44 protein-coding genes, 2 pseudogenes and 1 riboswitch are annotated in these 51,305 nt (G+C 74.3%); of the genes and pseudogenes, 18 read left to right on the top strand and 28 right to left on the bottom strand.

Annotated features, from left to right (window positions below; genetic code table 11):
- Positions 1 to 662 precede the first annotated feature (662 nt).
- Positions 663 to 2,957, bottom strand: coding sequence for a right-handed parallel beta-helix repeat-containing protein (locus LG632_RS11470; protein ID WP_226726861.1), 2,295 nt, complete (start codon positions 2,955 to 2,957; stop codon positions 663 to 665).
- Positions 2,958 to 3,231: 274 nt separating this feature from the next.
- On the opposite strand from LG632_RS11470, the gene hmgA reads away from it, so the two are divergent.
- Together hmgA and LG632_RS11460 are read left to right on the top strand one after the other, a co-directional pair.
- Positions 3,232 to 4,545 (top strand): homogentisate 1,2-dioxygenase, encoded by a 1,314-nt coding sequence (gene hmgA / locus LG632_RS11465; RefSeq protein ID WP_226726860.1) that lies wholly within the window; start codon positions 3,232 to 3,234, stop codon positions 4,543 to 4,545.
- 64 nt (positions 4,546 to 4,609) lie between these two features.
- A complete protein-coding gene (locus LG632_RS11460) occupies positions 4,610 to 5,359 on the top strand; it encodes a GntR family transcriptional regulator (RefSeq protein ID WP_226726859.1) in 750 nt (249 codons plus the stop codon).
- Between the two features lie 98 nt (positions 5,360 to 5,457).
- On the opposite strand, the gene LG632_RS11455 is transcribed toward LG632_RS11460, so the two are convergent.
- On the bottom strand, positions 5,458 to 5,619 hold the full coding sequence (locus LG632_RS11455; protein WP_226726858.1) for a hypothetical protein: 162 nt from the start codon (positions 5,617 to 5,619) through the stop codon (positions 5,458 to 5,460).
- Between the two features lie 81 nt (positions 5,620 to 5,700).
- On the opposite strand from LG632_RS11455, the gene LG632_RS11450 reads away from it, so the two are divergent.
- Positions 5,701 to 6,885, top strand: coding sequence for a type ISP restriction/modification enzyme (locus LG632_RS11450; protein WP_226726857.1), 1,185 nt, complete (start codon positions 5,701 to 5,703; stop codon positions 6,883 to 6,885).
- Between the two features lie 60 nt (positions 6,886 to 6,945).
- Here LG632_RS11450 and LG632_RS11445 read toward each other — a convergent pair whose 3' ends face one another.
- On the bottom strand, positions 6,946 to 7,674 hold the full coding sequence (locus LG632_RS11445) for a TetR/AcrR family transcriptional regulator (protein ID WP_374203458.1): 729 nt from the start codon (positions 7,672 to 7,674) through the stop codon (positions 6,946 to 6,948).
- Positions 7,675 to 7,910: 236 nt separating this feature from the next.
- Between LG632_RS11445 and LG632_RS11440 the strand changes: the two genes are divergently transcribed.
- On the top strand, positions 7,911 to 9,104 hold the full coding sequence (locus LG632_RS11440) for a CaiB/BaiF CoA transferase family protein (RefSeq protein ID WP_226726865.1): 1,194 nt from the start codon (positions 7,911 to 7,913) through the stop codon (positions 9,102 to 9,104).
- Positions 9,105 to 9,164: 60 nt separating this feature from the next.
- Here LG632_RS11440 and LG632_RS11435 read toward each other — a convergent pair whose 3' ends face one another.
- On the bottom strand, positions 9,165 to 9,434 hold the full coding sequence (locus LG632_RS11435) for a hypothetical protein (RefSeq protein ID WP_226726855.1): 270 nt from the start codon (positions 9,432 to 9,434) through the stop codon (positions 9,165 to 9,167).
- A 260-nt stretch (positions 9,435 to 9,694) separates the two neighbouring features.
- Here LG632_RS11435 and LG632_RS11430 point away from each other — a divergent pair, with 260 nt between their 5' ends.
- Positions 9,695 to 10,816, top strand: coding sequence for a serine/threonine-protein kinase (locus LG632_RS11430; RefSeq protein ID WP_226726854.1), 1,122 nt, complete (start codon positions 9,695 to 9,697; stop codon positions 10,814 to 10,816).
- Between the two features lie 59 nt (positions 10,817 to 10,875).
- Here LG632_RS11430 and LG632_RS11425 read toward each other — a convergent pair whose 3' ends face one another.
- The gene (locus LG632_RS11425) at positions 10,876 to 11,676 is read right to left on the bottom strand and encodes an SGNH/GDSL hydrolase family protein (protein WP_226726853.1); all 801 of its coding nucleotides are present in this window, start codon (positions 11,674 to 11,676) and stop codon (positions 10,876 to 10,878) included.
- 237 nt (positions 11,677 to 11,913) lie between these two features.
- On the opposite strand from LG632_RS11425, the gene LG632_RS11420 reads away from it, so the two are divergent.
- Positions 11,914 to 13,020 (top strand): DUF5925 domain-containing protein, encoded by a 1,107-nt coding sequence (locus LG632_RS11420; RefSeq protein WP_226726852.1) that lies wholly within the window; start codon positions 11,914 to 11,916, stop codon positions 13,018 to 13,020.
- Between the two features lie 21 nt (positions 13,021 to 13,041).
- Here LG632_RS11420 and LG632_RS11415 read toward each other — a convergent pair whose 3' ends face one another.
- Entirely contained in the window at positions 13,042 to 13,431 is a 390-nt protein-coding gene (locus tag LG632_RS11415) for a GntR family transcriptional regulator (RefSeq protein WP_226726851.1), read from the bottom strand.
- A 91-nt stretch (positions 13,432 to 13,522) separates the two neighbouring features.
- Between LG632_RS11415 and LG632_RS11410 the strand changes: the two genes are divergently transcribed.
- The 3 genes from LG632_RS11410 (at position 13,523) to LG632_RS11400 (ending at position 16,233) form a co-directional block, all read left to right on the top strand.
- Complete coding sequence (locus LG632_RS11410) at positions 13,523 to 14,458, top strand: GNAT family N-acetyltransferase (protein ID WP_226726850.1); 936 nt, start codon at positions 13,523 to 13,525, stop codon at positions 14,456 to 14,458.
- 50 nt (positions 14,459 to 14,508) lie between these two features.
- Positions 14,509 to 15,030, top strand: coding sequence for a ribonuclease FAU-1 family protein (locus tag LG632_RS11405; protein WP_226726864.1), 522 nt, complete (start codon positions 14,509 to 14,511; stop codon positions 15,028 to 15,030).
- Positions 15,031 to 15,177: 147 nt separating this feature from the next.
- Positions 15,178 to 16,233, top strand: a complete 1,056-nt coding sequence (locus tag LG632_RS11400) for a lytic polysaccharide monooxygenase (protein ID WP_226726849.1) — start codon at positions 15,178 to 15,180, stop codon at positions 16,231 to 16,233.
- Between the two features lie 74 nt (positions 16,234 to 16,307).
- Here the strand turns inward: LG632_RS11400 and LG632_RS11395 are convergent, their stop codons facing one another.
- The 3 genes from LG632_RS11395 to LG632_RS11385 all read right to left on the bottom strand — a co-directional run bounded on the left by LG632_RS11395 (position 16,308) and on the right by LG632_RS11385 (position 22,108).
- Complete coding sequence (locus LG632_RS11395; RefSeq protein ID WP_226726848.1) at positions 16,308 to 17,186, bottom strand: esterase/lipase family protein; 879 nt, start codon at positions 17,184 to 17,186, stop codon at positions 16,308 to 16,310.
- Between the two features lie 174 nt (positions 17,187 to 17,360).
- On the bottom strand, positions 17,361 to 18,398 hold the full coding sequence (locus LG632_RS11390) for a DNA polymerase Y family protein (RefSeq protein WP_226726863.1): 1,038 nt from the start codon (positions 18,396 to 18,398) through the stop codon (positions 17,361 to 17,363).
- Positions 18,399 to 18,499: 101 nt separating this feature from the next.
- Positions 18,500 to 22,108 carry a DNA polymerase III subunit alpha gene (locus tag LG632_RS11385; RefSeq protein WP_226726847.1) on the bottom strand — a complete coding sequence of 1,203 codons (3,609 nt, stop codon included), beginning with the start codon at positions 22,106 to 22,108 and terminating at the stop codon, positions 18,500 to 18,502.
- 187 nt (positions 22,109 to 22,295) lie between these two features.
- Here LG632_RS11385 and LG632_RS11380 point away from each other — a divergent pair, with 187 nt between their 5' ends.
- Together LG632_RS11380 and LG632_RS11375 are read left to right on the top strand one after the other, a co-directional pair.
- Positions 22,296 to 23,348, top strand: a complete 1,053-nt coding sequence (locus tag LG632_RS11380; protein WP_226726846.1) for an ABC transporter permease — start codon at positions 22,296 to 22,298, stop codon at positions 23,346 to 23,348.
- Between the two features lie 40 nt (positions 23,349 to 23,388).
- A complete protein-coding gene (locus LG632_RS11375) occupies positions 23,389 to 24,384 on the top strand; it encodes an alpha/beta fold hydrolase (RefSeq protein WP_226726845.1) in 996 nt (331 codons plus the stop codon).
- On the opposite strand, the gene LG632_RS11370 is transcribed toward LG632_RS11375, so the two are convergent.
- The 4 genes from LG632_RS11370 to LG632_RS11355 form a co-directional block, all read right to left on the bottom strand.
- Positions 24,363 to 25,082, bottom strand: coding sequence for a hypothetical protein (locus tag LG632_RS11370; protein WP_226726844.1), 720 nt, complete (start codon positions 25,080 to 25,082; stop codon positions 24,363 to 24,365). The genes LG632_RS11375 and LG632_RS11370 overlap by 22 nt on opposite strands.
- A 101-nt stretch (positions 25,083 to 25,183) precedes the next feature.
- The gene (locus tag LG632_RS11365) at positions 25,184 to 26,068 is read right to left on the bottom strand and encodes a S1 family peptidase (RefSeq protein WP_226726843.1); all 885 of its coding nucleotides are present in this window, start codon (positions 26,066 to 26,068) and stop codon (positions 25,184 to 25,186) included.
- Positions 26,069 to 26,179: 111 nt separating this feature from the next.
- Entirely contained in the window at positions 26,180 to 26,986 is an 807-nt protein-coding gene (locus LG632_RS11360; protein WP_226726842.1) for a DUF1684 domain-containing protein, read from the bottom strand.
- Between the two features lie 136 nt (positions 26,987 to 27,122).
- Positions 27,123 to 28,424: a DUF5685 family protein gene (locus LG632_RS11355; protein ID WP_226726841.1), complete on the bottom strand. Its 1,302-nt coding sequence runs from the start codon at positions 28,422 to 28,424 to the stop codon at positions 27,123 to 27,125.
- Positions 28,425 to 28,711: 287 nt separating this feature from the next.
- Between LG632_RS11355 and LG632_RS11350 the strand changes: the two genes are divergently transcribed.
- The gene (locus LG632_RS11350) at positions 28,712 to 29,155 is read left to right on the top strand and encodes a cell division protein SepF (protein WP_226726840.1); all 444 of its coding nucleotides are present in this window, start codon (positions 28,712 to 28,714) and stop codon (positions 29,153 to 29,155) included.
- Positions 29,156 to 29,173: 18 nt separating this feature from the next.
- Here the strand turns inward: LG632_RS11350 and LG632_RS11345 are convergent, their stop codons facing one another.
- Together LG632_RS11345 and LG632_RS11340 are read right to left on the bottom strand one after the other, a co-directional pair.
- Positions 29,174 to 30,340: an acyl-CoA dehydrogenase family protein gene (locus LG632_RS11345; protein ID WP_226726839.1), complete on the bottom strand. Its 1,167-nt coding sequence runs from the start codon at positions 30,338 to 30,340 to the stop codon at positions 29,174 to 29,176.
- Between the two features lie 203 nt (positions 30,341 to 30,543).
- Positions 30,544 to 32,328 (bottom strand): MFS transporter, encoded by a 1,785-nt coding sequence (locus LG632_RS11340; RefSeq protein WP_226726838.1) that lies wholly within the window; start codon positions 32,326 to 32,328, stop codon positions 30,544 to 30,546.
- A gap of 285 nt (positions 32,329 to 32,613) precedes the next feature.
- On the opposite strand from LG632_RS11340, the gene LG632_RS11335 reads away from it, so the two are divergent.
- The 3 genes and pseudogenes from LG632_RS11335 to LG632_RS30720 form a co-directional block, all read left to right on the top strand.
- A complete protein-coding gene (locus LG632_RS11335; RefSeq protein WP_374203456.1) occupies positions 32,614 to 33,804 on the top strand; it encodes a putative hexosyltransferase in 1,191 nt (396 codons plus the stop codon).
- 348 nt (positions 33,805 to 34,152) lie between these two features.
- Positions 34,153 to 34,485 (top strand): annotated as a pseudogene (locus LG632_RS11330) (phosphatase PAP2 family protein); the annotation flags it as partial.
- A gap of 1 nt (position 34,486) precedes the next feature.
- A pseudogene (locus tag LG632_RS30720) lies at positions 34,487 to 34,591 on the top strand (DNA ligase LigA-related protein); the annotation flags it as partial.
- Positions 34,592 to 34,812: 221 nt separating this feature from the next.
- Here LG632_RS30720 and LG632_RS11315 read toward each other — a convergent pair.
- Positions 34,813 to 35,079 carry an SCO4848 family membrane protein gene (locus LG632_RS11315; protein ID WP_226726836.1) on the bottom strand — a complete coding sequence of 89 codons (267 nt, stop codon included), beginning with the start codon at positions 35,077 to 35,079 and terminating at the stop codon, positions 34,813 to 34,815.
- A 121-nt stretch (positions 35,080 to 35,200) separates the two neighbouring features.
- Between LG632_RS11315 and LG632_RS11310 the strand changes: the two genes are divergently transcribed.
- Positions 35,201 to 36,433, top strand: coding sequence for a D-alanyl-D-alanine carboxypeptidase family protein (locus LG632_RS11310; protein ID WP_226726835.1), 1,233 nt, complete (start codon positions 35,201 to 35,203; stop codon positions 36,431 to 36,433).
- On the opposite strand, the gene LG632_RS11305 is transcribed toward LG632_RS11310, so the two are convergent.
- The 4 genes from LG632_RS11305 to glyA all read right to left on the bottom strand — a co-directional run bounded on the left by LG632_RS11305 (position 36,375) and on the right by glyA (position 40,624).
- On the bottom strand, positions 36,375 to 37,295 hold the full coding sequence (locus LG632_RS11305) for a YihY/virulence factor BrkB family protein (protein WP_226726834.1): 921 nt from the start codon (positions 37,293 to 37,295) through the stop codon (positions 36,375 to 36,377). The two genes, LG632_RS11310 and LG632_RS11305, sit on opposite strands and share 59 nt — an antisense overlap.
- Before the next feature lie 137 nt (positions 37,296 to 37,432).
- Entirely contained in the window at positions 37,433 to 38,020 is a 588-nt protein-coding gene (locus tag LG632_RS11300) for a 2'-5' RNA ligase family protein (RefSeq protein ID WP_226726833.1), read from the bottom strand.
- Positions 38,021 to 38,115: 95 nt separating this feature from the next.
- The gene (gene trpS, locus LG632_RS11295) at positions 38,116 to 39,183 is read right to left on the bottom strand and encodes a tryptophan--tRNA ligase (protein ID WP_226726832.1); all 1,068 of its coding nucleotides are present in this window, start codon (positions 39,181 to 39,183) and stop codon (positions 38,116 to 38,118) included.
- A gap of 172 nt (positions 39,184 to 39,355) precedes the next feature.
- On the bottom strand, positions 39,356 to 40,624 hold the full coding sequence (glyA, locus tag LG632_RS11290) for a serine hydroxymethyltransferase (RefSeq protein ID WP_226726831.1): 1,269 nt from the start codon (positions 40,622 to 40,624) through the stop codon (positions 39,356 to 39,358).
- A gap of 39 nt (positions 40,625 to 40,663) precedes the next feature.
- Positions 40,664 to 40,756: riboswitch (ZMP/ZTP riboswitch) on the bottom strand.
- An 84-nt stretch (positions 40,757 to 40,840) separates the two neighbouring features.
- On the opposite strand from glyA, the gene rocD reads away from it, so the two are divergent.
- Entirely contained in the window at positions 40,841 to 42,085 is a 1,245-nt protein-coding gene (rocD, locus tag LG632_RS11285; RefSeq protein WP_264201671.1) for an ornithine--oxo-acid transaminase, read from the top strand.
- A gap of 70 nt (positions 42,086 to 42,155) precedes the next feature.
- On the opposite strand, the gene LG632_RS11280 is transcribed toward rocD, so the two are convergent.
- The 3 genes from LG632_RS11280 to pdxR all read right to left on the bottom strand — a co-directional run bounded on the left by LG632_RS11280 (position 42,156) and on the right by pdxR (position 45,583).
- Positions 42,156 to 43,346 (bottom strand): glutathionylspermidine synthase family protein, encoded by a 1,191-nt coding sequence (locus tag LG632_RS11280; protein WP_226726829.1) that lies wholly within the window; start codon positions 43,344 to 43,346, stop codon positions 42,156 to 42,158.
- 9 nt (positions 43,347 to 43,355) lie between these two features.
- Positions 43,356 to 43,655 carry a hypothetical protein gene (locus tag LG632_RS11275; protein WP_226726828.1) on the bottom strand — a complete coding sequence of 100 codons (300 nt, stop codon included), beginning with the start codon at positions 43,653 to 43,655 and terminating at the stop codon, positions 43,356 to 43,358.
- A 518-nt stretch (positions 43,656 to 44,173) separates the two neighbouring features.
- Positions 44,174 to 45,583 carry a MocR-like pyridoxine biosynthesis transcription factor PdxR gene (gene pdxR / locus LG632_RS11270; RefSeq protein WP_226726827.1) on the bottom strand — a complete coding sequence of 470 codons (1,410 nt, stop codon included), beginning with the start codon at positions 45,581 to 45,583 and terminating at the stop codon, positions 44,174 to 44,176.
- Positions 45,584 to 45,629: 46 nt separating this feature from the next.
- On the opposite strand from pdxR, the gene LG632_RS11265 reads away from it, so the two are divergent.
- A complete protein-coding gene (locus LG632_RS11265; protein ID WP_374203454.1) occupies positions 45,630 to 46,172 on the top strand; it encodes a carboxymuconolactone decarboxylase family protein in 543 nt (180 codons plus the stop codon).
- A 126-nt stretch (positions 46,173 to 46,298) separates the two neighbouring features.
- On the opposite strand, the gene LG632_RS11260 is transcribed toward LG632_RS11265, so the two are convergent.
- From LG632_RS11260 to LG632_RS11240, 5 genes are all read right to left on the bottom strand, one after another.
- Positions 46,299 to 46,985 (bottom strand): serine/threonine kinase C-terminal domain-containing protein, encoded by a 687-nt coding sequence (locus LG632_RS11260; protein ID WP_226726826.1) that lies wholly within the window; start codon positions 46,983 to 46,985, stop codon positions 46,299 to 46,301.
- A 374-nt stretch (positions 46,986 to 47,359) separates the two neighbouring features.
- The gene (locus tag LG632_RS11255) at positions 47,360 to 47,710 is read right to left on the bottom strand and encodes a hypothetical protein (RefSeq protein ID WP_226726825.1); all 351 of its coding nucleotides are present in this window, start codon (positions 47,708 to 47,710) and stop codon (positions 47,360 to 47,362) included.
- Positions 47,711 to 47,807: 97 nt separating this feature from the next.
- Positions 47,808 to 49,574, bottom strand: a complete 1,767-nt coding sequence (locus LG632_RS11250; RefSeq protein ID WP_226726824.1) for an AbeC-like domain-containing protein — start codon at positions 49,572 to 49,574, stop codon at positions 47,808 to 47,810.
- A 107-nt stretch (positions 49,575 to 49,681) separates the two neighbouring features.
- The gene (locus LG632_RS11245; RefSeq protein WP_226726823.1) at positions 49,682 to 50,671 is read right to left on the bottom strand and encodes a malate dehydrogenase; all 990 of its coding nucleotides are present in this window, start codon (positions 50,669 to 50,671) and stop codon (positions 49,682 to 49,684) included.
- 234 nt (positions 50,672 to 50,905) lie between these two features.
- Positions 50,906 to 51,305, bottom strand: a 400-nt coding sequence (locus LG632_RS11240; RefSeq protein ID WP_226726822.1) for a DUF3017 domain-containing protein, incomplete at its 5' end; no start/stop codon positions are given.

The following is a 51,305-nucleotide window of genomic DNA, read 5'->3' as shown; positions in this document are numbered from 1 at the left end:
CAGGCCTGCCGATTCGGGCCTGCCGGCCCGACCGGCCTGGTCGGCCCGACTCGCCCCGTCGGCCCGGCCTGCCCCGTCGGCCCGGCCCGCTCCGTCGGGCGCGCCCGCCCCACACGACCGGCTCGCCCCCTCGGGCGCACCCGCCCCTCCGGGCCAACCTGCCACGACGGCGGTCCGGCCCACTCCGTCCACCCGGCTTGCTCCGCCAGCCGCACCCGCCCCTCCGGGCCAACCCGCCACGACGGCGGTCCGGCCCACTCCGTCCACCCGGCTTGCTCCGCCAGCCGCACCCGCCCCTCCGGGCCAACCCGCCACGATGCCGGTCCGGCCCGCTCCGTCGGGCGCGCCCGTCCCACCGGCCGCGACCACGAGGCCGGGCAGCCGGCCCTCCCCCTCCACCCGGCTGGCTCCGCCAGCCCAGTCCACCCAGCCGGTCCGGCTTACTCCGTCGGCTGCGCCCACCCCGCGGGACCGGCTCACCCCCTCGGCCGCACCCGCCCCTCCGGGCCACCCCGCCACTCCGTCGGCCCGGCCCACTCCGTCAGCCGCGCCCGTCCCACCGGCCCCGGCCACGAGGCCGGGCAGCCGGCCCTCCCCCTCCACCCGGCTTGCTCCGTCGGCCCGGCCCGCCGCGCCGGGGCGGCCGGTCCAGCCGTGGCGCGTCATCGGGTCGGCTCAGTGTCGGCGGGGCCGGTCGCGTCCAGGGCCGACTGCGGCGCGGCCGTGTCCGGGTCCGGGCCCGGTGAGGACGGCGAAGGGCCAGCAGACGGCGAACGGTCGGCAGACGGCGAACGGTCGCGGGACGGCGCCCGATCTGCAGACGGCGAGCGGTCGCGGGACAGCGCCCGATCGGCAGACGGCGAGCGGTCGGCGAACGGGGCGTGGTCGGAGGGTGGTGGTTCGGAGGGGGCGGTGGGGCGGGACGGGGTGTGGGGGCCCGGGCGGGTGGTGGCGGCTACCGCCCACAGGGCCCACAGGACGGTCAGCAGGGCGCGGATCCACGCCGGGCTCAGCGGGATCCACGGGATCATCAGGACGGCCTTGTCGAAGGCGTCGAGGAGGGTCAGGGCGGCCACCAGCAGGGTCAGCCGCGCCAGCCAGGGGCGGTCGGCGCGCAGTGCCAGGCCGGTGCCGGTCCACCACAGGCCCAGCAGGAGCAGCGCCAGTGCCGGGACGAAGGTCGCGGTCAGGGGCAGGGTCGAACCCGCGACGTCCAGGGCGAGGCCGGCGACGCCCAGCAGCCAGGCGGCGGTGCCCAGGCGGCTGCGGCGCAGCCGGCGCCACCACAGCACGCCGCCCACCAGCAGCAGCACCACGGCCACGGCGACCGCGATCTGGGTCTCGACCCGCTCCAGGCCGCGTGCCCCGTACCAGTCGCAGCCGGCCGGCAGCCGGCGTGCCTGCACGTTGTAGTCGGCGCAGACGAGCAGTTGGGCCAGTTTCACCGGTTCGCCCACCAGTCGGGCCGAGGCGCCCGAGACCTGGCCGCGGGCGTCGCCGCACCGGGGCAGCGTGCCGGGGGTGGAGCCGTCGGGCCCGGGCTGCCAGCAGTTGCCCCGGCCCTGGCCGTCCCACCACACGTCCATGCCGTTGGGGCGGGACGTCCCGGCCTTGTCGCGGCCGAGGACGTTGTCGGCGTACCGGTTGTGGTGCGAGGTGTCGGTCTGCTTCGACCAGGCCGACTCGCCGCGGATGAAGGCGGGCACGGCCGAGAGGAAGAAGCCGGCGCGGTGGTGGCCGTAGACCCAGTTGTGTTCGTAGATGTTCCAGTTGCCGCCGGCGGTGATGATGCCGGTGCCCGGCGGCATGGAGATCTGCGGGCAGACCACGCCCTGCTCGTAGCCGCGCTCGACGGGCGGCTTGGCGCAGGTGCCGTCGGCGACGTGGCGGTAGTAGTCCTGGTTGTTGTCGTGGATGAGGTTGCGCTCGAACTTGGCGTGGTTCTGCGGGAGTCCGGGGTGCCCGGGGAAGGCGCTGTCCATGGAGGCGCCGCCCATGTTCTGGTCGAACTCGTTGTCGTGGACCCAGACCGAGTCCCCGGCGGTGCCGGAGTAGCCGACCATGTTGTGGTGGCTGCGGCAGCCGGTGATCTCGATGGAGTAGCGGGGGACGTCGTAGCCGCGGCCGTCGTTGATGTTCGAGGCGCTGCCGGGGTAGATGCCGGAGTCGCCGTTGCCGTAGGACTCGCAGTTCTTGTAGAGGCCGTGGTCGCTGGCGAAGGTGAGGAAGCCGTACTCGTCGTTCCAGCGCGTGAGGACGTCGTCGATGACGAAGCCGTCGCCGGCCAGTACGTACAGCGCGTTGAAGGTGGTGCGCTGCGCGGTGAAGTTCTTGAAGTAGATGCCGTCGGAGCGGTCGGCGCGGACGGCGTTGAGTTTCTGGTACTTGGCGTCGATGACGACGTCCGTGCGGTGGGCTCCGGTGCCCTCGATCTGGAGGTCCTTCTTGCCGAGGATCGCGACGAGGTTCTGGTTGTGCCGGCAGCGCTCCTGCTGTTCGTAGCTGAGGATCTGGTAGCCGAGGGCGGAGTCGGGCGCTTCGAGGGAGGCGCACTCCCCCGTCGGGGCCGGCAGCGAGGGCTCCTCCTCGTAGAGGCCGGGCAGGATGGCGATGTTCATGCCGGGCCGGTCGACCCGGTCGACGGCCTCCTGGAGGTGGCGGAAGCCGCTTTGCGCGCAGCGCGCGAACAGGTCCAGGTTGCGCTGCCTGAGCTCCTGCGGGAAGCCGGCGACGCGCCGTTCGAAGTCGGCGCGGTCGGTCTTGCACACGAGCAGGTCGGGTTCGGCCGCCGCCCGGTAGGCCGGGACGGTCCCGGAGCCGTCCGGGAAGGTGACGGGCCGCTCCTCGTGCGCCTGGGCGGCGGGCGCGGCGACGAGGACGGACGCGAGGGCGAGGAGCGCGAGGAGGGCGGTGAGGAGCGCGCCCGGCACGGCAGGAGACCTGCGGATCCACGACATGCGCGAGAGAGTAGAGCAATGTTCATCTTTTGTGAGCCCCTTGCGCACGACCTCTTCGCCGAGCCGCCGAGCCTCTTCCCCCTGCCGCCCGACCTCTTCGCCCTGCCGCCCACCTCTTCGCCGGGCCGCCAACCTCTTCGCCGGGCCGCCGAGCCTCTTCGCCCTGCCGCCCGACCTCTTCGCCGGGCCACCCGGCGCGATCGCGCCGTTGACGGGACGGGGAGCGGAATCCTACTGTCGACCATAGGATTCCTTCGACGGAGCGGGAGCAGGCATGACCGAGCAGGCCAGGAAGACGGCGGAGGGGCTGGTGTACCTCACCGGCTTCGGCAACGAGCACAGCTCGGAAGCCCTCCCCGGGGCCCTCCCCATCGGCCGGAACTCCCCCCAGGTCGCTCCCCTCGGCCTCTACGCCGAGCAGCTCAGCGGCAGCGCGTTCACCGAGCCGCGCCGGCACAACCGCCGCTCCTGGCTCTACCGGATCCGCCCCTCGGCGGCCCACCCGCCCTTCACCCGGGCCGACAACGGCCACCTGCGCACGGCGCCGTTCACCGAGACCGTCCCGGACCCCAACCGGCTGCGCTGGAACCCGCTGCCGGACCCGGCCCCCGGCACCGACTTCCTGGCCGGCCTGTGGACGCTCGGCGGCAACGGCGACGCCACCCAGCGCACCGGCATGGCCGTCCACCTCTACGCGGCCAACGCCTCCATGACCGACCGGGTGTTCGGCAACTCCGACGGCGAGCTGCTGATCGTCCCCGAGCGCGGCGGGCTGCTGCTGCGCACCGAGCTCGGCCTGCTGAGCGCCGGACCGGGTGAGGTCGCCCTGATCCCGCGCGGCGTCCGGTTCCGCGTCGAGCTGCTCGACGACGACGCGCGCGGGTACGTCTGCGAGAACTACGGCCAGCCCTTCGAGCTGCCCGACCTCGGCCCGATCGGCGCCAACGGCCTGGCCAACGCCCGGGACTTCCGGGCGCCCGTGGCCGCGTACGAGGACGTCGACGGCCCGGTGGAGGTGGTCAACAAGTTCTGCGGCAACCTCTGGACCGCCACCTACGACCACTCCCCCCTCGACGTCGTCGCCTGGCACGGCACGCACGTGCCGTACGTCTACGACCTGCGCCGCTTCAACGTCATGGGCACCATCAGCTACGACCACCCGGACCCGTCGATCTTCACCGTGCTGACCTCCCCGTCGGACACCCCGGGCCTGGCCGGCGTGGACTTCGTGGTCTTCGCCCCGCGCTGGCTGGTCGGCGAGGACACCTTCCGCCCGCCGTACTTCCACCGCAACGTGATGAGCGAGTACATGGGCCTGATCGAGGGCGCCTACGACGCCAAGGCCGAGGGCTTCGTCCCCGGCGGCGGCTCGCTGCACAACATGATGTCGGCGCACGGCCCGGACCGGGAGACGTTCGACCGGGCCAGCGCCGCCGAGCTCAAGCCGCAGAAGATCGACGACGGCCTGGCGTTCATGTTCGAGACGCGCTGGCCGATCACCGCCACCGCCCAGGCGGCGGGGGCCGGTCACCTCCAGCGCGGCTACGACGACGTCTGGCAGGGGCTGCAGCGCCATTTCCGCCCCTGAACCGGCGGCCTAGGATCCTGGGATCCGCCCCCGCACGCCGCCCCGCCCCTACGGAGAACCGCCCGTGACCGCCTTCGCCCCCGACTCGCTGGTGCTCAACCGGAAGCTGCCCCTGTGGTACCAGGTGTCGCAGTCGCTGCGCGCCTCGATACTCGGACGCACGCCGGACGACTCGCTGCGGCTGCCCACGGAGGAGCAGCTCGCGGAGCACTACGGGGTGAGCGTGCTCACCATGCGGCAGGCGCTGAAGGAGCTGGAGCAGGAGGGGCTGATCAGCCGGCACCGGCGGCGCGGGACGTTCATCGAGCCGGGGGCCCAGCGCGGGGCCCCGGTGCGGCTGCTGGGCTCGGTCGACGCGATCGTGGCCCAGCAGTCGGGCGAGCGGACGACGGTGCTGGGCCAGGAGCGCGGTCCGGTGCCCGGGGAGCTGCGCACGTACTTCCCGGACACCGACGAGCTGGTCACGTACCGGCGGCTGCGCCGCGACGGCGACAGCGGCGAGCCGACGAACTGGGCCGAGAACGCCGTCCTCCCCGAGCTCGCCGAGTCCGTGGACCTCGCCGATCTGGAGCGGTGGCCGATGACGAAGGTGCTGCGGGACGTGGTCGGGGTGCGGATCAGCCGGATCACCGACACCGTCGAGGCGCGCCTGGCCGACCCCACCACCGCCGAGCTGCTGGACGTGCCGCTGCTGAGCCCGATCCTGCACTACACCGGCGTGACGTACGACGAGGACGGCCGGGTGGTGGACGTGGCGCGGATCCGGTACCGGGGGGACCGTTTCTCCTTCACGGTGACGGTCGACGCGCACTGACCGCCGTCGGCCTCGGGCGTCCGCCTGCGGCGTCGGCCGCCGACCCTCGGCCGCCGGGCGTCAGCCGTCGGGCGTCGGGCGTCAGCCGTCGGGCGTCCTCAGCGTTCCTCGTCGTCGGCGCCGCGCTCGCCCTCGGCCTGGGAGGGCGTGGTCCGCATGGTCTGCGGGTGGCGCTGGGCCCGTTCCTTCTCGTCCATGTCGTCGTCGAGCCGCTCACCCTCGGCCTGCGACGGGGTCGAGTACTCGTCGTACTGGCTCATGACCGCCTCCTCGGTCGGAACATGTCCACACAAGGAGCGTAAGCGTCCGGCGGGCCGGGAGCACCCCCTACCATCTGCGGCGTGAGCGCGAGTGCGAGCAACACCGAGAACGCCGGTTGCGACGACGGGCCCCTGCTGGACGAGCTGCTCCCGTGGTCCGTACCGGGCCTGCGACTCGGCCGGGCCTGGGTGACCGCGCCCGACCCGGGCACCCTGCGGGCCCGCTGGGCGGCGCTGACCGGGGCGGAGGGGGCGGAACGGGAGCGGCTGTTCCGGCCGACGCGGGCCCGGACCCCCGACGCGGGGGCCGCCGCGCTGCCCGGGCAGCGGACGGCGACCGGCCGGTTCTCGGCCGCGCCCGGTCCGTGCCCGGAGCCGGTACGGGTGCTGCACGAGCCCTTCGACGAGCAGTGGCTGCTGCCCGACCAGCGGCTGATCGACGCGGCCCGGCCGGAGCTGTGGCGGGTGCTGGACGAGCAGCAGCTGTTCCTGCTGGAGGCGGGGCCGGGGGTGGTGGCCACGGCCCTGCTGCCGGCCGGGCGGACCGGCCGGGTCCGCCCGCTGCACCGCCGCCCCGGCGGCGCCGAGCCGAACCTCGCCCCCGGCCTGCTGGACCTGCTCGGCGCCCGCTACGGGACCTGGGTCGCCCCGGAGGAGGTGCTGTGCTGGGTGCTCGCCGCGGCCCGGCCGGGGCCGGGCGGGCTGCGGGTGCCGCTGCCCGCCGACGCCGAGCGGTGGCGGGCCGGGGTGGAACTCGGCCACCGGCTGCTGCGGATCCAGCTGCGCGGGGCCCGGGGCGGGGAGCCGCCGCGGCTGCCGGGCGGCCGGCGGCCCTACGTGCGCCAGGCTGTGCCGGCCCGGCCGACCGCCCTGTCGTACGACGCCGGGACCGAGACGCTGTCCCTGGACGCGGGGGCGGTCTCGCCGGTTCCGGCGGCCGCCTGGGAGTACGAGGTGGCGGGGGTGCGGGTGCTGGAGCGGTGGTTCGCCGCGCGGACCGCGCACCGGGAACTGGACGGCCTGGAGGGGCTCGGCCCCGACGAGTGGCCGCAGTCGTGGACGTCGGAACTGCTGGCCCTGGTGACCACGCTGGCCCTGCTGGCGGAGCTGGAGCCGGCGCGGGCGGGGCTGACCGTCGGCCCGCCGCTGACCGCGGCGGAGCTGCGGGCGGCCGGGGTGCTGCCGGCGCCGCGCTGGGCACGGCGTCCGGCCTCGGTGCTCGACCACCACGAGGAGGGACCGGGCGGCCAGTTCGCCCTGATCTGACCCGGGCCCGGGGGCGGGCGGCCGGTTCGCGCCGATCCGACACCCGGGCCGGGGGCGGGCTCAGCCCCAGCCGCCCAGCAGCCGCAGCACCACCCGGTCGAAGACGTCGTCGTGCGCGGGGATCGCCGCCCCGGCTCCGGCGAGGGCGGCGGCGAGCCGGGGGTACGCGCCGGTGGCGAGCCGGGAGCCCAGGTAGGCGGCGCGGACCCGCTGTTCGGCGGCCTCGCTCCACGGCAGGGCCCGGGCGCGTTCCGCGAGGGCCTGCTCGCTGCCGACGAAGGTGGCCACCGTGCCGTTGACGGCGGCCACCAGCTCCAGCTTGTCCCCGTCCGGCGCGTCCAGCGGAGCCAGGCACTCCAGGCAGTGCTCCAGGTAGCGCAGGGCGTTCGGGCTGAAGCCGTGGACGGGGGTGAGCAGCCGCGGCAGCCACGGGTGGCGGCGCATCAGGTCGCGGGTCTGCCGGGCCAGCGCGAGCATGTCGGCCCGCCAGTCACCGGTGGGCGCCGCGCTCAGGTCGTACTCGCCGCTCACCGCGTCGACCATCAGCTCGTACAGGTCCTCCTTGCGCGGCACGTAGTTGTACAGGGACATGGTGCCCGCGCCGACGCCGGCCGCGACGCGCCGCATCGAGACCGCGTCGATGCCGTCCGCGTCGGCGATCCGTACCGCCTCCGCCGCGATCGACTCGCGGCTGTGCGCGGGCCGGGGGCCGCGGCCGGACCGGTGGGGGCGGGTCCAGATCACCTCGGGTTCGGCGGGTCGCCCGCTCGCTGCCGTCACGCTCGTCATCACCTCGCCCCCATCCTAGGGACGCACCCCGAGCGCGGTCCCGGCGGCGGTCCCGGCGGCGTTCGCGGTGGCGCCGTCGTCCGGAGCGTCGATGAAAGACGTGCGGAGCGGCGTGGCGAGGGGCGCCGGCACCGCAGGTGCGGAATCCGGACGTACCGGTGGATGTCCCTGCCGCCCGTGGTGACAGCACCCCCGGTCAGCCTGTAGGCATCGGTGTCATGGAACCGATGAACCCGATGCCGGCCCCGCTGCCCCTGGACGGGATCACCGTCGTCGCCGTCGAGCAGGCCGTCTCGGCACCGTTCGCCACCCGGCAGCTCGCCGACCTCGGCGCCCGCGTCGTCAAGGTCGAGCGTCCCGACGGCGGTGACTTCGCCCGGGGTTACGACACCGCCGCGGGCGGCCTGGCCTCGCACTTCGTGTGGGCCAACCGCGGCAAGGAGTCCCTCGCGCTGGACCTGAAGGATCCGCGGGGGCGGCAGGTGCTGCACGGGCTGCTGGCCGGGGCGGACGTGTTCGTGCAGAACCTGGCCCAGGGCGCGGCCGCCCGTCTCGGCCTGGACGCCGCGACGCTGTGCGCGCGGTACGAGCGGCTGGTCGCGGTCGACATCTCCGGCTACGGCCCCGAGGGCCCGTACGCGCACAAGCGGGCCTACGACATGCTGGTGCAGTGCGAGGCGGGCCTGGTCTCGGTCACCGGCACGCCCGAGCAGCCGGTCAAGGCGGGTGTTCCGGCCGCCGACATCGCGGCGGCCATGTACGCCTTCTCCGGGGTCCTGGCGGCGCTGCTGCGGCGCGGGACGACCGGGCGCGGCGGGCGCGTGGAGGTCTCGATGCTGGACGCGCTCGCCGAGTGGATGGGCCATCCGCTGCACCACACCATGCACGGTGGGGAGCAGCCGGTCCGCACGGGCCTCGCGCACGCGGTGATCGCCCCCTACGACGCGTACGGGACCGCCGACGGCGACCGGGTGCTGCTGTCGGTGCAGAACGACCGCGAATGGCGGCGTCTCGCGCAACAGGTGCTGGGGCGGCCGGAGTTGGCCGACGATCCGGCGTACGCGACGAACGCGGCGCGGACCGCGAACCGGAAGGGGACCGACGCCGTGGTGGCCGAGGCGCTGGCCGGGCTGGAGGCGGCGGAGGCGCTGGCCCGCCTGGAGGCGGCCGGGATCGCCTGCGCACGGCTGAACTCCGTGGCACAGCTGGCCGGGCATCCCCAGCTCGCGGCGCGGGACCGCTGGCGCGAGGTGGAGACACCGGCGGGCCCGCTGCGGGCGTTGCTGCCGCCGATCGTGCTGCCGGACGGCGCGGCACCGCGGATGGGCGCGGTGCCCGCGCTCGGCGAGCACACCGATGCCCTGCTGCGCGCCCTGGGGATGACGGGCGCGCAGATCTCGGCACTGCGCCGGGACGGTGTGATCGCCTGAGAGAGCCGGGGTTCGGTGGGTGCCGCCTCCCGGCCGTGACCGGGAGGGGTGGGGCGGGGGCTAGTGGCGGCGGCTGCCGAAGAGCGTGCGGCGCAGCCGGCGCAGCGGCGCGAAGAGCGACACGCGCGCGCTCCGGCTCCGCTGGTGGTGCGTGTGGTCGCGGGACGTGAGCTCACGCATCAGCAGGGTCGCCTCGGCGACCTCGCGCTGCGGGACGGCGGGTCCGCCCAGCACGGCGAGGTGGCGGTCGAGGCGCGAACTGGTCGCGCTACTGCCGCACGTGATGGCAGGCACGCGTGGCGGCCTGCTGCGCATCGTTATCTGTTCCATGATCTCTCCCCACCCGTACGAGGGCACCCGGCCCGGGCAGGTTAACCCTATCGTCCCGGCGTCGCAGTCGGGTATCCCGGTCGTGTGAATTACCCCTGTCCGTACGGGGAGTTGACGGTTACTCAGCGGAGTCGACCGTCACTCTCCGCACAATCGGGGCGGTTTGGGGAGGAACCCGGGAGTCGCGGGACGACCGGGGGCAGAACGCGGCCCCCGGCGCTAACGTGGAGTCACGGCCCTGCGACGCGGAGGGAGCGCGCGTGAGCGAGGAACCAGGACGTGTCGTGGCGGGCCGGTACCGCCTGCTGGACCCACTGGGACGGGGCGCCACGAGCCTGGTCTGGCGCGCCCGCGACGAGCAGCGGGGCGGCGAGGTCGCGGTCAAGGAGGTCCGCCCCCCGGCCGGGCCGGCCGCCGCGGAGGCCGGGCCGGCCCACGGGGCGCCGTACGGGTCGACGTACGAACGGCTGGCGCGGGAGGCGCGGGCGACGGCCCGGATCGGGCACCCCGGGGTGCTCGGCGTCCTCGACGTCGTGGTCACGGACGACGGCCGGCCCTGGATCGTCACGGAGCTGGTGCGCGGCCTGACGCTGGCGGAGGTGCTGGCCGCCGACGGACCGCTGACCCCCCGCCGGGCCGCGGACGTCGGGGCGCAGGTGCTGGACGCGCTGCGCGCCGCGCACGCGGCGGGGCTGCTGCACCGCGGACTGCACCCCGGGAGGGTGCTGCTCGGCAACGACGGCCGGGTGGTCCTCGGCGGCTTCGGCCTCCTGCGCGAGGAGGGCGAGCAGGAGGACCGGCCCCTGCCCCCAGGGCCGCCGGGCGCCCGGGAGGTCGGGGCCCCGGACCTCGCGGCCCCGGACTTCCTGGCGCCGGAGCGCGTCCTCGGCCTGCGGCCCACCCCGGCCTCGGACCTGTGGTCGCTGGGAGCCCTGCTGTACACGGCGGTGGAGGGCCGCCCGCCGTTCCGCGGGGACGGCCCGACGGCGACGCTGCGGGCGCTGGTCGAGGCAGCGTTCGAGCCGCCGCGCCGGGCGGGGCCCTTGACGCCGGTCCTGACGGGCCTGCTGCGGACCGACCCGGCCGAACGGCTGTCGGCGCAGGAGACGGCGCGGCTGCTGCACGAGGCCGCCGGGGGCGGACCGGCCCGGCCCGGCGGCGTCCGGGCGGCGGCACCGGCCGCGGGTGCGGCCGGGACCGACGGGACGGCGACCGCCCCGGGTGCCTCGGCCCCGGCTCCGGCGGCGGGCCGGCAGCCCGGTCCCGGCCGGACGGCGGCCGGACGGACGGCGCCCGGCCGGACGGCGGCGGTCCTGGCGCTGCTGGCGGCGGTCCTGGCGGTCGCGGCGGCCTCGGCCTGGCTCCTGCTGAAGCCGGGCTGAGCGGCACGTGGGAAGGGGAGGGTCGGCCACGATCGGCCGGACCCTCCCCGGGCCGCGACCTACGCGGCGTTCGTGAAGACCGGCAGGTAGCCGCTCGACTGCCCGGCGGCGGTCGGGTGGTACGACTCGCCGATGTTGAGCCAGTTGACGCTGTGCAGCCAGGCACTGCCGGAGCAGATCTCGTGCCCGGTGAACGCTCCGGCGACGGAGGCGAAGGTGAAGCCGTGGTCGGCGGCCCGCTTGGCCGTCGTGGCGTTGAGGTGGTCGGCCGCGCCGTTGATGGCGGCGCGTTCGGTCTCGCTGAGGCCGGCGGTGCAGGTGCCGTTCAGCTTGTAGAAGCGGGGGTAGCCGAGCACCACGACCCGGGCGTTCGGGGCGCGGCTGTCGATCGCGTTGTAGACCGCGTCGAGCTTGCCGGGGAGGGTGTTGGTGACGTAGGCCTTCGCCTCGTTGATGCGGCTCAGGCACGTGGCCTCCGACTGCAGGACGCAGGTGGTCATCACGTCCGCGAAGCCGGCGTCGTTGCCGCCGATGGTGATGCTGACGAGGTCGGTGCCGGAGTTGAGCGGTCCGAGCTGCCCGGAGAGCACGTCGTCCGTGCGGGCGCCCGAACAGGCGGTGAAGGCGAAGCTCTGGGGCGCGTGGGCGGCGGCCCACAGGGCGGGGTAGGCGCGGGTGGTGCGCTTGCAGTTCCCGCTGGCGCTGTCGTAGTTGCCGGCGCCGACGCCGGAGGAGTACGAGTCGCCGAGCGCGACGTAGCCGAAATCGGCCGCGGCCGAGGCCTGGCCGGCGCCGAACAGGGCGGCCCCCGTGGCGAGTAACAGGGACGAGGCCAGGGCGGCGAAACGCGACAGTTTCATGGGTGCGGCTCCTTGTGGGGGTTGTCTGCCGCATATGTGGTACCGGCGCCAAGCCCTGGCTGGAAGTGTTCATGCCAAGAAGATTCAGGGTGGAGATCCGGCCGGAATCTTCACCCCGGACCACGTTTGGAAGCCGCCGCCACGGCACATGACCCGGAAGGCGGGCGAAACGGGGGCACCCGTTCCGGCGAACGAACCGGTGAAACACGGGTGCACGAGGGCACCGCGTGCCGGATCATGGGCGCCATGCCAGCCAACCCGCATGACGCCCTGCCGATCCGGCTCACCGTCGACGACAGCGACTCCCCGTCGGACGTCGTCGACGCGCTGTTCCTCGGCCGGTTCGCCTCCGGTGAGCAGCCGTACTCGCACAGCGTCACGATCGAACGGGTGAAGGCCGGTGCCACGCTGCTGCCGCCGGCCGCCACGGTGCTGCGCGCGGCGCGCGACACCGACCGCAGCGCCACCCTGGCCGAGGGCGAGGGCTGGACGATGCTCGTCTCGCGCTGGAGCCGGGGCGCGGACGTGACGGTGACAGCGGTCAGCGACGAGCTGGCGCAGAGCGTGCTGGGCCAGGCGACGGACGGGGCGCAGGACGAGCCCGAACCGCAGCCGGAGAACGTCACGATGGGCTTCTGGTACGTCTCGCCGCGCCGCGGCCCGTACCGTACGACGCGTCAGATCGCGGCGGGGACCTGGGCGGAGGTCCGGCCGAACTACACCGCGCCGGTGGCCGCCGCCATGGACCGGCTGATGAAGGTCACCCCCGACGACATCGCGGGCCGCCTGCTGCTGCTCCACGGCCCGCCGGGGACCGGCAAGACCTCGGCGCTGCGGACGCTGGCGCGGTCCTGGCGGGACTGGTGCCAGGTGGACTGCGTCCTGGACCCGGAGCGGCTGTTCAACGACGTCGGCTACCTGATGGACATCGCGATCGGCGAGGACGAGGGCACGAGCAAGGGCCGCTGGCGGCTGCTGCTGCTGGAGGACTGCGACGAACTGATCCGCGGGGAGGCCCGGCACACGGCCGGGCAGGCGCTGTCACGGCTGCTGAACCTGACGGACGGGCTGCTGGGGCAGGGCCGCAACGTGCTGGTGGGCGTGACGACCAACGAGGACCTGGAGCGGCTCCATCCGGCCGTGGTGCGGCCGGGGCGGTGCCTGGCCCGGATCGAGGTGGGCAAGCTGACGCACCGCGAGGCGGTGGACTGGCTGGGCACGGAGGAAGGCGTCGGCCGCGACGGCGCCACCCTGGCCGAGCTCTACGCCTTGCGCCGCGGCTCGGGCCCGGCCGCCGTCCTCCCCGCCCAACCGAACGGCTCGGACGCGGGGTTGTACCTGTAGCAGGCCCGGCCGGCGGGCGGGTCAGGGCCGGCGGTAGCGGGCCCGGACGGCGGCCAGGGCCGTGGCGGTGGCTTCGTCGAAGGTCAGGCCGAGCCGGGCGGCCCGCTCGGCGAAGGCCTGCGCCGCGGCCGCGGCTTCGCGGGCCACGGCGTCCCCGGCCGCCGCGACGAACGTCCCGTGCCGCCCCCGCGTCTCGATGACCCCGTCCGCCTCCAGCGCCCGGTACGCCTTGGCCACGGTGTTGGCAGCCAGCCCCAGTTCCTCCGCCAGCCCCCGCACGGTCGGGAGCTTGAACCCGGCCGGCAGCCGGCCCGACCTGGCCTGGTCGGCGATCTGCGCGCGCACCTGTTCGTAAGGGGCGTCCGCGCCGGCCGCCGCGTCGAGCGAGATCCTGAGGTTCGTCGAGGTCACGCGCCCGATTCTGCCACTCCCCCGCCCTACGGCCCGGGGGCCGGGGAAAATCGCGGGCGGCCACCGGGAGCGCCCGCATAGCGTGCGCCGTATGACCGTAGTGATCCGCGACCTCCGCCCCGCCGACCCCGCGGACGTGGAGTCCGTCGTACGAGTGCGCCGCGCGGCGCTGCCGTACCTGCTGAGCACCCCCGCCGGCGTCGCCTTCGAGCTCGCCGGCGCCAACCCCGCCAAGCGCTACCGCGTCCTGGTCGCCGAGACCGCCGACGGCCGGATCGTCGGCACCGCCCAGGTCGGCCTCGCGTACGACAGCCCCGAGCCCGGCCGGTCCTTCGTCAACGCCTACGTCGACCCGGCCGGGCGCGGCCTCGGGGCGGGCAGCGGCCTGCTGGCCGCCGCGGAGGCGTACCTGGCCGGAGAGGGCGCCGCCGAGGTGTTCGCCTGGGTCCTGGACGAGCCGGCGTACCGGGCCTTCGCCGAGCGCCGCGGCTACCGCGCCAGTCGCTCCGCGCACTTCCTGCGCCTGGACCTGGCGGGCGGCGCGCTGCCGCCGGTCCCGCCGCTGCCGGCCGGGGTCGAACTGCGTCCGGCCTCGGCCTTCGCCGCCGACCCGCGCCCGCTGTTCGAGGCCGACGCCGAGACCACGGCCGACGAGCCGGGTGACGTCGAGGTCGAGTTCGACGACTACGCCGACTGGGTCCGGCACACGTGGAACAACCCGGACCTGGACAAGGAGCTCACCACCGTCGCGCTGGTCGACGGCACCGTGGCCGCCTTCACCGCCGCCCTGACCGACGGCGCCGGCCGCTACGCCTCCGGGATGACCGGCACGCTGCGCGCCTTCCGCGGCCGGGGCCTGGCCAAGCTCGTCAAGACGGCCTCCTTGCACCGCGCCCGCGCGGCCGGCTACCGGGAGGCCTTCACCGGCAACGACACCGCGAACGCGCCGATGCTCGCCGTGAACACCTGGTTCGGCTACGAGGTCTGCGCGACCGAGGTCCGCTACGCCAAGGAGATCGGAAAGTGACCGAGAACGCCGACGCCGCGCAGCGGCCCTCAACACCCGTGGCGGCCCCGGTGCCTGCGCCCGTGCCGGCCCCCGGGCCTGCGCCCGTGACCGTGACCCTGACCAAGGCCGGCCGCACCAAGATCCGCTACCCCGCCGAACCGCTCGCCGACGACGGCTCCCGCATCACCGTCCGCGCCCCCTGGGCCGCGGCCGGCGTCCGCGACTTCGGCTTCGTCCGCTTCGAGCCGGGCGACGTGTTCGTCGAGCACTTCTGGCGGGACCGCTGGTACGCCGTCAAGGAGGTCCGCGGCGGGGACGGCGTCCGCAAGGGCTGGTACTGCGACATCACCCGGCCCGCGGTGGTCCGCGACGGCGAGATCGTGGTGGAGGACCTGGACCTCGACCTGTGGGTCTGCGCCGACGGCACGGACGTACGCCGCCTGGACGAGGACGAGTTCGCGGCGAGCGGTCTGGCCGCGCGCGACCCCGGGGCCGCCCGGGAGGCCCTCGCCGCCCTCGACACCCTGGAGCACCTCGCCCGGACGGGACGCTTCCCCGGCTTCCTGTCGCCGCCCTCAAGCCTTCCTTAAGCGCAGCGTAAGGATCACCGCCGGGGCTTCGATCGCGGCGGGACGGGCCGTTCGGGCGGCTAGCTTGGCCGGGCCAGGGAGGGCACAGCGGCGCCGGACCCACGGGGGGCGGCGCCGCGCCCGACGTCCGCTCGAAGGGATCCACCCATGTCCGCACGCCGCCGCCCCGCACCGCGCCGTACCGCGCTCCGCGTCGCCGCCCTCGGCTCCGCCCCGCTGGCCGTGGCCGCGTACGCCGTCGTGCCCGCCGCCGCCCACGGGTCGATGACGGACCCGGTCAGCCGGGTCGCGGCGTGCTACGCGGAGGGTCCGGAGTCGCCGAGGTCGGCGGCGTGCAAGGCGGCGGTGGCGGCCAGCGGCACGCAGGCGTTCTACGACTGGAACGCCGTGAACATCGCCAACGCCGCCGGCCACCACAAGGCGCTCATCCCGAACGGCCAGCTCTGCTCGGCCGGCAACGACAAGTACCAGGGCCTGGACCTGGCGCGCGGCGACTGGCCGGCCTCGCCGATGACGGCGGGCCCGCACACGTTCCGGTACAAGGGCACCGCCCCGCACAAGGGCACGTTCGAGCTGTACATCACCAAGGACGGCTACGACCCGAGCAGCCCGCTGAAGTGGTCGGACCTGGAGCCGGCGCCGTTCGCCAAGGCCACGGACCCGGCCATGCAGGGCGGTGACTACGTGTTCTCCGGCACGGTCCCGAACAAGTCCGGGCGCCACCTCGTCTACAGCATCTGGCAGCGCTCGGACAGCCCGGAGGCCTTCTACACCTGCTCGGACGTGGTGTTCGGCAAGGACAACGGGACCTCGGGACCCGGCGGCGGCTCGAACGGCAGTGCCGCACCGTCGGCGCAGCCCTCCGGCAAGCCGGCCGCCGAGCCGTCCGGGAAGCCGGCCAAGCCGTCGGCGCCGACCGACGCGCAGATCGCCGCCGGGCAAGACAAGTCCTCGGTGGAGCACCACGGCCACGGCGACGACGACCCGCGGACGAACGCGTCCGCCGCCGGCCCGGCGGCCGCCACCCCGGCCGGCGGGGCGTCCCCGGCCGGCGCCAAGGGCAGCACCCACCTGGCCGAGACCGGGGGCGACAGCCGGACCCCGCTGATCGCGATCAGCGGGGCCGGTGTGCTGGCCGTCGGCGCGGCCGTCCTGTTCGCGCTGGCCCGGCGCCGGAGCGTCGGGGGGCGGCACGGCCGCTGAGTCCCGGCGCCGAGCCGGGCACGCCGGACCGGGCCGTGCCCGGCGGCGCGTGCCGTACCGCCCGCGCGGGGGTCTCAGCTGAAGACCGACGCGCAGGTGGTCGGCTCGGCGTGGGCGGGGTCGAGCGCGTTGAGCGCCTCGTGCCAGGCGATCCGGTCGGTCAGGCCGATCGCGACGTGCTCGGAGAGGTCCAGGGCGCACAGGTCCTGGAGGACGACGTTGCGGACGTTCGGCCCGGTCAGGAACTGGCTGCGGTAGGGCGTGACCACCTCGTCGTACTTGGTGGCGATGACGGTGTACGTGACGCCGGGGACGGTGTCCCCGCCCGCGTTGAGCTCGGTGAGGAAGGCGGATCCGGCGATCTGGTCGGCCAGGCCCGGGGTGGCGGTGCTGATCAGGTCCTGGGCGCCGGGGAAGTACGGCAGCAGCTGGGTGAGGCCGAGCAGTGTGGTGCCGTGGTTGTCGGGGGCGAGTCCGACGAGCGCGTTGACCTTGGCCGCGCCGCCGAGGAACTTCAGGTAGTGCCGCGGCATCATGCCGCCCTGGGAGTGGCCGACGAGGTCGACCTCGGCGGCGCCGGTGGCGGCGAGCACCTTGTCGACGAAGGCGTCGAGCTGCTGCGCCGACCGGGCGATGGGGCCGAGCCCGTTGAAGAAGGGCACGCCGGGCAGTTGGCCGTAGTCGAGCGAGTAGACGCAGTACCCGCGGTGGACGAGGTACGGCGCGAAGCCCAGCCAGTTGTCGACGGAGTTGCCGAAGGTGCCGTGCACCAGCACGACGGGGCGCGGGTGGGCGGCGGACGGCTTGCAGGTCCAGTCGTTCCAGCCGCTGCGGGGGGCGGAGGCCGTGGCCGTGTCGGTGGCGGCGGTGGCGCTGGCTCCGGCCGGGAGGAGGGTGGCGGCGGCGAGGGCGAGGACGGCGAGCGGGCGGAGCAGGCGTCTCCAGGGCAGCATCGGGTGATCTCCTTGCGGCTCAAGGGGAGGGGATGGCTCGTGGGGGTCGTCCCGTGATCCGGATCACAAGGAGTGCTGCTGGCGCCAAATTACGGGCGAGTAGCAAGACTGGGAAGTTACGCGTCGGTAAAACTTCACGGCGCGTCGCACCGCGGCCCCCCCTCGCCGTGGCGCCTACGCCGCCCGGTGCCCGCGGGACGAGGCACCACGGGGCGAGGCACCATCGGGAGAGGCACCACGGGACGATGTACCGCGGGACAAGGTGCCGCGGCCGATGGCCCCCGGGCCGAACTTGGCCCGGACCTGGTCCGTGACGGCCTCCAGCCGCCGGGCCTTGTCGTCCTCCGGGTCGAAGCTGAGCTGCCGGTGGGCCCGCTCGGCGGCGGAGAGCTCCTCCACCCGCAGGGCCACGGCGCGCACCCGGGCGCGCTGGAGGCCGAGCGCGGCGTACATCGCGTAGGCGGCGTCGGTCAGCGCGGCCGAGTGCGCGGTGGCCTCGGCGAAGGTGCGGGTGCGGGTGACGGAAGTGCGGTCGGCGCAGCGGACGGTGAGCGTCACCGAACGGCACACCTGGTCCTGCGCGCGCATCCGGGCGCCGAGTTCCTCGGTCAGCGACAGCAGGGCCCGGCGGTGGCGCCCCGGGTCCAGCTCGTCCCGGTCGAACGTCCGCTCGCCGGCCAGCGAGCGGGCGCCCGCGCCGGGGCGGACCGGGGTCCGGTCGATGCCGTTCGCCCGCTCGTGGGCCTCCCGGCCCGGGCGGACGCCGAGGATGCGGCGGAGGGTGCCGGGCGGGGTGGCCGCGAGGCGGCCGACCGTGTCGAGGCCGTAGGAGCACAGGAGCCGGGCGGCCTTCGGGCCGATCCCGTCGAGGGCCGTGACGGGCTTGTCCGCCAGGAACGCACGGACGGCGCGCGGGTCCTGACCGACCGTCACCGTGCCGCCGAAGCGGGCGTCCTGGGCCGCCATGCGGGCCAGCATCGGGTTGGGCGCGATGCCGACGGCGCATTCGGTGCCGAACAGGGCGAGGGCCCTGACCCTGAGCAGGGCGGCGAGTTCGGGCGCGCCGCGGTGGAAGTAGCGGAACGCGCCGTGGAGGTCGGCCAGGGCGGAATCGGGCGGCAGCGGCTGCACGACGGGCGTCAGCCCGCCGAGCAGCCCGAGCACCCCGGCGTACACCTGGGCCCCGGGCGGTTCCCCGTCCAGCTGCCGCATCCGTACGCACACCACGGCCGCGCCGGGGCTCCGGGCCGCACCTCGCCGCTGCGGGGGTTCCGGTTCGGCCCCCGCGAGCAGGCGCAGGAAGGGTGGGGCGGTCATCCCGGGCTCCCCGGGCTGGAGTGCCAGAGCTTGCGGCCGGTGGCCGGGCCGTCGCCCGCCGGCTGGAGGTCCGCCCACGGGTGCATCTCGTAACCGGTCGGCATGCGGACGCGACGGCCGCTGTCGGCCCCACCGCCCGGAGCAGAGCCACCGCCCGGAACAGAGCCGTCGCCCGGGACGGGACCTCCGGCCGGAACCGCCCCGCCGCCCGGGGCGCCCGGACCGCCCGGCTGCGCCGCCAGTCGCGCGGCGACCGCCTCCAGGCCGCCCTCGGCCCGGAGTTCCACCAGCTCCGCCAGGTTCCACGCCGCCGACCCGACCACGCTCAGGCTCTGCGGTCCCCGCCGCTGCACGACCCCCCGCACCAGCAGCAGGAACGAGTGGAACACGGTGTGCGCGCACGCCTCGTGGCTGTCGTCGAAGAAGGCCAGGTCGACCAGGCCCGTGCCGTCGTCCAGGGTGGTGAAGACGACCCGGCGGCCGGAGCGGACCGGCGGGGTCTGGGTGGCCGCCTTGGCACCGGCGACCAGCACGGTCTGCCCGTGCTCGGTACCGCGCAGCGACTTCGCCGGGATCGCGCCCAGTTCGGCCAGGAAGCCGTGGTGATCGGCCATCAGGTGGCGGGAGGCGTCCATCCCGAGGACGCCGAGCTCGGCGCTGAGCCGTTCGGCCTCGTTGAGGTCGGGCAGGCCCAGCGCGGCCGTGGCCCGGCCGCCCTCCAGCGGGAGCTGACCCGCCCGGCTCCCGCTCCCGCTCCGGCCGCCGCGGCCGCTCCCGCGCCCGCCCCGGGCCCCGGTCGCCGCCCGCTGCGCACCGTGCAGCTCGCACAGGTGCAGCAGCAGGTCGCGCCGGTTGGCCCCGAACGCGTCCAACGCACCCACCTGCGCCAGCCGTTCGGCCACCGGCCGCCCCGGGTGCGCCCGCTCCCAGAAGTCGCGCAGCGAGGCGTAGGGCTGCCCGTCCTCGATCCGGGACGCCTCCGCGCCGCTCATCCCGTGCACGTCGGACAGGGCCAGCCGCAGCCCCCAGACCCCGGACCCGCCCCCCTCACCGGACACCAGTTCGATGCGGTGGGCCGTGCCCGACCGGTTCACGTCCAGCGGCAGCACCGGCACCCCGCGCCGCCGGGCGTCCGCCAGCAGCAGGCGCTTGGGGTACATGCCCGGGTCGTGGGTGAGCAGCCCGGCGTAGAAGGCGGCCGGATGGTGGGCCTTGAGCCAGGCGGACTGGTACGTGGGGACGGCGAAGGCCACCGCGTGCGCCTTGCAGAAGCCGTAGGAGCCGAAGGCCTCGACGATCTCCCAGGTCCGGGCGATCACCTCGGGCGCGTAGCCCCGCGCCCCCGCGTGCTGCGCGAACCAGGCCTTGATCCGGCCCTGCGACTCGGGATCGGACAGGCCGCGCCGCACCCGGTCGGCCTCGTCCCGGCCGCAGCCGGTCATGATGTGCACGATCTCGATGATCTGCTCGTGGAAGACCACCACCCCGTACGTCTCCCGCAGCGGCTCCGCCAGGTCCTCGTGCGGGTAGCGGACCGGGGCGCGGCCGTGCCGGGCCTCGATGAACGGGCGCACCATGTCGGCGGCCACCGGCCCGGGCCGGAACAGGGAGATGTCCACGACCAGGTCGTGGAAGGTGGCCGGCTGGAGCCGCCCGACCAGGTCGCGCTGGCCCGGGGACTCGATCTGGAAGCAGCCGAGCGTCTCGGCGGAGCGGATCAGCTCGTACGTCGCCGGGTCGCCCGGCGGCACCTGCGCCGGGTCGTCCAGGTCGATGCGCTCCCCCGTGGCCCGGGCGATCTCGGTGACGGCGTGCGCCATCGCCGACTGCATCCGTACGCCGAGCACGTCGAGCTTGAGCAGCCCGAGGTCCTCCACGTCGTCCTTGTCGAACTGGGACATGGGGAAGCCCTCGCCGCTGGTGGGCACCACCGGGGTGCGTGCGCGCAGGGAGGCGTCGGAGAGCAGCACTCCGCACGGGTGCATGGCGACCCCGCGCGGCAGCGCGTCGAGCCCCTCGACCAGGTCCCACAGCCGGCCGTACTGCCCGGCCCGCTCCCGTACGCCGGCCAGCTCGGGCAGTTCGGCCAGGGCGGCCCGGGCGTCGCGGGCCCGGATGTGGGGGAAGGCCTTGGCCAGCCGGTCGATCTCGGCCGGGTCCAGGGACAGCGCGGCGCCCACGTCCCGGATGGCGTGCCGGACCCGGTAGGTCTCGGGCATGGCGACCGTGGCGACCCGCTCGGCGCCGAACCGGCCGATGATCTCCCGGTAGACCTCCAGGCGGCGGGCGGACTCCACGTCGATGTCGATGTCGGGCAGCACGGGCCGCCGCTTGGACAGGAACCGCTCCATCAGCAGGCCCTGTTCGACCGGGTCGGCGTGGGCGATGCCGAGCAGGTGGTTGACCAGCGAGCCGGCGCCGGAGCCGCGGGCGGCCACCCGGATCCCCATGCGCCGTACGTCGTCCACCACTTGAGCGACCGTCAGGAAGTAGGAGGCGTAGCCGTGGTGGGCGATGATGTCGAGCTCGTGGCGCATCCGGTCCCAGTACGCGCGGCGGCCGGCGTAGCCGCGCAGCACCATGCCGGCGCTGGCGCGGGACTCCAGCACCCGCTGGGCGGTGCGGTGGGCGGCACCCACCAGCCAGGGTTCGGGGAAGTGCACCGAGCCGATGCCGAGGTCGTCCTCGGGGTCCACCGCGCAGGCCTGCGCGGTGCGCCGGGTCTCCTCCAGCAGGCGGCGCGCGTCGGCCGGTCGCAGCCCTGCGGCCCGGGCGATCCGGTCCGCGGCCTGCGCCATCTCCGCCGGGCCCTTGAGCCAGCGCTCCCCGCTGTCCAGGGGGCCCCGGGGGTCGACGGGCACGAGCCTGCGGGCGGCGTCCAGGACGTCGGCGACCGGGCCCTGGCCGGGGTCGGCGTAGCGGACGGCGTTGGTCAGGACGGCGGTGACCCCTTGGTCGGCGGCGAAGCCGACGGTCCGGGCGGCCAGCCGCAGCGAGCCGGGGCCGGTGCCGGTGCGCCCGTGGTGCACGGCTTCCAGCCGGACGGCGTCGCCGAACACCTCGCGCCAGGGCGCGAGCAGCCGGGCGGCCCGGTCGGGGCGGCCGGCGGCCAGCGCCCGGCCCACCTCGGAGCCGGGGCCGAGCAGGACGAACACGCCCTCGCCGCGCAGGGCTTCCCACGGCACGAGCGGCTGCGCACCGGCTCCGCCCGCGTGCGCCGCGGTGATCATCCGGCACAGCTCGGCCCAGCCGGCGGCGCCGTCCCGGGCCAGGAAGACCGCCCGGGCCGCGGACTCGTCGACGAAGGCGCCGCCCTTGACGGGGGTGCGTAGCCGGGACGAGGCCCCCGCCGCGGCCCCCCGCCCGGCGCCGTCGGCGTGGACCGGGGCGCCGGCCACCGCGAGGTCGGCCCCGAACAGCGGGCGGACGCCCTCCTTCGCGCAGGCCTTGGCAAAGCGCACGGCGCCGGCGACCGTGTCGCGGTCGGTGAGGGCGAGGGCGTCCATGCCCCGCTCGGCGGCCCGCTCCGCAAGCCGTTCCGGGTGGGAGCCCCCGTAGCGCACGGAGAACCCGGAAACGGTGTGCAGATGCGTGAACCCGGCCATCCGCAGCCTCCTGCTCTCCTGCTTGCTCGGCGGAACACCTCCCCCGTCTTCACCATAGACCAAATCGAATGCCCGTACGAAACGTTTGTTCGATCATCCATCGTGGTCCTCACCACCCCCGCCCGCCACGTCATCCGTTCGGACCGCCCCTGCTGCGTCCCGTTCCCCGCGCGCCGAGCGTGGGGGCATGACCCGTACCGACGCAGGCCCCGCCGACGGCCCCCCGCGGGGCCTGGTGAACGAGATCAAGGACGCCGTCACCACCAGGGCAGCGCTGCTGGTCATCGGTGTGCTGGCGCTCCAGCTCGCGTTCATCACCTCGTACATCGGCGCCTTCCACCACCCGAAGCCGCACCGGATCCCGCTCGCCGTGGTCACCCCGGTGGCCCAGCTGACCGAGCAGAGCGTGCGGCGGCTCGCCTCGCTGCCGGGTGACCCGCTCGACCCCCGGCCGGTCGCGAGCGAGGCCGAGGCCGTCCGGCAGATCCGCGAGCGGGAGATCGACGGGGCCCTGGTCGTGAACCCGGCCGGGCGGGTGGACCGGCTGCTGGTCGCGTCCGGGGGCGGCGCCTCCGTCGCCGACGCCCTCCAGGCGGTCGTCACCCTGGCCGAACGCGCCCAGCAACGCGACGCCGAGGTCGTGGACGTGGCCGCCGCCGCCCGGGGCGACAACCGCGGGCTGTCGTCGTTCTACCTGGTCGTCGGCTGGTGCGTCGGCGGCTATCTGTGCGCCGCCATCCTCGCGATCAGCGCCGGGGCCCGGCCGGCGAACGTCCACCGCGCCGTGATCCGGCTCGCCGCGCTGTTCACGTACGCGCTGGTCGCGGGACTCCTCGGCGCGGTCGTCGCGGGGCCGGTCCTGGACGCGCTGCCCGGCAACCTGTGGGCCCTGTGGGGCCTGGGCACGCTGGTGGTCTTCGCGGTCGGAGCGCTCACCCTGGCCCTGCAGGGCCTCGCCGGGATCATCGGCATCGGCCTGGCGATCCTGCTGGTCGTGGTCCTGGGCAACCCCAGCGCCGGTGGTGCGTACGGCCATCCCCTGCTGCCGCCGTTCTGGCGGGCCGTCGGCCCGTACTTCCCGCCGGGCGCCGGGACCTGGACGGCCCGTTCGATCGCGTACTTCCGCGGCAACGACGTGACCGGTTCCCTGCTGGTGCTGTCGGCCTGGGCGGTGGTGGGCGCGGCGGTCACCCTGGCCTGCGCAGCGTTCCGGCCCGGCGTGAAGCCTCCCGCGTCCTAGGGCGCGCCGCGCGCCCGGCACCGCCCGCTACCCTGCGCCCATGGGAATACCCGTGCGCACCGACGACGGCCGCCTCCTGGTGGCCGAGGAGTGGGGAGACCCCGCCGGCACCCCCGTGCTCCTGCTCCACGGGACCCCCGGCAGCCGCCTGGGCACCGCACTCCCCGGGCTCGCCGCGCGGCACCCCGGCGTCCGGTTCCTCTCCTACGACCGCCCGGGCTACGGCGGCTCACCGCCGAGCCCCGGCCGCCGGGTCGCCGACGCCGCCCGGGACGCCACCGCCGTCGCCGACGCCCTCGGCATCGACCGCTTCGCGGTGGTCGGCCGCTCCGGCGGCGGCCCGCACGCGCTCGCCTGCGCCGCCCTGCTGCCCGACCGGGTCCGGGCCGCCGCCGTCCTGGTGGGGCTCGCTCCCCCGGACGCCGCCGGCCTGGACTGGCACGCGCGGATGACCCCGTTCAACGTGCGCGTGTACGGCCTGGCCCGGGGCCGGCTCGACGGGAGCGACCCGGGCGGCCTCGACCGGGACCTCACCGCTCGCGCCGCCGCCGTCCGGCGCGACCCGGAGCAGCTCCTCGAGGACCTGCGCGCCGACCTGTCCCCGTACGACCGGCCGGTGGTCGAGGACCCGCGGGTGCGCACGGCGCTGCTGCGCTCCTACCGCGAGGCGCTGCGCGTCTCGCACCTCGGCTGGCTGGACGACTGCCTCGCGTTCGTGCGCCCGTGGGGCTTCGACGTCTCCCGCGTCACCGTGCCCGTGCTGCTGTGGCACGGCCTGGACGACGCCTTCTCCCCGGTCGGCCACACCCGCTGGCTGGCCGACCGGATCCCCGGGGCCCGGGCCGTCCTGGTGCCGGGCGCCGGGCACTTCGCCGCCCAGTACGCGCTGCCCGAGGTGCTGCGCTGGCTGGACGGGCTGGACGGGCCGCCCGGACCGGACGGCCCGCCCGGACCGGACGGCACCGACGGCACGGACGGCACCGACGGCACCGACGGCACCGACGGCACGGACGGTCAGGCCGCCGGGCGCCGGTAGGCGGCCGACCGGGCGCCCTTGAGGGCGTCCATGATCCGCTCGTGGCTGTCGCCCACCGCGTCGGCCACCCGGACCCTGAGGTACAGGGCCTCGACCTCGTCCACGAAGCGCCGGGAGAAGGCCCCGACCGTCGCCGTCTCGTAGCCGCCGCCGGCGGGGACCAGCGGGAAGTTCCCCATCTGCACCAGCTGGAAGTCCTCCCCGACGATGAGCCCGGCCGCGGTCAGCGCCGCCGCCGCGCCCTGGACGTCGGTCCAGGGCCCGCCGGCTCCCGGTGGGCCGCCGCGCAGGACGACCCGGCAGGCGTAGTCCTCGATCACGGCCGTGTGCGAGCCGCCGTTGAGCAGGCCGACCCGCCACTCGGGTGCGCCGCCGCGCAGCTGCCCCGTGGTCCAGTCGGCCCGCCAGCCCAGGTACGGCCGCACGGTGCGGGCGTACTGGGCGCGGGCGAGGACCGCGCCGGCCGCGACCGCGAGCAGGCTGCCGAGCGGCTCCATGTCGAGCAGCTGCAGCCGCCACGGCCACTGGGTGCGCGCCGCCTCGGACATGTTGGCCCGGACGATCTCCCAGCCGAGCACGGCGGTCAGCACGGCCAGCAGCACGATGGGCGCGGTGTAGAGCAACGGGCTGCGGCGCACCCGGCGTTGGGTGTCGCCGTCGCGGACGGGCACCGGCCCGTCGCCCCTGAAGTCGGTCACGTGTGCTTCCCCCCGGTCCACCGACGGACAGGTCCCCCGGCCGCAGGTGCGGCCGGGGGACCTCGGTACGTCCCATGGTGCCCGGAGCCGGGCGGGGTCGGCTAGTAGACGCTGACCCCGTAGGCGCTGAGCGCCTCCGTGACGGGCTGGAAGAACGTCGTGCCGCCCGAGGAGCAGTTGCCGCTGCCGCCGGAGGTCAGACCGATCGCCCGGCTGCCGGAGTACAGCGGGCCGCCGCTGTCACCGGGCTCGGCGCAGACATTGGTCTTGATCATGCCGTAGACGATGTCGCCGTTGCCGTAGTTGACGGTGGCGTTGAGTCCGGTGACCGAGCCGCTGTGGGTGCCGGTGGTGGAGCCGCGGCGGGTCACGGACATGCCGACGGTGGCGTTCGCCGCGCTGGTGATGTCCACGCTGCCCACGGTGCCGGGGTGGGACAGCGAGGTGTTGTCGTAGCGGACGAGGCCGTAGTCGTTGACCGGGAAACTGGAGCCGACGGTGGCCCCGATCGCGGTGGTGCGGGAGGAGTTGGTCCACCACGTGCCGGCGCCGTCGGTGCAGTGCCCGGCGGTGAGCACGTAGTAGGTGGTGCCGCTGCGTACGTTGAAGCCGAGCGAGCAGCGCCAGCTGTTGGCGTAGATGGCGTCGCCGCCCGAGATCAGCTTGCTGAGCTTGCCCGGGGTGCGCTCGATGCGCAGGGCCCCGGCGTCCGCGCCCGCCTCGTGCCGGATCCTGGCGATGTCGGCGTGCGAGACGGTGGAGTCGGCGGTGACCACCAGGGTTCCGGTGGCCGGGTCGGTGTGCCAGGCGGTACCGGCCACATCGGCGCGCAGGACCGATGCCCCGACGGCGGCCAGCCGGTCGGCGCTGAGTCCGCCGTCCTGCCCGTCCGCACCGGCGGCGGTGGGGGCGGCCAGTACGGCGACCGCGGCCAGGCCTGCTGCCAGGGCCGTCAGTCGTGTGGGGGTGATGCGCTTGATCCTCACTTCACGTCCTCCCGTAAAGGGGTGTGGGGGTCCGGTGAGGCGCAGTCAGGGCGGCATGGAGAAGGGGATTGGCCGTGTTCCTGACAAGCGCTGCTCGGGAGTGTCCAGGCGTCAGATGACCGGGGCAAGGGCGGCTTTCAGCCTCCGCTCGCCGGCGGCGACCTCGAAGGGCAGGGTGTTCCCCGGCGGCGGGAACGGGCAGATGAAGTGGGCCGCGAAGGCGCACGGCGGCAGCAGCGCCCGGTTGAGGTCGACCGTGACCGAGCCGTCGGCGGCCGGTGCGCCGGGCCGCAGGAAGCGGAAGCGGTAGCTGGTCAGGCTGCTGGTGACGTCGGCGAAGACGGCCCACAGCGCACCGGTGTCCGGATCCACCGCCACCTGGAGCCGGTGCTCGGCGCCGTCCTTGGTGAAGACCAGCTCCCCGCCGAGCCCGAGGCCGCGCCGGTGCCCGTCGGCGTTCTCCACCAGGACGCTGCGTTCCTCCCCGTACGCCCGGAACCGGCCGGGCAGTACGTACGAGGGGTCGTACGGGGTCGCCTCGATGCCCAGGAAGCCGCGCCGGGCCTCGGAGTCGGGATCGAAGACGCGCACGGCGTGGGCGCCCTCGCGGCGGATGACCACCAGGTGGCGCGCGCCCGCGGCGAGCCGGGCGCGGGCCGGGGGCGCCTCGTCGGGGGCGAGTTCGAGCTCGCCGGTGAAGGGCTCGGCGTCGAGCGCCAGCCCGTCGGCCTCGGTGGCGGTGAGCCGGACGCCGCCGGCGGTCTCCCGCCACCGGCCGGGAACGGCCGGAATTCGCCCTTCCGGGTAGTCGGCGAGCCAGTGGGTGCCCGTCAGCGCGAGCGGGCCGTAGGGCGCGGAGACCGTGTCGAGCCGGTGCTCGTGCCACTTCGTCCAGGCTTTCGCTGCGTCGTCGCTCATGCCGCTCAACCCTTCCACACCCGCGCGGGACACGCGGGCGCGGCAGGGCCGTACGGAGTGGTTCCGGCGCGGGCGGTGACACCGGTCCGGGAGGCCGTCCCGGGGGCGGCCGTCCCGGTCGCGGGCTGAGGGGGCCTCAGCAGCCGTCGCAGGGACAGCAGCAGCAGCACTCGCAGCAGTTGCCGTCGCAGCCGCTGCCGCAGTCGTTGCAGCAGCCCTCGCGCTTCTTGCGGGACCAGGGGCCCTCGTACTCGTCGGCGCAGCAGATCTTGCAGGTGCAGAACAACCCGATGAAGGCCGCGCAGCCCGCCCAGAAGCCGCGCGGCGGCTTCGGCCGGTGCGGGTGGAAGTCGCCGGAGCCGCCGGGTCCGGTCGGCGGCATCCCCGGACCTCCGGGCCCTCCGGGTGCGCCGCCGTACGGGTTCTGGCCGTACGGGTGCTGGCCGTAGGGGGCCTGCCCGTACGGGTTCTGGCCGTACGGCGGCTGGCCGTACGGGCCGCCCTGGCCCGGGGCGCCGGGGCCGGAGCCGTACGGGCCGCCGCTGCCGTCCGGGGCGCCGTACGACGCGGTGTGGCCGCAGGAGCGGGTGCCGAAGGCCCGGTCCACCGAGGATCGCAGCTCGTGCACCAGCAGCCGGTGGGCGAGCCCGTCGTCCACGAACTCCACCTCGGCCAGGGCCAGGCGGATGCCGTGCAGGGCGTCGTCGCACAGCCGGCGGGCCTCGGCGAGGGAGGTGCCGGTGGCGTCGAGCGGGTTCCAGGCGCCCGTGGCGCGGTCCGCCTCCAGGTCCTCGACGGCGTCGAGCAGGTGGGCGAGCCGGCCGAAGTAGCGGCCCGCCTCGGCCAGCGCGGTGGCGTTGCCGGGCCGGCCGGCCAGCTGCGCGGTGTGCGCGAAGGCGGCGGCGGTCGCGGTCTCGGTCGGCTCGGTCACCACGAGCACGGGGGTGCCGAGCCCGGCCAGCGCCTCGACGCCGGCCTGCCGGTCCACGGCGTCGACGAGCAGGGCGGTGTCGAAGCCCAGGGAGGCGCCGGTGCGCGCGCCGGCCCGGTCCCAGCCGCGGGCCACCGTGCGGGCCGCGGCGGCGAACGGCTTGCGGGCCAACACGCCGTCGCGGTCGGCGACGTGGTCGCGCAGCTTCGCCGAGGCGAGCACCAGCGAGACGGCCGCCGCGAGCCGGGCGCCCTCGCCCTGGGCCACCGGCGCGGTGCGCATACCACGCAGCGGGCAGGGCCCCGCGGTACGCCGCGCCCCGTCGGCGGTCCCGGACTGAGCCTCCGTCAGGACGGAGACGAGCAGACCGTCGTAATTGGTAACGATCCGGGCGAGCTGCCCGTGATCGGAGCGAAGTGCCAGGCACAAGCCGCAGAGATGGGCCATCCACTCGCCCTTGAACCGCTCCCCGAGCCGGTGCGTACAGGGCCTGACTATGCCGAACAAGACTGCTCCCCCGAGTGTGGTGCGCGTGCGTGCGGGGCATCGTACCGAGCCGGTGCCTTCACCCGTACGTCCCCTGCGGTCACCCCGATGGAGGCGGTGATCGTATTTTCACTCAGTCAGCAGCGGTAGCTGCCAGGAACCTTGACGGTGCACCGGATGTTCTGCACCAGTACCGTCACGAAACCCCTGCGCGGCGGCTATCCACTTGGCGCGTTGTCAGCATCATGGACGACCATAGGGACGCGGACAGAAGAAGGACAGACAGACCGCGGTGAAAGGAGGCGTCCATGGGTTCGGTGCGCAAGGCGAGTGCCTGGTTGGGTCTCGTGGAGGACAGCGACGACGAGCGTTACTACGACGACGACTACGCGGAGGCTCCGCAGGGCCCGCACTCCGGCGACCAGTGGGTCACCGACCCGCGGGTGAAGGTCGTGTCGGACTCGGCTGTCGAGCAGGGCCGCCGCATCGCGACCGTCACCCCGGACGGCTTCCGGGACGCGCGCGGCATCGGTGAGCTGTTCCGCGAGGGCGTCCCGGTGATCGTGAACCTGTCGTCGATGGACCCGGCCGACGCCAAGCGCGTGGTCGACTTCGCGGCCGGTCTGACCTTCGGCCTGCGCGGCTCGATCGAGCGGGTGGCGACCCGGGTCTTCCTGCTGACCCCGGCCGACACCCAGATCGTCAGCGGCGAGGGCGGTCGGGCGGCGGACGGCTTCTTCAACCAGAGCTAGCGCGAGGCCCTCACCGGATCACCGGAACGCGTCGAGCCCGGTGAGCGCCTTGCCCAGCACCAGCTGGTGCATCTCGACGGTCCCCTCGTAGGTGAGGACCGACTCCAGGTTGGTCGCGTGCCGCATCACGGGGTACTCCAGCGAGATCCCGTTCGCGCCGAGGATCGTGCGCGCGGTACGGCAGATCTCGATCGCCTCCCGGACGTTGTTCAGCTTGCCGAAGCTGATCTGCTCCGGCCGCAGCGTGCCGGCGTCCATCCGGCGCCCCAGGTGGTGGGCGAGCAGGATGCCCTTGTGCAGTTCCAGCGCCATGTCGGCGAGCTTGGCCTGGGTGAGCTGGAAGCCGCCGATCGGCCGGCCGAACTGCTCGCGGGTGCGCGCGTAGTCCAGCGCCGCCTCGAAACTGGCGCGCGCCGCCCCCATGGAGCCCCACACGATCCCGTACCGGGCGTGGCTGAGACAGCTGAGCGGCCCCTTGAGCCCGCGCACCCCCGGCAGCACGGCGTCGCCGGGCAGCCGCACCTCGTCCATCACCAGCTCACTGGTGACACTGGCCCGCAGCGACCACTTGTGCTTGATCTCGGGCGCGGAGAACCCGCGGGTGCCGGTGGGCACGACGAACCCCCGCACCCCGTCGTCCGTCTGCGCCCAGACGACGGCGACGGCGGCCACCGATCCGTTGGTGATCCACATCTTGCGGCCGCTGAGCACCCAGTCGGAGCCGTCCTTCTTGGCGTACGTCCGCATGGAGGCCGGGTCGGAGCCGACGTCGGGCTCGGTCAGCCCGAAGCAGCCGATGTGCTCCCCGGCGGCCATGCCGGGCAGCCAGTGCTGCTTCTGCTCCTCGGACCCGAAGCGGTGGATGGCGTACATGGCGAGGGAGCCCTGCACGGAGACCAGCGAGCGGATGCCGGAGTCGGCGGCCTCCAGCTCGAGACAGGCCAGCCCGTACTGCACGGCGGAGGCGCCGGCGCAGCCGTATCCCTCCAGGGACATCCCGAGCGCGCCGAGCGCGCCGAGTTCGCGGGCCAGCTCGCGGATCTGCGGGAGCTCGCCGTCCTCGTACCACTGGGCGATGTGCGGCAGCACGCGGTCGGCCGCCCATTGGCGCACGGTGTCGCGGATGGCGAGGTCCTCGGGGGCGAGGAGCTCATCGATACCGAGCGGATCGGTGGGCACGAACACGGAACGCCTCCCGGCGGGTCGCACAACTCCAGTCCAACAGTCCAGCGCCCCCGACGCTATGCCGCCGACCCCCGCGCGTCCACCCTTCCCCGACCGGGGGCCGCCAGCGGGTCCGCCGGGGCCGGCTCCTGCGGGGGCGGCGCCCCGGTTCGGGAAAGGGCGGGGTGGGGTGGGGAAAGGGCCCGCGCGGCGGCGGGCCGGTGTCAGGCCGGGCGGCGGTTCAGGGCGCGGTCGTGGGCCGGGTCCGCCGGAGGCGGAATGGTCGCGGCGGCCCCCGCCGGCCCCGGCGGCACCGGCGCGGCCGGAGCCGAGGCGCCCGCCCCGGCCACCGCCGAGGACTTCGGCTCGGCCTGAGGCAGCGGGCTCGGCTGCGCCAGGGCCCGCGGGTCGGCGGCGGCCTCGGCTTCGGCGGCGGCCGGCTCGCAGTCCATCGCTCGCGGCAGCTTCAGCGCCATCACCGCCCCCGCCAGCAGCAGCGCCGCGCTCACCACCAGCGTCACGTGCAGCCCGTACACGAAAGAGGTCCGCGCGGCGGTGTGCAGGGCCTCACCCGCCGGTCCGCCCAGGTGTTCCGCGATCTGGTAGGCCTCGCCGAGCGAGTTCGCCGCGCCCGCCGAGTCCGCCGGCGACACCCCGGGCACGTCCGTCAGCCCGGGCGCGTACGCCGCGTTCATCACGCTGCCCAGCAGCGCGATCCCCATGCCCGCGCCCAGCTGGTACGAGGTCTCACCGATCGCCGCCGCCCCGCCGGCGGCCTGCACCGGCGCCTCGCTCAGCATCGACTCGTACGCCGCGAACAGCGTGGTCTGCAGGCCGAAGCCCAGCAGGACGAAGCCCGCCGTCAGCAGCACCGGCCGGTCGTGCAGGCCCATCAGGGTCAGCAGCAGCACCGCCAGCGCGGTCAGGGTGAAGCCGAACGACACCATCCGCCGCGGCCCGATCCGGTGCAGCGTGTACGAGCCGGTGGCGCCGGCCGCCATCGCGGCGAACGTCAGCGGCAGCAGCCGCAGGCCCGTCTCCAGCGGGCTCAGCTCCAGCACCAGCTGGAGGTACTGGACGGCGATCAGCTCCAGCCCGACGAGCGCCAGCATGGCCAGCACGATGCAGCCCACGGACGTGGTGAAGGTGACCCGCGAGAACATCCGCATGTCGATCAGCGGGTGCGGCCGCCGCCGCTGCCGCCGGACGAACAGCGCCAGCAGCAGCCCGCCGACCGCGATCGGCACGAGCGCCCGGACCTCCAGCAGGTTCTGCTCGGCACCCGCGCGCTTGACGCCGAGCACCACGCCGAGCACACCGGCCGCGGCCATCAGCGCACCGAGCACGTCCCACGGCCCGTCCGCCGCCCCCTTGGACTCGGGCAGCAGCCAGCGGCCCAGCGGGAGGATCAGGACCATCAGCGGGATGTTGATCAGGAAGACCGAGCCCCACCAGAAGTGCTCGATGAGGAGGCCGCCGAGCACCGGCCCGCTGGCCGCGCCGATCGCGGCGACGGCGGTCCAGATGCCGATGGCCAGGGCGCGCTCGCGCCGGTCGGGGAAGACCTGCCGCAGGATCGACAGCGTGGCCGGCATGATCATCGCGCCGCCGACGCCGAGCAGCGCGCGGGCGACGATGAGCACCTGGGCGTCGGTGGCCAGGGCGGCGATCGTCGAGGCGACGCCGAAGAGCCCGTAGCCGAGCAGCAGGATGCGGCGGCGGCCCACCCGGTCGCCGAGGGTGCCGAAGAGGATCAGCAGCGAGGCGCAGACGAGCGGGTACGCGTCGACGATCCACAGCAGCTCGATCGCACCGGGACGCAGGTCCTCGGTGACGGAGGGGACGGCGACGTGCAGGATCGTCGCGTCGAGCGCGACGAGGACCAGGCTGACGCACAGGACGGCCAGCACCACCCAGCGGTTGGTGCCTCCGGCGACCGCGGTGATCCGCCGTCGGGCCTGCCAGGGGGAAAGGGTCCGGTTGCGGCCGGCCGGGTTCGTCCCCGACATGCATGTACCTCCCAGGTGATCCCTCGCGCTCGGCGGACCGGCGGTGCGACGTGCCGCGGGTGAGCGGCGTAACCAAGGGGCCCGGCATCGACACGCGAGTGAACCGTCAGCGTACGCGAGTTCGGTCATGGGTCACGTGGTCAAGCTCTCACCCCGGGGCCACCGGACTGTGGCGTGCGCCACTCCACCTCCCCCTTGGTACACGTCCGCTCACGGCGCGTGGTTTCGGTTCGGGGCCCGCCGCGCCCGGCGATCGGGGCCCACCGACCGGTCCCACCGATAATCATGCCTGTGAAAGATCTTGGATCGAGCCGGGCCGGACGCCCCGCGCGGCACACGCCGCCCCCGGCCCCCGGCCTGCGCCGGGCCGCGCCCGCCCTCGCCGCCTTCGTGGCGGTGCGACTGCTGGGCCTGGTGGCGCTCGCGGTGTGGTCGGCGCGCGCGGGCAGCAGCCCGCACACGCTGCTGTCGGCCCGCTGGGACTCGCTCTGGTACGCCCGGATCGCCGCCGAGGGGTACGGCTACGAGGTCGTGCTGCCGAGCGGAGCCGTCCACTCCAATCTCGCCTTCTTCCCCCTGCTGCCCTGGCTGGAGCGGCTGGTCGCGGCGCCGACCGGGCTGTCGTACGGCAGCGCGGGCCTGGTCGTCTCGGCCGTGGCCGCGCTCGCCGCGGCCTGGGGGATCTTCGCGGTCACCGACCTGCGGTACGGACGCCGGGCCGGGGTGTGCGCCGCCGCGGCCTGGGCGGCGCTGCCGGTCGGGATCGTGCAGTCCATGGCGTACAGCGAGGCGCTGTTCACCGCGCTCGCGGCCTGGGCGCTGTACGCCGTGCTCCGCGAGCGCTGGGTGCTGGCGGGCCTGCTGGCCGCCGGGGCGGGGCTGACCCGTCCGGTCGGGGCGGCGGTGGTGGCCGCCGTCTGGGTGGGGGCCGTACTGGCGCTGCGCAAGGACGGGGACGGCGGCGGGCGCGGGCGGCGGGACCGGCGGCCGGTGGCCGGGATGCTGCTGGCCCCGCTGGGCGCGGCGGCGTACGTGCTGTGGGTCGGGGCGCACACCGGCCGCGGCCCGCTCGGCTACCTGGACGTGCAGGCCGGCTGGGGCAACGGCTTCGACGGCGGCCTCGCCTTCGCCCGGTTCGTCGGGGACAAGCTGGCGTCCCCCACGTCCCTGGCGGCGGGCATCGGCCTCGTCGCCGGGGTGCTCCTGGTGCTGTGGCTGTACGCGCTCGGCGTGCGGCAGCGGCAACCGGTGGTGCTCCTGGTCTACTGCGGGATCGTGGTCGCGCTGGCCCTGTGCGCCTCGGGCTACTTCGGCTCGAAGCCGCGGCTGCTGCTGCCGGCGTTCCCGCTGGTGCTGCCGCCCGCCGTGGCCCTGGCCCGGTGGCGGACCGGCCGGGCGGCCGCGGCGCTGGGGGCGGTGGCGCTGATCGGCGCGGTGTACGGGGCCTTCTGGCTGAACGGCTCGGGGCCGCCGTAGGCGCCCGGCGGGGCGCGGCGGAGCGGTCGGGGGGCGCCGGCGGGGTGGCCCGCAAGCGCCCGGCGCTCCCGGCGGCGGCCCGCAGGCGACCCGCCGGCGGCGGAAGAATCAATTCCGATCGCATTCACGGCCCCCGGAAAGGAAATTCAGGCACCTGCCGTGAAGCCCGGATAAACACCCGAACCCCATTCCGGCGACCACCCCCACCACTCCCCGAACTCCCGCCGGATTCTCGGGAATAGCCCCCGAATGAGACCAACTCCACATCACATGGTCATCACAACCCCGGCGATTCGACCGGCCCGCCCACCAGCTCGCGGTAACGTCGATTGAGTGCGTACCGATCAAATCTTCACCCGTCTGGAGCGGGTCTTCGCCCGGCTGGACCGTGAACCCCAACGACCGGCTCATCTGCAAACGCCGCAGATGAGCCGGCACCGTGTCGTGCTGCTCGGTGCCACGCTCGCCTTCTATTCGGCGATCGTGGTGGCCGTACTGACCACCTCCTGGCTGGTCCGGCTCGACTGGCAGATCATGTTCTTCCGGCCGTACGAGCAGTGGCCGCAGCTGCACGCGTTCCTCGACTACCTCGTCGTCCTGGGACAGCGCGGCCCCACCGCCGTGATGGTCGCCGCCTGGCTCGGTTGGCGCTCCTGGCGGCAGCACACCCTGCGCCCGCTGCCGCTTCCGATACTACGTCAAGGACCAGCCGGTCATCAGCGACGCCGAGTTCGACAAGCTGCTGCGCTCCCTTGAGGCCCTGGAGGAGCAGTACCCGGAGCTGCGGCCAGGACACGGCCTGCTGGAGCCAGAACGGCGCTCCGGCCCGGCCCACGACCAGCGCGGCCAGCGACAGCAGGGGCAGCGCGAACGCGGCGGCGGTCAGCACCCGCCGCACCCGCGAGCCCGGGGCGGTGGTGTCGCGCACGAGCCGTGTCCACAGCCAGCGGTGCACCAGCGCGAACAGGGCCAGCACCAGCAGGACCACGACGACGACGAGCACGACGGTCATCGGTGGTCCCCCGGGCCGCCGTCGCGTGACGCGCGCCGCAGCGCCCTGACGCCGCGCAACCCGATCACTCCGATGGCCGTCCCCAGGAGAAAGGAGGTCACGGCGAGCGCGAGGTGGACCCAGAAGTAGGCGGTGGGTTCACCGTCCTCGAACGCCAGGCCACTCGCGTCCTTCACCAGGTTGCGGACGAAAGTGATCCAGATGAACCAGCTCCACACTCCGAACGCGAGCAGGAACCAGGAGGCGGATCGGCCGAGTCTCATGCCCTCAGTATCGGTTCCGTCCCCGGGACGGACGCGCCGGGGTGGGCTGTCCCGGCGGTGGTATCGGCGGGTTGGCCCAAGCGTCACGATAAATATGACAAGGCGATGTACGTTCACCTGCGTGTCTGCAAAAAAGTCCGCGCTGACGGCCGTGTCCGCCGCGCTGCTGCTCCCCGCCCTGCTGGCCGCTCCCGCGCACGCCGACGACGACAACAAGCCCGGCGCGCCCGCCAAGCTGCCCGCGGAGCCGCCCGCGAAGATGTCCACGGTCGGCGGCGCCCGGCTGGGGCAGCCCGGCACCCAGGTCAACCTGCTGCCCGGCGCGCCCGCCCTGCCGTCCAACCTGACGGGACGTTCGTGGATCGTGGCGGACGCCGAGTCCGGTGAGGTGCTCGCCGCGCACAACGCGCACTGGAAGCTGCCTCCGGCCTCCACCTTGAAGATGCTGTTCGCGGACACCGTCCTGCCGACCCTCCCCAAGAACAAGGTCCACAAGGTCACCCCGCAGGACCTGGAGGGGGTCGGAGCCGGGAGCAGCCTGGTCGGGGTCAAGGAGGACATGGAGTACTCCGTCCACGACCTGTGGCTGGGGGTCTTCCTGCGCTCCGGCAACGACGCCGTCCATGTGCTCTCCGCGATGAACGGCGGGATCGACAAGACCGTCAAGGACATGCAGGCGCACGCCGAGGAGCTCCAGGCCCTGGACACCCATGTGGTCTCCCCCGACGGCTACGACGCCGCCGACCAGGTCTCCAGCGCCTACGACCTGACCCTCTTCGCCCGCTCCGGGCTGCAGAAGAAGGACTTCCGGGAGTACTGCGGCACGGCGACCGCGGCCTTCCCCGGCGACCAGGTGCCCGGCAGGCCGCGCGACACCTTCGAGATCCAGAACACCAACCGGCTGATGACGGGCGCCGGCGGGGTCGCCCCGTACAAGGGCATCGCGGGGGTGAAGAACGGCAACACCTCGATGGCCGGCTCCACCTTCACCGGGGTCGCCCAGCGCGGCGACCGCAAGCTGCTGGTGACGGTCATGAACCCGAGCGCGGGCGGCGCGAACCCGGTCTACAACGAGACCGCCGCCCTGCTCGACTGGGGTTTCGAGGCGGCGGGGAAGGTGAAGCCGGTCGGTGAGCTGGTGCCGCCGAAGGGCTCCGACACCAGCCCCTACGGCTCCCCGGCCGAGTCCCACGAGAACAACGTGTCGGCCGCCGCCGCCCACACCGGGGGCCTGGGGACGGCGCTGGGCATCGCGGGCGGCGCCGTGGCCGTGCTCGCCGCCGGCGCGTTCGTGGTCAACCGGCGGTGGCCGCGTGGCGCGCGGAGCCGGCGGACGCCGCCCCCGACGGACTGACCGGTTCGTCCTCGGCCTTCCCCGTCGCCGTCCAGGCCGCGCAGTACAGCAGCAGCTTCGCGGTCAGGTTGATCCACAGCAGCAGGGCGACGGGGACGCCGAAGGCCCCGTACATGCTCTTCGCGGCGACCCCCTGGATGTAGCCGCTGAGCAGCAGTTTCAGCAGTTCGAAGCCGACCGCGCCGAGCAGCGCCGCCTGGAGCAGACGGCGCCGGGGCGGCTCGACGCCCGGCAGCAGCGTCAGCAGGTAGAGCAGCAGCAGGAACGCGGCCAGCACCCCGACGGCGAAGGCACCGCCCCGCAGCAGCAGCCCGCCGGCGCCCTGCTGGGGGATGCCCAGCCAGCTGCCGAGCCGGCCGACGGCGCTGGAGCCGACGGTCGAGGCGGCCGCGGAGGCCAGTCCGGCCGCGCCGAGGCCGAACAGCACCAGCGCGTCCTTGCCCTTGCGCACGACGGGGTTGCCGTCGTCCTCGTCGTCCTTCTCCCACACCGCACGCAGGCAGTCGCGCATCGAGCCGACCCAGCCGATGCCGGTGAACAGCAGCAGGGCGCCGGCGACCAGGCCGACGGTGGCGGCGTTGGAGACCAGCGAGCCGAGGTCCAGCTGGTCGGAGATGCCGGGCACCTGCTCGGCGAGGCGCTTTTGCAGGGTGTCCAGCTGCTCCTGGCTCAGCAGGCTCGCACCGATCGCGGCGGCGACGGTGATCAGCGGGAAGAGCGCGAGGAAGCTGATGAACGTGACGGCGGCGGCGAGCCTGCTCCAGTGGACGCGTTCCAGGCGCTCGAACGAACGCCAGGCATGGGTGCGCATCAGCCGGGTCACGAGCGGCCCGATCACCGGGAGCCGCGTCAGCCAGTCCATGGAGTCACCGTAATGTGAGGTGCCGGAAATAGCCGGGATTGTCCGCTTCGGGCGCTACGGTCGTCCACTGTGACTTTTCGAGACCTGGTCCAGCGCAGGCTCCACTACAGCGCCCTGGCCGCCCGGAGGGCCCTGCGTCAGGGACGGCGCAGGGCCGTCTCGTCCGCCGGCGCGCCGGGCTGCGCCGGCACGCTCGCGGCGCCCGTCCCGAAAGGGTATTCACGCAACTTGCGCCAGACCCCGTCCGAGCCCTGCTCGTAGAGCGCGAAGCCCTCGCACACCCACTCCGCCGTGTAGTCGGCGAGCGCCTCGAACGCCACGTCCATCGCCTCCTCGGAGATCCCGTGGGCGACCGTGACGTGCGGGTGGTACGGGAAGGCCAGCTCCCGGTCCAGCGGCCCCCGCGGGTCGCGGACCCGGCCCTGGAGCCGGGTGCAGCCCGCCGCGCCCTCGACCACCTGGACGAAGACCACGGGCGAGAGCGGACGGAAGGTGCCGGTGCCGGCCAGCCGCATCGGGAAGGCCCGGAAGCCCGCCGCGACCTCCGCCAGGTGCGCCCGGATCTCCGGGAGCCGCTCGGCGTCCACCTCGGTCGGCGGCACCAGGGTGACATGCGTGGGGATGCCGTGCGCGGCCTCGTCCCCGAAGCCGGCCCGCCGCTGCTGGAGCTGGCTGCCGTACGGCTCCGGGACCGCGATCGAAACGCCGAGCGTTACGGTCCCCACGGATGTCTCCTCGGTGAAGTCGGTGGCCTGCGCGGTTCACGTGCCGACCCCCAGTGTGGGGGCAGCACCCCCCGGTCGGCCAGTGGCGCAGGTGGTCAGTGCTTGGCGGGCAGCAGACCGAGCCGGTCGTAGGCCTGCGCGAGCGTCTCCGCGGCCACGGCACGGGCCTTCTCCGCGCCCTTGGCCAGGATGGAGTCCAGCGTCTCCGGGTCGTCCAGGAACTCCTGGGTGCGCCGGCGGAACGGTGTGACGAAGTCGACCACGACACCGGCGAGGTCCGTCTTGAGCGCGCCGTAGCCCTGGCCGGTGTACTTCTGCTCCAGGGCCGCGATGCTCTCCCCCGTAAGGGTGGAGTAGATCGTGAGCAGGTTGCTGACACCGGGCTTGTGCTCGGGGTCGAAGCGGATCTCGGCCTCGGTGTCGGTGACCGCGCTCTTGATCTTCTTCTCGCTGACCTTGGCCTCGTCGAGGAGGTTGATCAGGCCCTTGGGGGTGGCCGCCGACTTCGACATCTTGGCCGTCGGGTCCTGGAGGTCGTAGATCTTGGCGACCTCCTTGACGATGTGCGGCGCCGGGACGGTGAAGGTCCGCCCGTAGCGCTGGTTGAAGCGCTCGGCGAGGTCCCGGGTCAGCTCGATGTGCTGGCGCTGGTCCTCGCCCACCGGCACGGAGTCGGCCTGGTAGAGCAGGATGTCGGCGACCTGCAGGATCGGGTACGTGAACAGGCCGACCGTGGCGTTGTTCGCGCCCTGCTTGGCGGACTTGTCCTTGAACTGGGTCATCCGGCTGGCCTCACCGAATCCGGTGAGGCAGTTCATCACCCAGCCGAGCTGCGCGTGCTCGGGGACGTGGCTCTGCACGAAGAGGGTGCACCGCTCGGGGTCCAGGCCGGCCGCGAGCAGCTGCGCGACCGAGAGCCGGGTGTTCGCGCGCAGGTCCTTCGGGTCCTGCGGCACGGTGATCGCGTGCAGGTCGACCACCATGTAGAAGGAGTCGTGCGTCTCCTGCAGGGCGACGTACTGGCGGATGGCTCCGAGGTAGTTCCCGAGGTGGAACGAACCGGAGGTGGGCTGGATACCGGAGAGCGCTCGCGGGCGGCGCTGCGGCGCGGGGCGCCCCGATTCAGGGCGGGGGTGGGTGACGGGAGGGCGGTCGAAGGCCATGGGGCCATTCTCGCAGGTGCGACGGCTGTGCCGGATCCGCGCTGGCCGGAAGGACGCCACTTCCCCGCACCGGTGAGGCCCGGATCACACCGCCCGCCCCACCAGGGGCGGGCGGTGCCCACGTACCGGACAGTAGCCGCGCGGCCGGATAGTGCCCCGGCCGAGCGACCGCTTACGCCTGCGGCAGGCCGGGCGCCGGGTACTGCGCCATGAGGTCGCCGACCTCCTTGCGGATCACCGCGAGGGCACCCTCGTCGCCGGTGCGGGCCGCGGCCACCGCCCGCGCGATCCACTCCGCGACCACCGGCATGTGCGCGGTGGTCAGACCCCGGGAGGTCAGCGACGGCGTGCCGATCCGGATGCCCGACGGGTCGAAGGGCTTGCGCGGGTCGAACGGCACGGTGTTGTAGTTGACCACGATCCCGGCCCGGTCCAGTGCCTTCGCGGCGACCTTGCCCGGCACGTCCTGGCCGGTGAGGTCGATGAGGATCAGGTGGTTGTCGGTGCCGCCCGAGACCAGGTCCAGGCCGCGCGCCAGCAGCTCCTGCGCCAGCGCCCTCGCGTTGGCCACCACCGCGTGGGCGTACGTGGTGAAGGCGGGCTGCGCCGCCTCCTGAAGGGCGACCGCGATCCCCGCCGTGGTCTGGTTGTGCGGGCCGCCCTGCAGGCCCGGGAAGACCGCCTTGTCGATGGCCTTCGCGTGCTCCTCGCGGCACATCAGCATCGCGCCGCGCGGGCCGCGCAGCGTCTTGTGGGTGGTGGTGGAGACGACGTCCGCGTGCGGCACCGGCGAGGGGTGCGCGCCGCCCGCGATCAGGCCCGCGATGTGGGCGACGTCCGCGACCAGCACCGAGCCCGCCTCGCGGGCGATCTCGGCGAAGGCGGCGAAGTCGATGGTCCGGGGCAGGGCCGTGCCGCCGCAGAACAGGATCTTCGGCCGCTCGGCCAGCGCCAGCTCGCGCACGGCGTCGTAGTCGATCAGGCCGGTGTCCGCGCGGACGCCGTACTGCACGCCGCGGAACCACGAGCCCGTCGCCGAGACACCCCAGCCGTGCGTGAGGTGGCCGCCCATCGGCAGCGCCATGCCCATCACCGTGTCGCCGGGCCGGGCGAAGGCGAGGTAGACGGCCAGGTTGGCGGGCGAGCCCGAGTACGGCTGGACGTTGGCGTGGTCCACGCCGAACAGGCCCTTGGCGCGCTCCACCGCCAGCGCCTCGATCCGGTCGATGTTCTGCTGGCCCTCGTAGTAGCGCCGGCCCGGGTAGCCCTCGCTGTACTTGTTCTGCAGGACGGTGCCGGAGGCCTCCAGCACGGCGGCGGAGACGTAGTTCTCACTGGGGATCAGGCGCAGGGTGTCGGCCTGGAGGCGCTCCTCGGCGGCCACCAGGCCGGCGAGTTCGGGGTCGGTGGCGGCGAGGGCGGGATGACGGTGCGCGGTCACGGCGGCTCCTGTCGGGGTCGAGGTCGAATGTCGTACCCCGCGACAGGCCCAGGCGGGCGGCCGATGCGTTGCGGCTGAACGCACACGGCTCCCCCGGAGTTCGTTCCCCGTACGCCAGTCGCCGCGCGTACCCCTCACCTTAGCGGCCGTGTCACGGGGAAGGTTTCCCCGTCCGGTATCCGAGCGACGATAGAAGTGACGTCACCCTCGTCACTCATGGGCCAGGACGGACGAAACGGAGACCCCGTGTCGACTACAGCGCACGCCACAGCAGCCGCCATCCGTTCCGCGGAGGAGCACAGCGCGCACAACTACCATCCGCTCCCCGTGGTCGTCGCGACGGCGGAGGGCGCGTGGATGACGGACGTCGAGGGCAAGCGCTACCTCGACATGCTCGCCGGGTACTCCGCACTGAATTTCGGCCACGGCAACCGCCGGCTGATCGACGCCGCCAGAGCGCAGCTGGAGCGCGTCACCCTCACCTCCCGCGCCTTCCACCACGACCGGTTCGCCGCGTTCTGCGCCGAGCTGGCCGCGCTGTGCGGCAAGGAGATGGTGCTGCCGATGAACACCGGCGCCGAGGCCGTCGAGACGGCGGTCAAGACCGCGCGCAAGTGGGGGTACGAGGTCAAGGGCGTCCCCGACGGCCAGGCCAAGATCGTCGTCGCGGCGAACAACTTCCACGGCCGCACCACCACCATCGTCTCGTTCTCCACCGACCACGAGGCCCGCGACCACTACGGCCCCTACACCCCCGGCTTCGAGATCGTCCCCTACGGCGACCTGACGGCGATGGAGGCCGCGGTCACCGCGAACACCGTGGCCGTCCTGCTGGAGCCCATCCAGGGCGAGGCCGGCGTCCTCGTCCCGCCCGCCGGATACCTGCGCGCCGTACGCGAGCTGACCCGCACTCGGAACGTGCTGTTCATGGCCGACGAGATCCAGTCCGGCCTCGGTCGCACGGGGAAGACGTTCGCCTGCGAGCACGAGGGCGTCGTCCCCGACCTCTACATCCTCGGCAAGGCCCTCGGCGGCGGCGTGGTCCCGGTCTCGGCCGTGGTCGGCGACCGCGACGTGCTCGGCGTCTTCCGGCCCGGCGAGCACGGCTCCACCTTCGGCGGCAACCCGCTGGCCTGCGCGGTCGCCCTGGAGGTCATCGCGATGCTGCGCACCGGCGAGTACCAGCAGCGCGCCGCCGAGCTCGGCGAGCACCTCCACCACGAACTGAACATGCTGGTCGGCGCGGGCGCGGTGACCGCCGTACGGGGCCGGGGCCTGTGGGCCGGCGTGGACATCGCCCCCGGGCACGGCACCGGCCGGGAGGTCTCGGAGCGGCTGATGGAACGCGGGGTCCTGGTGAAGGACACCCACGGCGCCACGATCCGCATCGCGCCGCCGCTGGTCATCACCAAGGAGGACCTGGACTGGGGCCTGGAACAACTGCGGGCGGTCCTGGGCTGACGGCCACCCCGCCGGGCCGCGGCGACCGCCGCGGCCCGGCGGCTGCGCGGGCCCGGCTCCGGCCGGTGCCTCAGAGGATGACGTGGGGCAGGAACCGGGCGTACTCGTCCGTGACCGGCCCCGCCGACTCCCGGATGCCGAGTCCCGCGGCCTCCTCCTCCACGACCCACGCCCCGAGCACCACCCGGTTGCCGTCGAAGTCCGGCAGCGGGGCCAGGGCCTGGAAGCACACGGGGTCCGCACCCGGCGCGGCCACGTACGGCTGCCCGCCCACCTCGTGCAGACTCACCCCGGCGCCCTCCCGGCCCAGCAGCGGCTTGGCGACGTACCCGCCGGCCTCCGCGAGCTCGCGCGGCCCGTCGAGGTAGGCGGGCAGCAGGTTCGGATGGTCCGGGAAGAGCTCCCACAGCACCGCCAGCAGCGCCTTGTTGGACAGCAGCATCTTCCAGGCCGGCTCGATCCAGCAGGTGGTGCCGGTGCCGCCGCCCTGGTCGATGGTGTCGAGCACGTACGGCCCGAACTCGTCGGCGGCCAGCCACTCCCACGGGTACAGCTTGAAGCAGCTGCGGATGAAGCGGAGCCGCTCGTCCACGAACCGGCCGGACAGCCGGTCCCAGCCGATCCGCTCCACGGTCAGCGCCTCGGTCTCCAGCCCCGCCTGCTCGGCGGTCTCCTGGAGGTAGGCGACCGTCATCAGGTCCTCGCCGAGCTCGTCCGCCTCGGAGTGGACGAAGTGCACCGGGCCGGGCGGCAGCAGCTCCGCCTGCCGGCGCCAGGCGTCGACGAGGCGCTCGTGCAGGGAGTTCCACTGGTCGGCGCCGGGGAAGCGCTCCTCCATCCAGAACCACTGCGGACTGGCCGCCTCCACCAGCGACGTCGGCGTGTCGGCGTTGTACTCCAGCAGCTTGGCCGGCCCGGTGCCGTCGTAACGCAGGTCGAACCGCCCGTACAGGGACGGCTGCTCGGCCCTGCGCCGCCACGACTCGGCGACGACCTCGCGCAGCCGCGGATCGGTGATCCCGAGATCGGCGAACCGGTCCTCGGCGACGATGTGCGCGGCCGCGGCCAGGCACATGGCGTGCAACTCCTCGACCACGTCCTCCAGCGCCTCGACCTCGGGCAGGGTGAAGGAGTAGTAGGCGCTCTCGTCCCAGTAGGGCCGCAGGCTGTCGTCGGGATAGCGCGTGAGCGGGTAGATGACGCCCTGCTGCTCGACGATCTGCTGCCAGCCGCTGCGCGGCTCGATGGTGTGACGCTTCACGGGACCCGGTCACCCCCCGCTGGAGGAGGACCCACCCCCGATGCCACCACGCTGCACGGCGGACTTGTCGAAGCTCCCGCCGGACACCTTCCCGGCCGACACGGTCCCACCGTAGTAGTAGGACCCGCGCCCGCCGCTCTTGCACTCCTTCATCGACAGCTGGTTCAGCGTCGAGCGGTCGGCGCAGCGCTTGTCCGGTTCCTTGCTGCTGCCGCAGGCGACGAGGCTGGCGGCGAGCAGCCCCATGCCCCCGAGCGCGACCGCGCCGGAGCGCATCCGGCGCTGCGTAGTGCTGCTGCTGTTGTCCATGTCCGAGGCTCCCCCTGATGGCGTGCTGGCGGACAGCCTAGGCCCGCCCCACCGACCGATGGAATCCAGCCGCCGCATCCCGCTCCCACCCGCCCCCGATATGCGCCACTTACCCCGATCTGCACGCGGCCCGCACACCTGTCACCGGAGGGCGCGGCTGCGCGGCACCCACCGGGAGGGCGCGGCAGGCGATCGGAGGGGGTTTCGCCCGAAGGGCGCGGCTTGCTCGGGCCACGGCAGGGTCCGGGCGTCTCCGCAGGGGCCCGGGTGCACAAGGACCCCCCTGCCGCCCTTCCGGGTGCCTGACCGCCAGGCTGTTGGCTGGGCGGGGCGGTGGTCGGGGTCAAGGGTGGAGCGCAGCGGAATCGCGCAGCGACGCGACCGCAGGGAGCGCCCTTGAGGCCGGCCACCGCCCCGCACGGACAATGGACTGGCGGTCAGACACCCCGCCCCACCGACCCCGCCCGGCCAAGGCCAAGGCTCGCCAAGGCCAAGGCTCGCCACGCGAACCCGCCCCCTCAAGGCAACGCCGCCACCAACGCCTCCAGCGTCGGCCCCCACGCGCTGTCCGACGGAGTCGCGTAGCCGACGACCAAGGCGTCGCGCGGGGGAAGGTCGGCGGCCGGGTGGCGGTACGTCGACAGGCCGTCCAGGGCCAGTTCGTGCCAGGCCGCCGCCTGGAGCACCGATCGCTCGGTGCCCGGCGGCAGGTCCAGGACGGCGTGCAGGCCCGCCGCTATGCCCGAGACCTCGACCCGGCCGTCCAACGCCGCGACCAGCTGGTCCCGGCGGCGCCGGTACCGCAGCCGCATCCCGCGCACGTGCCGGTCGTACGCGCCCGACGCGATGAACTGCGCCAGCGTCAGCTGGTCCAGCGCGCTGGAGGTCCAGTCCGCCCGCCCCTTGGCCGCCAGCGCCTCGTCCAGCATGCCGGGCGGGACCACCATCCAGCCCATCCGCAGGCCCGGGGCCAGGGACTTGCTCGCGGTGCCCAGGTAGATCACCCGGTCGGGGTCCAGGCCCTGGAGGGCGCCGACCGGCTGCCGGTCGTAGCGGAACTCCCCGTCGTAGTCGTCCTCGACGATCAACCCTCCGGTGGTCCGCGCCCAGTCCACGGCCGCCGCCCGCCGCGCGGGCGTCAGCGCGACCCCGGTCGGGAACTGGTGCGCGGGCGTCAGCAGTACCGCACCCGCCGACAGCCCCGCCAGGTCCTCCGTCCGCGCGCCCGCCCCGTCCAGCGCCAGCGGCACCGTCCGCAGCCCGGCGTCCGCGAGCAGACCCCGGTGGACGTACACCGCGTACGACTCCACGGCCAGCTCCCGCACCCGCCGGGCCCGCAGCATCCGCGCCACCAGCACCAGCCCGTGCGCGAAGCCCGAGCACAGCACGATCTGCTCCGGGTCGGCGTACACCCCGCGCGCCCGCGCCAGATAGCCGGCGAGGGCCTCGCGCAGTTCGATCCGGCCGCGCGGGTCCCCGTACCCGAAGGCGTCGTTCGGCGCGATCGCCATCGCCCGCCGGGCCGCCGCCAGCCAGGCCGCGCGCGGGAACGCGCCGAGGTCCGGCGAGCCGGGCCGCAGGCTGTACGACGGCCCGCGCGCGGCCGACGGGCGGCGGCTCGCGCCCGGCGCCTGCGCCGGGACGGTCGGCTTGCGCGGCCGGGCCCGTTCGGCGACCCGGGTGCCCGAGCCCTGCCGGGCGGTCAGCCAGCCCTCGGCGACCAGTTCGGCGTAGGCCTCGGCGACGGTGTTGCGGGCGATGCCCAGGTCCGCGGCCAGCGTCCGCGAGGACGGCAGCCGGGTGCCCGGCGCCAGCCGCCCGCTGCGCGCCGCCTCCCGCAGGGCCTCGGCGAGCCCGGCCCGCAGGCCTCGCCCCGGGACCGGCTCCAGCAGCAGGTCGGTACCGAAAGTGGCCCAGGAATCCGTCATGGACATGGACCATATCGGTGGGACGCCCGGTCCCTAGGGTGTGTCCATGACCACGAACCAGGCACAAGCACACGAACACGTGCACAACACCCGGAACGGCTCCCTCCATGCCCACGCGGCGGAGCACACGCCCCGCATGCAGCTGGCCAAGCTGGCGCCCGAGGTCTACAAGGCCGTCGTCGCGCTGGAGATCGCCTCCAAGAAGGGCCTGGACCCGGCCCTGGTCGAGCTCGTCAAGATCCGCGCCTCGCAGCTGAACCACTGTGCGTTCTGCCTGGACATGCACACCAAGGACGCGATCGCCGCCGGCGAGAGCGTGGAGCGGATCGTGCTGCTGGGCGCGTGGGAGGAGTCGCGCCACTTCTACACGGAGCGGGAACTCGCGGCGATCGAACTGACGGAGGCCGTGACGGTCCTCACGGACGGGTTCGTGCCGGACGAGGTGTACGAGAAGGCCGCGAAGCACTTCGAGGAGGCCGAGCTGGCGCAGCTGATCGCCGTGATCGCCACCATCAACGTGTGGAACCGCTTCGGCGTCACGACGCGCATGGTCCCGGGCCACTACACCCCCGGCCAGTACAAGCTCTGACCGGCGGGCCCGCCGGAACCACCCGGAACCACCCGGGACCACCCGGGACCACCGCACCAGAGGGCCCAGCGGGACCACGGGGACCACCGGGCCCACCAGGCGGGCGCCGCTCGGCAGCAGTCCCGGTCAGCTCCCTGGGCGGAACGCCCGCAGGGCCGCCTCGTGGCGGGACTGCGTACGGGGCCAGTCGGCGGCCGGGCCGGCCGCCAGGACGGCCCACTTGTTGCCGTCCTGCGCCACCAGCACCCGCTCCACCCCGCGGCGCCGCCCGCGGGACTCGTCGCTGTCGTACTCGTAGACGAGCTCGCCTGCCCCGCCCGCGACCTCGCCGACCCGGATCTCCTTGTAGCGGGGCGTACGGGAGCCCAGGTCGGCGCTCGCCCGCTCGACCGCCTGGACCGGGCTGAGGTCCGGTTCGACGACCCGGAACACCTGGATCAGAGCGGTCCGGTCGGGCGAGCGGTAGAAGACGGAGCCGCCGGACTCCTCGCGCTCCCAGCCGGAGGGCACGGCGACGACGAAGCCCTTGGGGTCGGTCAGGACCTCCCGCGCCTCGGCCGAGGCGCTCGCGCCGGGACCGGGCGACCCGGACGTGCTCGGGCCGCTCGTGGCAGGGCCCGGGCTCCGGGACGACGCGCTCGCGGCCGGCCCGCCGGAACCCGGCGCGCCCGTGGGCGCGGAGGGTTCCGGCGGGCCGGGGCTGACCGTGCCGCGGGACTCGCGCGCGGGCTCGTCGCGGTTCGCGAGCCACCAGCCGGTCGCCGCGCCCACGACGACGATCGCCACCAGGACCGCGGCCACGGCGGGCCGCACCCGCGCCCCTGCCCCCGCCCCCGCCCCACCGGACGGCGCCGGAACCAGCTCCGGTACCACCACCGGCACCGGTGCCGCTGGGTCCTCCGGCCGCCCGTACGGCACCCCGCCGAGCGTCGGCTCGTACCCCGGCAACGGCGGCACACGAGGCAACGTGGAAGCCGAGCCCCCCTCCGCCCCGGAGCCGGAAGGCCGCGACGGCGAAGGCCCGTACGACTCCGGCCCGGACGGCCCCGGCCCGGACGCCGCCGCACCGGGCCCGGCCCCGGCACCCGGCCCGGCCGGGGAGGCCGGGGCCGTCCGGTCCGGATCCGTCGCCGGGACCCAGCGCTGGGTCCTGGTGTCCCAGCGGAGTTCGCCGGGGGGTGTCACCGTCAGCCTCCCAGGGTCGTCAGCAGCCCGGCCAGGGTGCCGGCCGCGCCGATGGTCTCCACCAGCGGGGCCCACCGGTCCAGCGCACCGCGCAGCCGCGCGACCACGCCCGGACGGATCTCCTCCGCCTCCTCCAGGTCCCCGGCGGCCTCGTCCAGCTCCGCGTCCAGCTCCGACCGGTCGGTGCTCCGCGGCAGCCGCACCAGGGCCGCCCGCAGGTCCTGCACCGCCTCCAGCAGCTCCTCCGCGGTCGGCGCGGCGGCGGCCGCGCCCGCACCGTAGTGGTTCACGGTGTTGGTGTGGCCGCTGCCGCCGATGCTGAAGCTGCTGCCGGAGACGTTCCCGATCCGCACCGCCGGATCCTCGCCACCACCGGCCCCGGCACCGCCCCCGGCACCGGCCCCGCTCACCCCGCCGCCGTGCCCGTGCCCGTTACCGTGTCCATGCCCGTTATTTCCCACGGCCCTCGTTCCCCCTCGTCGCGTGCGTCGTGTTCTGCGCGCCGGTCCCGCCGACGCTGAAGGCGCTGTCGTGGACGGAGTGGATGTACGTCCCGCCGCTCGCGATGGTGATCGCGCTGCGCCGGGCGAACTCCTCGGTGTGCCAACCCGCCTCGTGCAGGGCCAGGATCACCCCGTGGACCACCCGGTCCTGAATCGTCTTCAGGTACCGGTCGGCATCCATCAGATGGAAGATCGAGCCGTTGTCCTGCGCGGCCAGCTCCCGCACCGACACCCGCGGCCCCTCCGGCCGCGCCCCGCCGTGCCCGCCGGTGACGATCCGCCACCAGCCCGCCAGCCCGCGGGCGAGCGTGGCGACGGAGCTGCCGAACGAGGCCGGGGTGCGCACCAGCGCCCAGACCGCCCGCCCGAGGGCGTTGTTGTTCAGGTAGCGGTGCGCGTCCGCGTCGGCGTTGTAGAAGCGGACGTGCACCGGGTTGAGCACGTGCGGGGCGACCTCCAGCATCAGCATGCCGCCCTGGGTGTGGACCCGTACGAACACGGTGACGACCAGGTCCTCGTCCCAGCCGCCGACCCGCACCCGCAGGAAGTGCCGGCGCCGCTCGCCGCCCTCCTCGACGGCCACCGCCCGCTGCTCGGCGAAGAACTGCGGGCTCAGCGGCGCGGAGTCGCGGTGCGGCAGCCCGTCGACGGGGACGAAGACGCACTCGTCGATGACCAGTTCGCGCAGCCGGTCCTGCACGGCCGCCTCCGCCTGCGCGGAGCCGTGCGGCGAGGGCACGCGCAGCGCCTGCAGCAGCGGCACGATCCGCTCCACGATCCGCGCGTTGGTCACCGGCGTCGGCTTGCGGTCCGGCCCGAGGTCCTCGCGCGGGCGCAGCTCGACCGACAGGTGCCACGGGTGGAACGGCTCGCCCGCCCCGCACAGCGGGTCGTTGACGTCGTACATGACGAGCGGCGAGTGCTGCTCGGCCCGGATCCGCCGCCGGATCCGCTCGAACCGGGCGCCGGGCGCCGCCTCGGCCGGGTCGCCGGCCTGGTCGGCGTACCGGTGGCGGGAGAGCTCCCCGGTGATGACGCGGGCGACCTGGCTCTGCTGGAGGGAGACCAGGACGACCAGGCCCGCGAAGGAGACCGGGAGCATCCACAGGGCCAGCCCGCCACCGCCCGACGAACCGCCGCCCCCGGGGCCGGCGAAGGGGTCGGCGGAGCCGGAGGAGCCGGTCAGGGAGTCGGTGAGGAACAGCGCGCCGACCCCCATCAGGTCCCCGAAGGCCCCGCCCAGCGCCAGCCCGATGCCGATCACGGCGATCACGATCACCGCGAGCATCCACCAGGCGTACACGCGCACCACGACGCCGAGGAAGCGCAGCAGCGGCAGGTCGCGGCCGCGCAGCCAGCGGGCGAGGGTCAGCAGCAGGAACGGGACCAGCAGGAACGTCAGCACGCCCGAGGTGATCACCGAGCCCACGAACCAGGCGCCGAGTATGCCGGCGGCCCAACCGAGTTCCATGCGGCGGGCACGCAGCGCGTGCGCCAGGACGCGGGTGGTGTCGAAGCCGTACGCGGGGGCGACCAGGCGCTCCTCGTGGACGTAGAGCTCCTCGACGACCCGCTCGCGGTAGCCCGCGTCGAGGTAGGTGCCGGCGCACAGGAGCCGGCCCGCCTCGCTCACGGAGGGGTGGACCGGCGGCCGTCCGGCCCGCGGGTCGACCCAGCTGCCGCTCGGCTGGGGAGGAAGGGGAATATCGGTCACCGAGGTGACCTTAGTTTTTGCTTATGCGCCCTTGACAGGCGAAATCGCGCCAAAGCGCCCCGACCAGGTTTGGCCGGGGCGCTCCGGGAACAGCAGGCGTGGCGGGCTCAGATGAGGCCGAGCTCGCGCACCGCGTCGCGCTCCTCGACGAGCTCCTGGACGGAGGCGTCGATGCGGGCGCGGGAGAACTCGTTGATGTCCAGGCCCTGGACGATCTCGTACTTGCCGTCCTTGCAGGTGACCGGGAAGGAGGAGATGAGGCCCTCGGGGACGCCGTAGGAGCCGTCCGACGGGATGCCCATGGAGGTCCAGTCGCCCTCGGCGGTGCCGTTGACCCAGGTGTGGATGTGGTCGATGGCCGCGTTGGCGGCGGAGGCGGCCGAGGACGCGCCACGGGCCTCGATGATGGCCGCGCCGCGCTTGGCGACGGTCGGGATGAACTCGTCCGCGAGCCACGCCTGGTCGTTCACGACCTCGGCGGCGTTCTTGCCGGCGATCTCCGCGTGGAAGATGTCCGGGTACTGGGTGGCGGAGTGGTTGCCCCAGATGGTCAGGCGCTTGATGTCGGAGACGGCGGCACCGGTCTTGGCGGCCAGCTGCGAGATCGCGCGGTTGTGGTCGAGGCGGGTCATCGCGGTGAAGCGCTCGGCCGGTACGTCCGGGGCGGCGGCCTGGGCGATCAGGGCGTTGGTGTTGGCCGGGTTGCCCACGACCAGGACCTTGATGTCGTCCGCGGCGTGGTCGTTGATGGCCTTGCCCTGCGGCTTGAAGATGCCGCCGTTGGCCGAGAGCAGGTCGCCGCGCTCCATGCCCTTGGTGCGCGGGCGGGCGCCGACGAGCAGGGCGACGTTCGCGCCGTCGAAGCCGACGTTCGGGTCGTCGGTGATCTCGATGCCGCGCAGCAGCGGGAAGGCGCAGTCGTCGAGCTCCATGGCGATGCCCTCGGCGGCCTTCAGGCCCTGCGGGATCTCCAGGAGGCGCAGGCTGACCGGCACGTCCGCGCCGAGCAGGTGGCCGGAGGCGATGCGGAAGAGCAGGGCGTAGCCGATCTGGCCGGCGGCGCCGGTGACGGTGACATTCACGGGAGTGCGGGTCATGGCCTTCTCCGTTAGACAGCTGGCGGTGGGGCGTCCCTGCCCCATGTGCTGGAGGACGCCGCTTCCCGGTGAATCTTGATGTGAAGAGACATCCGCGGTCAGGCTATAGGACACCGGAGGGGGCGCATCCCCGCCCCCGTGTGGTGCGTGGCACACGGGGCCGCGGATTCGAAGGCGAAGTCCCTCCGACGGCCGTACGACCAGCTGGTGTTGCGCCGGTCGTCGCGGTGCCGGTCAGCGCACGATGAAGCGGACGGTGTCCTCCAGGAACGGGATCTCCAGCCACGGCTTGGGCTCGGCGACCAGGGCCAGCAAGGTGATGGCGACGCCCAGCACGCCGTACGTGATCATGTCCGTGAAGCGGGAGCGTACGGCGAGCATGCCGACGGACGGGATCGCGCGGCGCAGTACGGCGGCGGCCATGAGGGCGACGCCGATGACCAGGCAACCGATCCGGACCTGCCCGACGGCGGTGCTGAGCAGCCCGATCGCCGTGGCGGCCAGCACGCTGAGCATGGGCCACTGCCGCGCGGGCGCCGGCGCGTCCCCGGGCGCGGCGCGCCCGCCGCCCTCGGGGCGGGCGGTGTCCCGTGTGACGGTGGGAAACCGCCGAGACCTGCCGGCCTCGGGCGCC

Source organism: Streptomyces antimicrobicus (genome assembly GCF_020532625.1).
Taxonomy (GTDB): Bacteria; Actinomycetota; Actinomycetes; order Streptomycetales; family Streptomycetaceae; genus Streptomyces; species Streptomyces antimicrobicus.
Note: the sequence above shows the minus strand (reverse complement) of the source record. Positions and strands in the feature narration are given on the sequence as shown.

Coding starts and splice junctions, on each gene's coding strand:
- LG632_RS11470 (WP_226726861.1), bottom strand. CDS start 2,957: ATGTCGTGGATCCGCAGGTCTCCTGCCGTGCCGGGCGCGCTCCTCACC.
- hmgA (WP_226726860.1), top strand. CDS start 3,232: ATGACCGAGCAGGCCAGGAAGACGGCGGAGGGGCTGGTGTACCTCACC.
- LG632_RS11455 (WP_226726858.1), bottom strand. CDS start 5,619: ATGAGCCAGTACGACGAGTACTCGACCCCGTCGCAGGCCGAGGGTGAG.
- LG632_RS11445 (WP_374203458.1), bottom strand. CDS start 7,674: ATGACGAGCGTGACGGCAGCGAGCGGGCGACCCGCCGAACCCGAGGTG.
- LG632_RS11440 (WP_226726865.1), top strand. CDS start 7,911: ATGCCGGCCCCGCTGCCCCTGGACGGGATCACCGTCGTCGCCGTCGAG.
- LG632_RS11435 (WP_226726855.1), bottom strand. CDS start 9,434: ATGGAACAGATAACGATGCGCAGCAGGCCGCCACGCGTGCCTGCCATC.
- LG632_RS11425 (WP_226726853.1), bottom strand. CDS start 11,676: ATGAAACTGTCGCGTTTCGCCGCCCTGGCCTCGTCCCTGTTACTCGCC.
- LG632_RS11420 (WP_226726852.1), top strand. CDS start 11,914: ATGGGCGCCATGCCAGCCAACCCGCATGACGCCCTGCCGATCCGGCTC.
- LG632_RS11410 (WP_226726850.1), top strand. CDS start 13,523: ATGACCGTAGTGATCCGCGACCTCCGCCCCGCCGACCCCGCGGACGTG.
- LG632_RS11400 (WP_226726849.1), top strand. CDS start 15,178: ATGTCCGCACGCCGCCGCCCCGCACCGCGCCGTACCGCGCTCCGCGTC.
- LG632_RS11395 (WP_226726848.1), bottom strand. CDS start 17,186: ATGCTGCCCTGGAGACGCCTGCTCCGCCCGCTCGCCGTCCTCGCCCTC.
- LG632_RS11390 (WP_226726863.1), bottom strand. CDS start 18,398: ATGCGGCAGCTGGACGGGGAACCGCCCGGGGCCCAGGTGTACGCCGGG.
- LG632_RS11385 (WP_226726847.1), bottom strand. CDS start 22,108: ATGGCCGGGTTCACGCATCTGCACACCGTTTCCGGGTTCTCCGTGCGC.
- LG632_RS11380 (WP_226726846.1), top strand. CDS start 22,296: ATGACCCGTACCGACGCAGGCCCCGCCGACGGCCCCCCGCGGGGCCTG.
- LG632_RS11375 (WP_226726845.1), top strand. CDS start 23,389: ATGGGAATACCCGTGCGCACCGACGACGGCCGCCTCCTGGTGGCCGAG.
- LG632_RS11360 (WP_226726842.1), bottom strand. CDS start 26,986: ATGAGCGACGACGCAGCGAAAGCCTGGACGAAGTGGCACGAGCACCGG.
- LG632_RS11350 (WP_226726840.1), top strand. CDS start 28,712: ATGGGTTCGGTGCGCAAGGCGAGTGCCTGGTTGGGTCTCGTGGAGGAC.
- LG632_RS11340 (WP_226726838.1), bottom strand. CDS start 32,328: ATGTCGGGGACGAACCCGGCCGGCCGCAACCGGACCCTTTCCCCCTGG.
- LG632_RS11335 (WP_374203456.1), top strand. CDS start 32,614: ATGCCTGTGAAAGATCTTGGATCGAGCCGGGCCGGACGCCCCGCGCGG.
- LG632_RS11315 (WP_226726836.1), bottom strand. CDS start 35,079: ATGAGACTCGGCCGATCCGCCTCCTGGTTCCTGCTCGCGTTCGGAGTG.
- LG632_RS11305 (WP_226726834.1), bottom strand. CDS start 37,295: ATGGACTGGCTGACGCGGCTCCCGGTGATCGGGCCGCTCGTGACCCGG.
- trpS (WP_226726832.1), bottom strand. CDS start 39,183: ATGGCCTTCGACCGCCCTCCCGTCACCCACCCCCGCCCTGAATCGGGG.
- rocD (WP_264201671.1), top strand. CDS start 40,841: ATGGGCCAGGACGGACGAAACGGAGACCCCGTGTCGACTACAGCGCAC.
- LG632_RS11275 (WP_226726828.1), bottom strand. CDS start 43,655: ATGGACAACAGCAGCAGCACTACGCAGCGCCGGATGCGCTCCGGCGCG.
- pdxR (WP_226726827.1), bottom strand. CDS start 45,583: ATGACGGATTCCTGGGCCACTTTCGGTACCGACCTGCTGCTGGAGCCG.
- LG632_RS11265 (WP_374203454.1), top strand. CDS start 45,630: ATGACCACGAACCAGGCACAAGCACACGAACACGTGCACAACACCCGG.
- LG632_RS11245 (WP_226726823.1), bottom strand. CDS start 50,671: ATGACCCGCACTCCCGTGAATGTCACCGTCACCGGCGCCGCCGGCCAG.